At 45.9% G+C, this 57,023-nt stretch carries 56 protein-coding genes (1 of these 56 running past the window's edge); 21 read left to right on the forward strand and 35 right to left on the reverse strand.

The genetic code is table 11. The features are described 5' to 3' along the window. Positions 1-110 precede the first annotated feature (110 nt). Together OQJ86_RS18100 and OQJ86_RS18105 are read right to left on the reverse strand one after the other, a co-directional pair. Entirely contained in the window at positions 111-1,181 is a 1,071-nt protein-coding gene (locus tag OQJ86_RS18100) for an AI-2E family transporter (protein WP_038864761.1), read from the reverse strand. 1 nt (position 1,182) lies between these two features. Continuing rightward, positions 1,183-1,419 carry a sulfurtransferase TusA family protein gene (locus OQJ86_RS18105; RefSeq protein WP_038864760.1) on the reverse strand — a complete coding sequence of 79 codons (237 nt, stop codon included), beginning with the start codon at positions 1,417-1,419 and terminating at the stop codon, positions 1,183-1,185. A 269-nt stretch (positions 1,420-1,688) separates the two neighbouring features. Between OQJ86_RS18105 and OQJ86_RS18110 the strand changes: the two genes are divergently transcribed. Genes OQJ86_RS18110 through OQJ86_RS18125 form a run of 4 tightly spaced genes read left to right on the forward strand, consistent with a single transcriptional unit; the run spans position 1,689 to position 4,544 of the window. Continuing rightward, positions 1,689-3,143: a tetratricopeptide repeat protein gene (locus OQJ86_RS18110; RefSeq protein ID WP_038864759.1), complete on the forward strand. Its 1,455-nt coding sequence runs from the start codon at positions 1,689-1,691 to the stop codon at positions 3,141-3,143. Positions 3,144-3,159: 16 nt separating this feature from the next. Next, complete coding sequence (arsC, locus tag OQJ86_RS18115; RefSeq protein WP_104047362.1) at positions 3,160-3,510, forward strand: arsenate reductase (glutaredoxin); 351 nt, start codon at positions 3,160-3,162, stop codon at positions 3,508-3,510. Next, positions 3,511-4,083 carry an NAD(P)H:quinone oxidoreductase gene (wrbA, locus tag OQJ86_RS18120; RefSeq protein WP_265988915.1) on the forward strand — a complete coding sequence of 191 codons (573 nt, stop codon included), beginning with the start codon at positions 3,511-3,513 and terminating at the stop codon, positions 4,081-4,083. Between the two features lie 20 nt (positions 4,084-4,103). Beyond that, entirely contained in the window at positions 4,104-4,544 is a 441-nt protein-coding gene (locus tag OQJ86_RS18125; RefSeq protein WP_038864756.1) for a DUF2069 domain-containing protein, read from the forward strand. Positions 4,545-4,626: 82 nt separating this feature from the next. Here OQJ86_RS18125 and OQJ86_RS18130 read toward each other — a convergent pair whose 3' ends face one another. After that, the gene (locus OQJ86_RS18130; protein WP_038864754.1) at positions 4,627-5,925 is read right to left on the reverse strand and encodes a DUF2066 domain-containing protein; all 1,299 of its coding nucleotides are present in this window, start codon (positions 5,923-5,925) and stop codon (positions 4,627-4,629) included. A gap of 235 nt (positions 5,926-6,160) precedes the next feature. Here OQJ86_RS18130 and OQJ86_RS18135 point away from each other — a divergent pair, with 235 nt between their 5' ends. After that, complete coding sequence (locus tag OQJ86_RS18135) at positions 6,161-7,414, forward strand: uracil-xanthine permease family protein (RefSeq protein ID WP_265988919.1); 1,254 nt, start codon at positions 6,161-6,163, stop codon at positions 7,412-7,414. A 129-nt stretch (positions 7,415-7,543) separates the two neighbouring features. Here the strand turns inward: OQJ86_RS18135 and upp are convergent, their stop codons facing one another. Next, a complete protein-coding gene (upp, locus tag OQJ86_RS18140; protein WP_005533963.1) occupies positions 7,544-8,170 on the reverse strand; it encodes a uracil phosphoribosyltransferase in 627 nt (208 codons plus the stop codon). A 179-nt stretch (positions 8,171-8,349) separates the two neighbouring features. Between upp and purM the strand changes: the two genes are divergently transcribed. Beyond that, entirely contained in the window at positions 8,350-9,390 is a 1,041-nt protein-coding gene (gene purM, locus OQJ86_RS18145) for a phosphoribosylformylglycinamidine cyclo-ligase (RefSeq protein ID WP_038879184.1), read from the forward strand. 142 nt (positions 9,391-9,532) lie between these two features. After that, positions 9,533-10,171 carry a phosphoribosylglycinamide formyltransferase gene (gene purN / locus OQJ86_RS18150; RefSeq protein ID WP_265988922.1) on the forward strand — a complete coding sequence of 213 codons (639 nt, stop codon included), beginning with the start codon at positions 9,533-9,535 and terminating at the stop codon, positions 10,169-10,171. A 397-nt stretch (positions 10,172-10,568) separates the two neighbouring features. On the opposite strand, the gene OQJ86_RS18155 is transcribed toward purN, so the two are convergent. Both OQJ86_RS18155 and lpcA read right to left on the reverse strand, forming a co-directional pair. After that, positions 10,569-11,414 carry a class II glutamine amidotransferase gene (locus OQJ86_RS18155; protein ID WP_038864746.1) on the reverse strand — a complete coding sequence of 282 codons (846 nt, stop codon included), beginning with the start codon at positions 11,412-11,414 and terminating at the stop codon, positions 10,569-10,571. Between the two features lie 61 nt (positions 11,415-11,475). Then, the gene (lpcA, locus tag OQJ86_RS18160) at positions 11,476-12,051 is read right to left on the reverse strand and encodes a D-sedoheptulose 7-phosphate isomerase (protein WP_005436835.1); all 576 of its coding nucleotides are present in this window, start codon (positions 12,049-12,051) and stop codon (positions 11,476-11,478) included. Positions 12,052-12,409: 358 nt separating this feature from the next. Between lpcA and fadE the strand changes: the two genes are divergently transcribed. Next, complete coding sequence (gene fadE, locus OQJ86_RS18165) at positions 12,410-14,854, forward strand: acyl-CoA dehydrogenase FadE (protein ID WP_265988925.1); 2,445 nt, start codon at positions 12,410-12,412, stop codon at positions 14,852-14,854. Between the two features lie 106 nt (positions 14,855-14,960). Here fadE and OQJ86_RS18170 read toward each other — a convergent pair whose 3' ends face one another. Continuing rightward, a complete protein-coding gene (locus OQJ86_RS18170; RefSeq protein ID WP_005436833.1) occupies positions 14,961-15,224 on the reverse strand; it encodes a hypothetical protein in 264 nt (87 codons plus the stop codon). Between the two features lie 343 nt (positions 15,225-15,567). Beyond that, entirely contained in the window at positions 15,568-15,960 is a 393-nt protein-coding gene (locus tag OQJ86_RS18175; protein WP_265988928.1) for a DUF1353 domain-containing protein, read from the reverse strand. A gap of 299 nt (positions 15,961-16,259) precedes the next feature. Between OQJ86_RS18175 and OQJ86_RS18180 the strand changes: the two genes are divergently transcribed. Next, the gene (locus tag OQJ86_RS18180; RefSeq protein ID WP_051119272.1) at positions 16,260-17,255 is read left to right on the forward strand and encodes a hypothetical protein; all 996 of its coding nucleotides are present in this window, start codon (positions 16,260-16,262) and stop codon (positions 17,253-17,255) included. A 55-nt stretch (positions 17,256-17,310) separates the two neighbouring features. Here OQJ86_RS18180 and OQJ86_RS18185 read toward each other — a convergent pair whose 3' ends face one another. Both OQJ86_RS18185 and dnaQ read right to left on the reverse strand, forming a co-directional pair. Then, entirely contained in the window at positions 17,311-18,561 is a 1,251-nt protein-coding gene (locus OQJ86_RS18185; RefSeq protein ID WP_265988931.1) for a TIGR03503 family protein, read from the reverse strand. A 12-nt stretch (positions 18,562-18,573) separates the two neighbouring features. Further along, on the reverse strand, positions 18,574-19,293 hold the full coding sequence (gene dnaQ, locus OQJ86_RS18190) for a DNA polymerase III subunit epsilon (RefSeq protein WP_039976975.1): 720 nt from the start codon (positions 19,291-19,293) through the stop codon (positions 18,574-18,576). 58 nt (positions 19,294-19,351) lie between these two features. On the opposite strand from dnaQ, the gene rnhA reads away from it, so the two are divergent. Then, positions 19,352-19,816, forward strand: a complete 465-nt coding sequence (gene rnhA / locus OQJ86_RS18195; RefSeq protein WP_038864736.1) for a ribonuclease HI — start codon at positions 19,352-19,354, stop codon at positions 19,814-19,816. Here rnhA and OQJ86_RS18200 read toward each other — a convergent pair. Then, the gene (locus OQJ86_RS18200) at positions 19,813-20,568 is read right to left on the reverse strand and encodes a class I SAM-dependent methyltransferase (RefSeq protein WP_038864734.1); all 756 of its coding nucleotides are present in this window, start codon (positions 20,566-20,568) and stop codon (positions 19,813-19,815) included. The genes rnhA and OQJ86_RS18200 overlap by 4 nt on opposite strands. Before the next feature lie 36 nt (positions 20,569-20,604). Here OQJ86_RS18200 and gloB point away from each other — a divergent pair, with 36 nt between their 5' ends. The 3 genes from gloB to OQJ86_RS18215 all read left to right on the forward strand — a co-directional run bounded on the left by gloB (position 20,605) and on the right by OQJ86_RS18215 (position 23,885). Then, positions 20,605-21,363, forward strand: coding sequence for a hydroxyacylglutathione hydrolase (gene gloB / locus OQJ86_RS18205; protein ID WP_038864732.1), 759 nt, complete (start codon positions 20,605-20,607; stop codon positions 21,361-21,363). Positions 21,364-21,615: 252 nt separating this feature from the next. Further along, a complete protein-coding gene (locus OQJ86_RS18210) occupies positions 21,616-23,202 on the forward strand; it encodes a lytic transglycosylase (protein ID WP_038864730.1) in 1,587 nt (528 codons plus the stop codon). Beyond that, positions 23,199-23,885, forward strand: coding sequence for a YIP1 family protein (locus OQJ86_RS18215; protein ID WP_038879168.1), 687 nt, complete (start codon positions 23,199-23,201; stop codon positions 23,883-23,885). The genes OQJ86_RS18210 and OQJ86_RS18215 overlap by 4 nt, the downstream gene beginning before the upstream one ends. A gap of 17 nt (positions 23,886-23,902) precedes the next feature. Here the strand turns inward: OQJ86_RS18215 and OQJ86_RS18220 are convergent, their stop codons facing one another. From OQJ86_RS18220 to rpsB, 21 genes are all read right to left on the reverse strand, one after another. Beyond that, a complete protein-coding gene (locus tag OQJ86_RS18220) occupies positions 23,903-24,748 on the reverse strand; it encodes an endonuclease/exonuclease/phosphatase family protein (protein ID WP_265988941.1) in 846 nt (281 codons plus the stop codon). Positions 24,749-24,882: 134 nt separating this feature from the next. Beyond that, positions 24,883-25,221, reverse strand: a complete 339-nt coding sequence (gene glnB, locus OQJ86_RS18225; RefSeq protein WP_005436810.1) for a nitrogen regulatory protein P-II — start codon at positions 25,219-25,221, stop codon at positions 24,883-24,885. Between the two features lie 222 nt (positions 25,222-25,443). Next, positions 25,444-25,758, reverse strand: coding sequence for a c-type cytochrome (locus OQJ86_RS18230; protein ID WP_045404012.1), 315 nt, complete (start codon positions 25,756-25,758; stop codon positions 25,444-25,446). Between the two features lie 64 nt (positions 25,759-25,822). Then, positions 25,823-27,169 (reverse strand): tRNA lysidine(34) synthetase TilS, encoded by a 1,347-nt coding sequence (gene tilS, locus OQJ86_RS18235; protein WP_265989047.1) that lies wholly within the window; start codon positions 27,167-27,169, stop codon positions 25,823-25,825. 105 nt (positions 27,170-27,274) lie between these two features. Continuing rightward, a complete protein-coding gene (gene accA / locus OQJ86_RS18240) occupies positions 27,275-28,234 on the reverse strand; it encodes an acetyl-CoA carboxylase carboxyl transferase subunit alpha (RefSeq protein ID WP_039976971.1) in 960 nt (319 codons plus the stop codon). Positions 28,235-28,280: 46 nt separating this feature from the next. Beyond that, a complete protein-coding gene (dnaE, locus tag OQJ86_RS18245) occupies positions 28,281-31,760 on the reverse strand; it encodes a DNA polymerase III subunit alpha (protein ID WP_186176103.1) in 3,480 nt (1,159 codons plus the stop codon). A 76-nt stretch (positions 31,761-31,836) separates the two neighbouring features. Then, entirely contained in the window at positions 31,837-32,475 is a 639-nt protein-coding gene (rnhB, locus tag OQJ86_RS18250) for a ribonuclease HII (protein WP_265989004.1), read from the reverse strand. A gap of 9 nt (positions 32,476-32,484) precedes the next feature. Next, a complete protein-coding gene (gene lpxB / locus OQJ86_RS18255; RefSeq protein ID WP_038864715.1) occupies positions 32,485-33,624 on the reverse strand; it encodes a lipid-A-disaccharide synthase in 1,140 nt (379 codons plus the stop codon). 138 nt (positions 33,625-33,762) lie between these two features. After that, positions 33,763-34,551: an acyl-ACP--UDP-N-acetylglucosamine O-acyltransferase gene (gene lpxA, locus OQJ86_RS18260; RefSeq protein ID WP_265989008.1), complete on the reverse strand. Its 789-nt coding sequence runs from the start codon at positions 34,549-34,551 to the stop codon at positions 33,763-33,765. A 1-nt stretch (position 34,552) separates the two neighbouring features. Beyond that, on the reverse strand, positions 34,553-35,005 hold the full coding sequence (gene fabZ / locus OQJ86_RS18265; protein ID WP_009707417.1) for a 3-hydroxyacyl-ACP dehydratase FabZ: 453 nt from the start codon (positions 35,003-35,005) through the stop codon (positions 34,553-34,555). A 174-nt stretch (positions 35,006-35,179) separates the two neighbouring features. Next, on the reverse strand, positions 35,180-36,211 hold the full coding sequence (gene lpxD / locus OQJ86_RS18270; RefSeq protein WP_039976967.1) for a UDP-3-O-(3-hydroxymyristoyl)glucosamine N-acyltransferase: 1,032 nt from the start codon (positions 36,209-36,211) through the stop codon (positions 35,180-35,182). 6 nt (positions 36,212-36,217) lie between these two features. After that, positions 36,218-36,727 carry an OmpH family outer membrane protein gene (locus OQJ86_RS18275; protein WP_038864801.1) on the reverse strand — a complete coding sequence of 170 codons (510 nt, stop codon included), beginning with the start codon at positions 36,725-36,727 and terminating at the stop codon, positions 36,218-36,220. Positions 36,728-36,740: 13 nt separating this feature from the next. Then, entirely contained in the window at positions 36,741-39,155 is a 2,415-nt protein-coding gene (gene bamA, locus OQJ86_RS18280; RefSeq protein WP_038864709.1) for an outer membrane protein assembly factor BamA, read from the reverse strand. A 44-nt stretch (positions 39,156-39,199) separates the two neighbouring features. After that, the gene (gene rseP / locus OQJ86_RS18285) at positions 39,200-40,558 is read right to left on the reverse strand and encodes a sigma E protease regulator RseP (protein ID WP_039976966.1); all 1,359 of its coding nucleotides are present in this window, start codon (positions 40,556-40,558) and stop codon (positions 39,200-39,202) included. After that, the gene (gene ispC, locus OQJ86_RS18290; RefSeq protein WP_039976965.1) at positions 40,558-41,763 is read right to left on the reverse strand and encodes a 1-deoxy-D-xylulose-5-phosphate reductoisomerase; all 1,206 of its coding nucleotides are present in this window, start codon (positions 41,761-41,763) and stop codon (positions 40,558-40,560) included. Before ispC ends, rseP begins: the two co-directional genes overlap by 1 nt. 52 nt (positions 41,764-41,815) lie before the next feature. Next, positions 41,816-42,658 carry a phosphatidate cytidylyltransferase gene (locus OQJ86_RS18295; RefSeq protein WP_039976963.1) on the reverse strand — a complete coding sequence of 281 codons (843 nt, stop codon included), beginning with the start codon at positions 42,656-42,658 and terminating at the stop codon, positions 41,816-41,818. 12 nt (positions 42,659-42,670) lie between these two features. Then, on the reverse strand, positions 42,671-43,426 hold the full coding sequence (locus tag OQJ86_RS18300; RefSeq protein ID WP_042600058.1) for an isoprenyl transferase: 756 nt from the start codon (positions 43,424-43,426) through the stop codon (positions 42,671-42,673). A gap of 96 nt (positions 43,427-43,522) precedes the next feature. Further along, a complete protein-coding gene (frr, locus tag OQJ86_RS18305) occupies positions 43,523-44,080 on the reverse strand; it encodes a ribosome recycling factor (protein ID WP_038864693.1) in 558 nt (185 codons plus the stop codon). Positions 44,081-44,178: 98 nt separating this feature from the next. Continuing rightward, on the reverse strand, positions 44,179-44,910 hold the full coding sequence (pyrH, locus tag OQJ86_RS18310; RefSeq protein WP_005436777.1) for a UMP kinase: 732 nt from the start codon (positions 44,908-44,910) through the stop codon (positions 44,179-44,181). Between the two features lie 153 nt (positions 44,911-45,063). Further along, positions 45,064-45,909 (reverse strand): translation elongation factor Ts, encoded by an 846-nt coding sequence (gene tsf / locus OQJ86_RS18315; RefSeq protein WP_045403995.1) that lies wholly within the window; start codon positions 45,907-45,909, stop codon positions 45,064-45,066. A 131-nt stretch (positions 45,910-46,040) separates the two neighbouring features. Next, entirely contained in the window at positions 46,041-46,769 is a 729-nt protein-coding gene (rpsB, locus tag OQJ86_RS18320; RefSeq protein WP_041853288.1) for a 30S ribosomal protein S2, read from the reverse strand. Between the two features lie 395 nt (positions 46,770-47,164). Here rpsB and map point away from each other — a divergent pair, with 395 nt between their 5' ends. From map to OQJ86_RS18335, 3 genes are all read left to right on the forward strand, one after another. Next, entirely contained in the window at positions 47,165-48,043 is an 879-nt protein-coding gene (gene map / locus OQJ86_RS18325; RefSeq protein WP_265989022.1) for a type I methionyl aminopeptidase, read from the forward strand. A gap of 100 nt (positions 48,044-48,143) precedes the next feature. Continuing rightward, the gene (gene glnD / locus OQJ86_RS18330) at positions 48,144-50,768 is read left to right on the forward strand and encodes a bifunctional uridylyltransferase/uridylyl-removing protein GlnD (protein WP_265989024.1); all 2,625 of its coding nucleotides are present in this window, start codon (positions 48,144-48,146) and stop codon (positions 50,766-50,768) included. 149 nt (positions 50,769-50,917) lie between these two features. Further along, positions 50,918-51,301, forward strand: coding sequence for a DUF3461 family protein (locus OQJ86_RS18335; protein ID WP_038864687.1), 384 nt, complete (start codon positions 50,918-50,920; stop codon positions 51,299-51,301). 94 nt (positions 51,302-51,395) lie between these two features. On the opposite strand, the gene truC is transcribed toward OQJ86_RS18335, so the two are convergent. Both truC and OQJ86_RS18345 read right to left on the reverse strand, forming a co-directional pair. Beyond that, positions 51,396-52,163, reverse strand: coding sequence for a tRNA pseudouridine(65) synthase TruC (truC, locus tag OQJ86_RS18340; protein ID WP_063344111.1), 768 nt, complete (start codon positions 52,161-52,163; stop codon positions 51,396-51,398). Positions 52,164-52,168: 5 nt separating this feature from the next. Beyond that, complete coding sequence (locus OQJ86_RS18345; protein WP_038864800.1) at positions 52,169-52,483, reverse strand: YqcC family protein; 315 nt, start codon at positions 52,481-52,483, stop codon at positions 52,169-52,171. 76 nt (positions 52,484-52,559) lie between these two features. Between OQJ86_RS18345 and OQJ86_RS18350 the strand changes: the two genes are divergently transcribed. Together OQJ86_RS18350 and OQJ86_RS18355 are read left to right on the forward strand one after the other, a co-directional pair. After that, complete coding sequence (locus OQJ86_RS18350; protein WP_265989028.1) at positions 52,560-53,597, forward strand: DUF3549 family protein; 1,038 nt, start codon at positions 52,560-52,562, stop codon at positions 53,595-53,597. Positions 53,598-53,610: 13 nt separating this feature from the next. After that, positions 53,611-53,910, forward strand: a complete 300-nt coding sequence (locus OQJ86_RS18355) for a DUF3301 domain-containing protein (protein WP_039976952.1) — start codon at positions 53,611-53,613, stop codon at positions 53,908-53,910. Here the strand turns inward: OQJ86_RS18355 and OQJ86_RS18360 are convergent. Beyond that, the gene (locus OQJ86_RS18360; RefSeq protein ID WP_038864682.1) at positions 53,870-54,355 is read right to left on the reverse strand and encodes a GNAT family N-acetyltransferase; all 486 of its coding nucleotides are present in this window, start codon (positions 54,353-54,355) and stop codon (positions 53,870-53,872) included. The two genes, OQJ86_RS18355 and OQJ86_RS18360, sit on opposite strands and share 41 nt — an antisense overlap. Before the next feature lie 905 nt (positions 54,356-55,260). On the opposite strand from OQJ86_RS18360, the gene OQJ86_RS18365 reads away from it, so the two are divergent. The 3 genes from OQJ86_RS18365 to OQJ86_RS18375 form a co-directional block, all read left to right on the forward strand. Beyond that, positions 55,261-55,554, forward strand: a complete 294-nt coding sequence (locus tag OQJ86_RS18365; RefSeq protein WP_265989031.1) for a hypothetical protein — start codon at positions 55,261-55,263, stop codon at positions 55,552-55,554. Beyond that, positions 55,551-56,000, forward strand: coding sequence for a YaiI/YqxD family protein (locus OQJ86_RS18370; RefSeq protein ID WP_265989033.1), 450 nt, complete (start codon positions 55,551-55,553; stop codon positions 55,998-56,000). Before OQJ86_RS18365 ends, OQJ86_RS18370 begins: the two co-directional genes overlap by 4 nt. A 196-nt stretch (positions 56,001-56,196) precedes the next feature. Further along, a protein-coding gene (locus OQJ86_RS18375; protein ID WP_265989035.1) for a ketoacyl-ACP synthase III crosses the window boundary here: on the forward strand, positions 56,197-57,023 show its 5' portion. It continues 163 nt past the right edge of the window; the window shows 827 of its 990 coding nt (coding positions 1-827); it begins with the start codon at positions 56,197-56,199; its stop codon lies beyond the right edge, outside the window.

A 57,023-nucleotide genomic window follows, 5' to 3' on the forward strand; every position in this document is an offset into this window, starting at 1 on the left:
ATCAGATCACACACACGTGAAAGAGTTCAAAAAAAATACCCAAGCTACAAGCTTGGGGATTTGTGTATAAGAGACAGAGCAATCGCTGGGCTTTTTATTGAAATCAGTTTCTATTCTTGTATCGGTTCGGCTTCTTCCGAGCTTGGCAGCGCGTTCCATACTGCTTTCACCAACGTCGCCAATGGAATAGCAAAGAATACGCCCCAGAAGCCCCACAATCCACCAAACACCAATACTGCGACAATGATAGCCACTGGGTGAAGGTTGACTGCCTCTGAAAACAATACTGGCACTAATACGTTGCCATCTAGTGCTTGAATAATACCGTAAGCAACAAGTAACCAGTAAAACTGAGGCGATAAGCCCCATTGGAACAAACCAACAATCGCCACAGGTACTGTCACCGCTGCCGCGCCGATGTAGGGGATCAGAACGGATAAGCCCACGGCAACCGCAAGCAGCGCTGAGTAACGTAAATCAAGAATCGCGAAGGTTACGTAGCTCACGCCACCAACGATAAGAATTTCAAGCACTTTACCGCGAATATAATTCGAGATCTGCTCGTTCATCTCATGCCAAACTTTGTTCGCCAACTTACGGTTTTTAGGCAGAATACCGCTTGCCATGCGTAGCATTTCTTCTTTGTCTTTCAGTAGAAAGAACACCAACAGAGGAACAAGAATCAGATAAACCGCTAACGTAGCCAAACTGACGAGTGACGCCAACGAACCTTTCACCACGCTTTCCCCTAAGCCTATTGCTTGGTTTTTCGCATTGGTTACCAAGGTTTCCACGATTTGTAAGTTCGCCAGTTCTGGATAACGCTGTGGTAAAGTAGCAATGAACTTTTGCAGACCAGCATACATGTTCGGAATGTCGTTGATTAGGTTGCCGACCTGAGTCCAGATGGTTGGCACTAAACCAAACACCGCAATCAGCATCAAGCCAATGAAAATCAAAATCACCGTAATGACAGAAAAAGTACGTGGAATCCCCAAGCGACACATTTGCGTCACTGGCCACTCGAGTAAATATGCGAGAACGATGGCAACTAACAACGGTGCAATCAAATGCCCGAAGAAATAAATGGTGATAAAGCCGAACAGCAAGATCGCTACGAGGCTCACGGCGTGTGGGTCTGAAAAGCGTCGCTTATACCAACGACTTACCATCTCAAGCATCTTATGATGATTCCTTATTGAAGACTGTCAAAATGAAGTGTTCTGACGTGGATTCGCAATCCACTGTATAGCCTTGATTTTGCAAATACTTCACAATGTCTTGTTTAGAGCTCTTGTCTACAACTTGAATAACAAGCTGTTGAAACTGCGATGTTTCTCCTTGAAACACTTCAGCTGCGTGACGCTTAGCAAGTAACAGTGCCATAGGGCAGCGTTGATCACGCAAATCAAGTAACATGGATTCCATTGTATTGCTCTGCAACTATGATAGGGTTGTATTGTAACGGCTTTTTGAGCTGGTGCTAGTGATTTAAGCGTAGACGACAAAGACTTCTAAATTAACAATTTGAAGTTATGTGTATGACAATTGACGAAACCAATTCGTTTATTTTCGGTCTTATAGCTAGCATATTCATCCGACACGGATGACCATAAAGCCTGTGCTGACGTTGAAAGGAATTCATCTCTCAAGCACAGACTCGGTATTTTGGAGAATCTTTAAACCGTATGTTAAAACGCACTCGCTCGCTAGTTTGTTTATGCCTTGCTGCTGCATTGAGTACACCAACACCTATTTACGCCAATAGCCTTGATCTCCCTGATATTGGCACCGCAGCTGGAGGCACTCTGACGATAGATCAGGAGTTGATTTACGGTGACGCCTACATGCGTATGCTCAGAGCCAGCAGCCCTATTGTTAGCGATCCCGTCATCAATGAATACATTGACACACTTGGACACCGTTTGGTCGCCAATGCGAATGACGTAAAAACTCCGTTCCACTTCTTTATGATCCGTGACCGCAACATCAACGCATTCGCCTTCTTTGGTGGTTACGTTGCCCTGCACTCGGGTCTATTTTTGCACGCTCGTACTGAAAGTGAGCTTGCCTCTGTTGTAGCGCACGAAATTGCCCACGTTACACAGCGTCACCTTGCGCGAAGCATGGAAGAACAAGCTCGTCGCTCGCCAGCTACGATGGCGGCACTAGCTGGTGCGCTGTTGCTTGCTATTGCCTCTCCAGAAGCGGGGATGGCAGCAGTGACGGCGGCAACAGCTGGTAATATGCAGAGCCAAATCAACTACACTCGCTCAAACGAGAAAGAAGCCGACCGTTTTGGTATTGCGACCTTGGCAAAAGCTGGGTTTGAAGCTCAAGCAATGCCTCGCTTTTTTGGTCGTCTTGCGGACGAATACCGTTACGCCAGTAAGCCCCCCCCAATGCTTTTGACTCACCCATTACCAGAAGACCGTATTACCGACAGCCGAGCACGTGCTAGAGCGTATCCACCATTGCGAATTCAACCATCTATCGATTACCACCTGACACGCGCTCGCATTGTAGCCCGCTATGCAGGCATTGATGGACAAGCAGCGATGGGGTGGTTTGAACGAACACAGAAAAAAGCGTCACCAGAAATTGTCCCGTCTTTTGATTACGGTCGCGCGCTGGTGCATTTAGATAATAAGCGTCTCGATAAGGCTGAACCGTTGTTGAAAAAACTGCTTCAACAAGACCCAGCGAATCCATTTTATCTTGATGCCATGACAGATCTGTACATCGAGCAGAAACAGCCGCAAAAAGCCGTAGATATGCTAAGTCGTGCCTTAAAGCGCAATCCACAAAACAAAGTGCTGACCATCAACTATGCCAACGCTTTGTTGGAAGCGAATAAGAATGAAGAAGCCGTACGTATTCTTCAACGTTACACGCACGATAACCCAGAAGACACTAATGGTTGGCACCTTCTATCAAAAGGTAACCACGCACTGGGTCGCAATGACGAAGAACTTGCCGCTCGCGCGGAAATTTTAGCGCTGCGAGCTGGATGGAATAAAGCCATTCAATATTATTCTGAAGCAAGTAAAATTGCAGATCTGGGCAGCTTGAAACAAGCACGATACGACGCTCGTATCGACCAGTTAATGATCCAAAGAGATCGATTCATGGCATTACAATAACGAAATGGAGAAAACCATGTCAGTCGTGATTTATCACAATCCTCGTTGCTCAAAGAGCCGTCAAACACTGGAACTGCTAGAGCAAAATGGTGTGACACCCGAAGTGGTTAAGTACCTAGATACACCGCTTAACGTCGCGCAACTCAAAGCACTTTACACTCAACTTGGGTTCTCTTCAGTTCGCGAAATGATGCGTACAAAAGAAGACATCTACAAAGAGCTTGCTCTAGGTGAAGCGTCAGTGACAGACGAACAACTGTTCGAAGCAATGGAAAAAAATCCAAAGCTTTTTGAGCGCCCTGTTGTTGTTGCAAACGGCAAAGCAAAAATTGGTCGCCCGCCAGAGCAAGTATTGGACATTCTATAAATGGATTGCCAGGTTCTCATTTTGTATTTCAGCCGTCATGGCTCTACAAAACAGCTGGCAAGACAGATAGCAAGGGGAGTCGAATCGACTCCTCATTGTGAAGCGATTTTGCGTACAGTTGAAGAATTGTCACCTCACTCACAGCCTCCTTCTGATCCAATTGTTACTCTAGAAGAGTTGAAAAAGTGCGACGGTCTTGCGTTTGGCAGCCCAGTTTGGTTTGGCAACATGGCCGCACCACTCAAACACTTTTGGGATCAAACCACACCTTTGTGGGTAAACGGTGACCTTATCGATAAACCTGCTTGTGTGTTTACCTCATCATCTTCTATGCATGGTGGCCAAGAAACCACGTTACAGAGCATGATGACACCACTGCTGCATCACGGCATGATGGTGTTGGGAATCCCCTATTCAGAGCCAGAACTGCATACCACCCAATCAGGTGGCACACCATATGGCGCAAGCAGTGTAGGACAAGAACCAAGTCTTACGGCAGACGAGATTCGTCTCGCACAGCAATTAGGAAAACGACTGGCAGCGACAGCACAAAAGCTGAAAGGCAGTCAGTAAGCTCAAGGATAAGTAAATCGATGACTGACTCTATCGACCAACCACCTCTCAGCAAGCAAACTCAAACCTATCGTTATATGGCGCTGTTTGGCAATTTAGCGCTACTGGCTTGGGTTGCCATTTGGCAACTGGCCTTATCGCCTCACCCACACCTGAGCAGTACCACATTAGCCATTGCTTGGTGTGTTCCGTTACTGCTCCCATTACCGGGAATTTTAGCGGGTAAGCCATACACCCACGCGTGGGCAAACTTCGTGCTGATGCTGTACTTCTTACACGGTTTGACCATTTTATACGTCGATGATGGTGAACGCTGGCTTGCCGTTGTCGAGTTACTACTCACCTCACTGGGCTTCTTGGGTAACATCTTGTTTGCACGAGCGAGAGGTAAAGAGCTAGGGTTGAAATTGAAACGCCTTTCTCAAGTTGAAAAGGAAGAGAAAGCCAAATTCAACAAGTAGTCTCGTGAAGTTTCAAAATCAAAAAAAGAGTCGCACTAGGCGACTCTTTTTATTTGTTTGAAACCCCAATCAAGACCGTCGATTAACCAACATCTTCTGGATTTTCTACCGTATCTTTTTCTAGCACAGGCGCAATTTCAGAATCCGCATCCAGCTCTGGCTCAACTTGAGCACGAACCGGAGCTTTCCACTTGTAAATAAGGTCATATTGCTCTGGAGCTGGCTGAGCAACAACAGGCTGTTTCGCTTCTACTGCGCTCTGCTCTGCCGTCAACTCTTGAACCACAGCACCACTCTCTGTAGCTTGGCCTTGCTCTGTATCAGCAGGAAGTTGCGCTGGTTGCGCAGGCGCTTCTGGAAGTTGTACCGCCGCCGGTTCTAAACCCGCCATTGGATCTTCGGTGACTTCCAATGGACGAATAGAGGAAGCTTCTTGTTCAAACGCTTGTTGAGAAGCAAGGAGGTGAATAGTCAATGTCACAGCATTGCCTTGTACACGCTTGATCTCGGTACTCGCCACAGAGTTTAGCTTAGTTAGGGAATCCTCTAGGTTGAAGAAATCCATTGCTGATTCAACATCAACCACTTTTACATCGATCTCTTCTGAAGATTTGCTCGAGACAACAACCGCGCTTTTCTTCGCATAATAATCAGCGATACCACCAATCATCGCCGGAATCGCATTCGCACCAGATGCAGAGCCACTACGTGGCGATTGCTTAGACTCAGACAATTGCGTTGGCGCTTGGTCATACAAAGTCCAACGGATCTTGTCACCTTGTACGCGTACAACCAAAACGGCATCCACAGGGTAACGTTGGCTTGCTTGGCTGATTGGGTCAACAAAGCCGCCCCACAAATCAGACACGTTCACACCGGTAACATCATCAAAGTCACCTACAGGCATCGTGATAGGTAAGCCTCGTGACTGTGCCGCATCACGCAACGCTGCAACACTTGAAGAATCAGAATGCTCCCAAGTGATAGTACGGTCGTAACCTTGTTCTTCCACTAACCAAACAAGAATGTTGGCACGACTTGCTGACCACGTTGGCAACTGTGCTTGCGTCAACAATGAACGGATTTGGCCACTATTGAACAGCATCTTCAAACTGCTTTGACCATCAAGTTGGCCGTAACCAAGTTGAGAAATATAGCGAGAACTTGAACCCACTGCTTTCTTAATTACTGGGTTGCTAAGGGAAGATTCGCTGCCTGTTGCACGCACAATCACATCTTGCATACCTTGTTGACGGGCGAGTTCTTCGCCGTCTTTTTGCTCACTGTCGATCGCCACTTCGGCACGATAGATATCCACCTGAGTTAATGCATAAACTGGCAGAGACAACCAACCTATCAATAAGAGAGCTAAATAGCGCATAGTTTTCATAATCCTCTGTACAAGAACACGCATCATAAGCAACTATCAAACGGTGAGCAAGAAGAGTACTGAGTGAATTGTCTGTATTCTGACCAAGTTAAAACCCACCATGAAAACAAACTATTCGTCTCTGTTATAAATCCATACAAAAGTTTGATCTAGGCAACATTGCAATCGATTGCCAGATGATAATATTCGCCGGATTTGTCTGCGTATCTCTGAATAGGAAATAATTATGAAAAACGCGTTACAAGGCGCTCAGATGCTCTTTGTCGCTTTTGGTGCTCTCGTGCTGGTACCACTTCTTACTGGCCTAGACCCAAACGTTGCTCTGTTTGGTGCTGGTGTCGGTACTCTTCTTTTCCAACTGATTACTAAACGATCTGTCCCTATCTTCCTTGCCTCTTCTTTTGCGTTTATTGCTCCTATTATGTTCGGTATCCAAACTTGGGGTATCGGTGCAACCATGGGTGGCTTGATGGCTGCTGGTTTAGTGTACGTTGGTCTTGGTGCGATGATCAAAGTACGCGGCGTTGGCTTCATCCATAAGATTCTGCCACCCGTTGTGGTTGGCCCAGTTATCATGGTAATTGGCCTTGGTCTGGCACCTACGGCAGTAAACATGGCAGTAGGTAAAACTGGTGACGGCGCAGTGCAACTTATCAATGGCGATGCGGCAGTTATCATCTCAGCAGTATCACTGCTAACAACGATTGCACTGAGCGTGTTTGCGAAAGGTTTCCTAAAGCTGGTTCCTATCGTTGGCGGTATCTTGGCAGGTTACTCTGTTTCTCTATTCTACGGCGTAGTGGATTTCACTCCGGTAGCGCAAGCGGCTTGGCTAGCCATGCCAAACTTCACTGCACCAGAGTTCAACATCAACGCCATCTTGTTCATGATCCCTGTAGCGATTGCCCCGGCGGTTGAACACGTGGGTGACATGCTTGCTATCTCAAACGTAACGGGCAAAAACTACCTGAAGAAACCAGGCCTGCACCGCACTATCGCCGGTGACGGGGTGGCAACAATTGCAGCTTCTATGGTTGGCGCACCACCAAATACCACGTACAGCGAAGTAACAGGAGCGGTAATGCTAACGAAAGCGTTCAACCCTGTAATCATGACATGGGCAGCGGTTACTGCCATCGTACTTGCGCTGGTAGGTAAGCTAGGTGCGATTCTACAAACCATTCCAGTCCCGGTAATGGGCGGTATCATGATTCTACTGTTTGGTTCTATCGCAACTGTCGGCCTAAACACACTGATTAAAAATAACGTTGATCTACACAAATCACGTAACCTAGTAATCGTTGCGGTAACGCTAGTGTTTGGTATCGGTGGTATGGCTTTCGGTATTGGTGAGTTCAGTCTACAAGGTGTGAGCCTGTGTGGTATCGTGGCAATCATTCTTAACCTAGTGCTACCACACGACCTTGGTGAAAACCACGTGGTAGATAATGCACAGATGGAAGAAGACAACGCGAAGTAAGTATGGTGCGGCTTGATTGATTTAAGTCGCCCTTCCTGATCTCGTAGCTCGCTTCTAAATAGCAGAGACAAAAAAGGCTTGGTTTTCACCAAGCCTTTATTTTTTTGAAATTCAGTAAAGCAATAATGCTTATTGAGTACCGAAGATCTTGTCACCTGCATCACCAAGACCAGGAACAATGTAACCTTTGTCGTTTAGCTTCTCATCGATTGCCGCTGTGTATAGCTCAACATCTGGGTGCGCTTTTTCTAGCGCTTCGATACCTTCAGGAGCCGCTACAAGAACAAGAATCTTGATTGCCTGACAACCTTTCTCTTTTAGAAGATCGATTGTTGCGATCATAGAGCCACCAGTTGCAAGCATTGGGTCAACAACTAGAGCGATACGCTCATCGATGTTTGAAGCAAGCTTGTTGAAGTATGGCACTGGCTCAAGTGTTTCTTCATCACGGTAGATACCTACAACACTGATACGTGCGCTTGGCATGTGCTCAAGAACGCCGTCCATCATACCTAGACCTGCACGCAGGATTGGCACTACTGTTACTTTCTTACCCTTGATTTGGTCAACTTCTACAGGACCATTCCAACCTTCAATGGTTACTTTCTCTGTTTCAAAGTCTGCAGTCGCTTCGTAAGTAAGTAGGCTACCGACTTCTGTCGCTAACTCACGAAAACGCTTCGTGCTGATGTCACCTTCTCGCATTAGACCGATTTTGTGTTTCACTAGAGGGTGTTTAACTTCAACAACTTTCATTTCCATCTCCGGCTTTATTGGCAATATTTAAACAAACCTTCAGATTATACATGATTTTTGCAGGGATATCAGGATAGATCACTAAAGAAAAAAACCGACGCAAACGTTTGCTATCTGTATTTAACCACTGGTAGAATAGCGCCGTTTTCATATCCAACTTAAAAACCGAGGACTTCCCTGTGAGTGGTAACAACTCTTCTCTTAGCTATAAAGACGCTGGTGTAGATATTGATGCAGGCAACGCGCTTGTAGATCGTATTAAAGGTGCGGTTAAGCGTACTCGTCGCCCTGAAGTGATGGGTGGTATCGGCGGTTTTGGCGCATTGTGTGAATTGCCGACAAAATACAAACAACCTGTACTGGTTTCTGGTACTGACGGTGTAGGTACAAAACTTCGCCTAGCGCTGGATATGAACAAGCACGACACTATTGGCGTTGACCTAGTGGCAATGTGTGTAAACGACCTAATCGTTCAAGGTGCTGAGCCCCTATTCTTCCTAGATTACTACGCAACAGGCAAGCTAGACGTAGATACCGCGGCAGACGTGGTTTCTGGTATTGCTGATGGCTGTGTTCAAGCAGGCTGTGCACTAATCGGTGGTGAAACTGCTGAGATGCCGGGCATGTACGAAGGCGAAGACTACGACGTTGCTGGATTCTGTGTTGGCGTAGTAGAAAAAGAAGACGTGATTGACGGCACGAAAGTGGCAGCAGGCGACGCACTAATCGCTGTTGGCTCAAGCGGTCCACACTCAAACGGTTACTCTCTTATCCGTAAGATCCTAGAAGTTTCTGGCGCAGATAAAAACGAAGAGCTAGCAGGTCGTACTATCGGTGAGCACCTACTAGAACCAACTAAGATTTACATCAAATCAGCACTTAAGATGATTGAGAAGCACGACATCCACGCGATTTCTCACATCACGGGTGGGGGTTTCTGGGAAAATATCCCACGCGTACTGCCTGAAGGCACAAAAGCCGTTATCGATGGTAATAGCTGGGAATGGCCAATAATATTCAAATGGTTACAAGAGAAAGGCAACGTTGAAACACACGAGATGTACCGTACGTTCAACTGTGGTGTTGGCCTAGTCGTTGCACTTCCAAAAGACCAAGCAGACGCTGCGGTAGCACTTCTTAAAGAAGAAGGTGAAAACGCATGGGTGATTGGTGAAGTCGCTCAAGCAGAAGCCAATGAAGAGCAAGTTGAAATCCAATAACTTGTGAGTTGCGCTACATAACGATATGAATGAGGACGCGATGTCCTCATTCTGCTATCTGGAACATCGAAAACCATTCTAATAGTAGGTAATTTAGCGGATACGCACTTCAAACCTACAATAGCAAGGCAGTCTCAACATCATGAAAAACATAGTGGTCCTCATTTCGGGTAACGGCAGTAACCTTCAAGCCATCTTGGAAGCTTGCGAAGACAGTATGCCAAATGCACAAGTCGCAGCGGTGTTCTCCAACAAAGCTGACGCTTATGGTTTAGAGCGCGCAAAACAGTTTGATGTGAATGGGCATTTTGTCGATCCAAAAGCATTCGAATCCCGTGAAGACTTTGATGCTGAACTGATGAAACAAATCGATGAATACCAACCGGATGTGATTGTACTTGCAGGTTACATGCGTATTCTCAGTGGCGCGTTTGTTTCCCACTACCTGGGTAAAATGATCAATATCCACCCTTCCCTTTTGCCTAAATACCCAGGTTTACATACCCACCAGCGCGCTATTGATGCAGGCGATAAAGAACACGGCACCAGCGTACACTTTGTCACAGAAGAGTTAGACGGCGGCCCTGTAGTACTACAAGCCAAAGTACCCGTATTTGAAGACGACGATACCGATGCACTCGCCGCGCGCGTACAAACGCAAGAGCACAACATCTATCCAATGGTCACTAAGTGGTTAACCGATGGGCGATTATCGATGACAGAAGGCAAAGCGTATCTCGATGGCTTCGAGCTTGGTGAACACGGCTACGCCGACGAGTAGTTCTCAGTTCCAAACACCAAACGTAAAAAGGCAGCCCTCAGGCTGCCTTTTGTTTTTTTAAATCTTATAAGCTTGGTTCAATAAAGCCGTAGTCAGACTAAAAACCAAAACCAACAACCTAAAAAATCCCTGAAACCACCTTAGCAATACAACACTCGGATAGTAGATTCTGAATCTGACTCGTTCCTCGTCGTTCAGAATGACGCAGTAGGTAAAGAAAAATAAATTTAACTTCAATTAGTTACGTCACTACAGCGAGCCTTAGCAAGACTAGGAATCTACCACCAGTTCGCTAGGAAGTAAGAATGCTCATCCGTATCCGCCCTCGGTTTAAAACGCGTAAAAATAAAGCTCGCGATTAAGCGAGCTTTATTTAGTTATTCAGTGTCCGAAACCATCACTCCAACGGTTCGGTCGGTGCTTGGTTACCCGGCTTCGGCGCTGCAAAGGGGACATCCTCCAGAGCCTTGGCATTATTCAACACCAATTCTCCGACATGGAATAAACCAAACTCACCCGGTTTCATTCGTTGCCATGCCTCATTGCCAGTTAATGGTTGAGTCGCAATCACAGAAACCACATCATTTGGCGTGGTCTCTTCTTGGAAGTTGATTTCGACATCTTCATCCAATAGGGCCGCTTTGCCAAATGGTGCGCGACGCGTAATCCAATACAGATGGTTGGTACAGTAAGTCATCACAAACTCACCGTCACTGAGCAGCATGTTAAACACGCCCTTGTCTCTCAACTTATCGCAACACTGAGCAACATAAGTAAAGACCGACTCCATATCCTGAGGTGGCTCAGGGTATTTATCTTCCATCTGTTTGAGCAGCCAACAGAAAGCCATTTCGCTGTCGGTTTCTCCCACCGGACGGTGACGACCCGTATACAAATCTTGGTAATCAGTCAGCTGACCATTGTGTGCAAAAGTCCAGTAGCGTCCCCACAGCTCACGCGTAAACGGGTGCGTGTTCTCTAAATTCACTCCGCCTCGGTTTGCTTGGCGAATGTGGCTAACCACCGCACGACTTTTTATCGGGTAGTTCTGCACCAACTCAGCGATCTGAGAATCACAACTAGGGTTTGGATCTTTGAATGTTCGGAAACCCTTTCCTTCATAGAAAGTAATTCCCCAGCCATCACGATGCGGTCCAGTGCGACCACCGCGCTGCATCAATCCAGTAAAACTGAAACAAATATCGGTTGGAACATTTGCGCTCATGCCGAGCAATTCACACATGGTTAAACGAACTCCTTACCTTAAAACACCACTAAGCCCAAACGAGGCCAAGCTGAAAAGCTTATTCCATCTCTTTTTCAATCAACTGAATGATGATGTGAATAATCTTAATGTGTACTTCCTGAATGCGGTCTGCGTAACCAAAGTGTGGTACGCGAATCTCGATATCCGCTAGGCCAGCCATTTTGCCGCCATCTTTACCGGTCAGCGCAATTGTCTTCATGCCTTTCGCTTGCGCGGCTTCAATCGCTTTTAGGATGTTGCCTGAGTTGCCTGACGTCGACAAACCAAACAGAACATCGCCTTTGCGGCCCACTGCTTCAACGTAACGAGAGAATACGAAATCGTAGCCAAAATCGTTACTAACGCAAGATAGGTGGCTTGGATCTGAAATAGCAATACCAGCGTAACCCGGACGGTTTTCACGGTAACGACCTGTTAGCTCTTCTGCAAAGTGCATAGAGTCACAGTGAGAACCACCGTTACCGCATGACAACACTTTACCATCTTGCTTGAATGAGTCCGCAATCATTTTTGCTGCCGCTTCGATTTGCGCGATGTTGTGGTCATCACTTAAAAACTTATTCAGAACTTCAGCAGCTTCGTTTAATTCACTTCTAATCAGATCTTGGTACATAAGACGTTCTCTTTATTATTTCGGCCACAGCAGTGAGGTTGAGGCTCTCGCTGGCAAATTGTTCTGATGCGAATCTCGCACCGGACATTTCATTACTCTGAGTTTACCCACAAACGAGAATTAGTGTCGATAGTGAACCAACAGATTTGGATTCATCGCGGTAATAAACTTGTTAACTTGCTTACGAAATCATCACTCAACTCCCAACTTTAGAATTTTAACTCTACATAGATCACTTTTTACCCAATCTTGGGTTTTACATTTTATTAATATTTTGATTACACTTATGAGAACTGGTTAGACCTCTTACCAAAATACAGACGTACAACATTAATAAAGTCTGAAAAGGAAAAAACATATGGACATCTTGCTCTCAATCGTAGCGATGACAGTTGTGTTAGGCATAACGCTCTACCACAGAATGTCTCTCGTGAAATCCGTCAGTCTGCTAACTGCTGCCATGCTAGCACTGACGATCGCTGGCTCAGTTGGTGTTATTGGCTGGGCACTTTACGTACTTGCCGTTGCGGTATTCGCCGTGTCGGGCATTCGCCAATCACTGATCAGCCGCAAAGCGCTCGTGATGTTTAAGAAAGTCCTACCTGCTATGTCTCAGACCGAGAAAGAAGCATTGGACGCTGGTACGGTCTGGTGGGAAGCGGAGCTATTCAAAGGCAAACCTGAATGGGAAAAGCTTCACGCAATCAAAGCGCCTAAGCTGAGCAAAGAAGAGCGTGCATTCCTAGATGGCCCAGTTAACGAAGTGTGTGCCATGGTGAACGACTATCAGGTCACTCACGAGCTTGCAGATTTGCCACCAGAAGTATGGCAATACCTGAAAGACAACAAGTTCTTCGCCATGATCATCAAGAAAAAATACGGTGGTCTGGAATTCTCTGCATACGCGCAATCTTTGGTACTGCAAAAACTGACTGGCGTTTCTGGCGTGCTGTCTTCTACCGTTGGCGTACCGAACTCATTAGGTCCTGGTGAACTCCTGCAACACTACGGTACAGAAGAGCAGAAAAATCATTACTTACCTCGCTTGGCTGAAGGTAAAGAGATCCCATGTTTTGCACTGACTAGCCCAGAAGCAGGTTCCGATGCTGGCTCTATTCCAGATTTCGGTGTGGTATGTAAAGGTGAGTGGGAAGGCGAAGAAGTCTTAGGCATGCGCCTAACTTGGAACAAACGTTACATCACACTGGCACCTGTCGCGACGGTACTTGGCCTAGCCTTTAAACTGCGTGACCCAGAAGGCCTGCTTGGTGACCAAGAGGATCTAGGTATCACTTGTGCTCTAATCCCAACAAACCTTAAAGGTGTTGAGATTGGTAATCGTCACTTCCCACTGAACGTGCCATTCCAAAATGGTCCGACTCGCGCAAAAGATGTGTTTGTACCAATGGACTTCATCATTGGCGGTGAGAAAATGGCAGGCCAAGGCTGGCGTATGCTGGTTGAATGTCTATCCGTTGGCCGTGGTATCACGCTGCCTTCTAACTCAACAGGCGGCATCAAAACAGCGGCAATGGCAACAGGCGCTTACTCGCGCATTCGTCGTCAATTCAAACAACCTATCGGTCACATGGAAGGTGTTGAAGAGCCATTAGCACGTCTCGGTGGTAACGCTTACGTAATGGATGCCGCAAGCAACCTAACCGTCGCAGGTATCGACCTTGGCGAAAAACCATCGGTTATCTCAGCGATTGTTAAATACCACTGTACGCATCGCGGTCAACAAAGCATCATCGACGCGATGGACATCGTAGGTGGTAAAGGCATCTGTATGGGGCCTTCTAACTTCCTAGCGCGTAGCTATCAAGGTGCGCCAATCGCGGTAACCGTAGAAGGTGCAAACATCCTAACTCGTTCAATGATCATCTTCGGTCAGGGCGCGATTCGTTGTCACCCTTACGTTCTTGAAGAGATGAACGCCGCATACTCGGAGGCTGGTGACGCCGTTGAGAAGTTTGACAAAGCACTAGCGGGTCACGTGAGCTTTACCATGAGTAACCTAGTTCGCAGCATCTGGTTTGGTCTAAGTGATGGTCTAGGTTCAACGTCACCAACCAAAGACGCAACCAAGCGTTACTACCAACAATTGAACCGTTACAGCGCAAACCTTGCTCTGCTATCGGATATCTCGATGGCAGTACTAGGTGGCTCGTTGAAGCGTAAAGAGCGTCTGTCTGCGCGTCTTGGTGACATTTTAAGTCAGCTATACTTGAGCTCTGCAACATTGAAACGCTTCGAGCAGGATGGCCGCCCTGTTGAAGATTTGCCATTGGTACACTGGGGCTTGCAAGACAGCTTAAAACAAAGCGAAGCTGCCATTGATGAGTTCCTAGCAAACTTCCCGAACAAAGTGATTGGTCGTGCACTGCGTGTATTGATCATGCCATTTGGCCGAGTGCGCAAAGCACCAAGTGATAAGCTAGACAGTAAAGTGGCGCGTATTCTACAAACGCCAAGTGCAACACGTTCACGTATTGGTCGTGGTCAGTACCTAGAACCAACGGAACACAACGCTGCAGGTAAGATTGAGTTGGCACTGTCTGTGATTCTTCAAGCTGAGCCTGTGTTCGACAAAATATGTAAAGCCCAAGGCAAACGCCGTCCATTCGTGCGTTTGGATGTGATTGCTCAAGAAGGTCTAGAAGAAGGCGTAATCACTCAGGAAGAAGCAGATCTGCTAAGAGAAGCGGAACAGCATCGCCTAGACACTATCAACGTAGACGATTTTGAGCCAGAGCTATTGGCCGCAAAGCCGCTTTACCCTCAGATGGAAAACGTCGCTTAAGCGAATGATGACTTAAACGATAAATAAGAAAGCAAAACGGGAGCCTCGGCTCCCGTTTTTTTGTTGAATCTCTGCTTCGCACAACACGGCAATCACAAAGAAGCGTTTATTGTTCGTTATCTTCTTCAACAATAAACGACTGTTCAATTCTGCGCAGCTCTTCCTGCTCTTTCAGCTTAAGTTCTTCTTGAAGCGTCGCTTTGCGTTCGTTCAATGCTTTCTTTTCTGACTTAGTCAGGAACTTCACCGCTTTTTTGTTTGCCAATGCGTACGCAACGACATCTTCACCTTTTTCACGACGTTCACTCACGCGTTGCGAGAAACGTTCGTTGTCACGTGCTTTACGTTCAGCTGAAGTTAATTTGCTCATTTTTATGCCTTTAATAAGAATACAGCAGCCCAATTGCTGCCCTCAGGTAAACAAATGAGAAGTCATTCATATAGCTGATGGCGTGAGTCTAGCATAGATATGCAAAGGAACAGCGAAGTGATTGTGTGTGCATACTAGAACCTACTGCCGAGTACTCTGTGGAGGGTGAAGAAACAAACGCCCCAGCGCGCTAACAATAGATTCTTAGTCTCGCTGGAGCTCGCTAGAATGACGGTTTACTTTGAGTTATCAAGTGACTACACGCACAGTGTTCCTAGATCTCCGTCACTCTGAACAGTGAGGAACGAACATGATTCAGAATCTACTCACCAAGAGAGCTTAACTAGGCAGACAAAAGATCCGGTTTAGAAAAAAATCTGCCAAATACTCTGACTCCGTAATAGATGTACGTCGCTCTAAAATTCGACATGCCATGTTTAAGGCATATTTGACGCAGAAGCCTATCCGCTTGCTCTCGACTGCTTTGCGGCAATACTTCCTCCCTCATGAGCTGATACAACGCATCATGCACCAAAGACGCCTTGAGGATGTTTTGAGTATCAATCGCAGGACCACTCGCCCCATCCCATGAGTAACCTTTCCTAATCGTCAGCCAACCTTGCTCTGATAGACTCAGAAACGCACTATCGAAAGGCTGTGCAAGGGTGATACTGGTTTCAATCTGTTCTTCGGAATGAAGGTTGTATTTGTACGTCCGACGTTTTTTGTACTTCATAAGAGACCTCCTAGTCACCTAGCTTCTCTGAGGTGCTTAACCTAAAGCTTTTCTGAGAGTTTCTTTAGGTAGTTTTGATTCGGCATTCACCTTCACTCCACCAATTTAACTCGAAACCAAAAACTCCCTTCACTACCTAAATGAATACGAAATAATCAAACATTGTATTATGAGGTCGGTTTAATATCTTTTCTGTGAAGTTTCGACACTTTTTAACTCACTAGTTCTATCTTTATCTTGCCAATAGTGGACAAGCTGAGATTAAATGCCTCCCAAAACAACACCTTACAGGTTGGCATATGGAATATACTATTTCTAATGAAGAAGAAGCATTTGAATATTTGAGGAAAGTAGTAGATAAAGAGGTAAATGTTGAAGATTGCAGCATCACATTTGATGGCTGGCCATCTTTAAATATTCACGTCGTGGGCGATAAGTTTGACTCTTCACTCACACCATCATTGATGAAAGGCTTTCTTGAATTACAAAAAGGTATAAATCGCTCGTATTGTTTAGTTAAGTACGGAACTCCCAATACCAATGTTCTAACAAATCAAGAACGTGAAGAGCTTGAGATTCAAGTCAAGGTAGGAAAAGGAAGTACAGTCACCAGTATCGACTTGCAATCTCTTTTAACCAACATCGGTTCAAAGGTCATTGATAAAATGGATCCAACAACACTTGCTATCACTCTAGTGAGTCTTGGTCTGATTTGGGCAGGTAAGACTAGTTATGCACAATATCTCGAGAATAGACGCCAAATTCGCGAGTCAGAGGTGAAGAGTGAAGAAACTCGTGAAATGCTAACGAATCAACGTTTCTTGTCAGAGCAAGAAACTGAGAGAACTCGATTACTAACGCAGACATTAGCCAATAATGTTCAAATTGCGGCACTGAACAATGTAGCCACCGATACTAAGTCAGCTCTGATCAAAGAGCTGGGGACATCCAACAAGAGCACAATCCAAGGCATTGATCTCGAGGGAGAAACAGCAGCTGAACTTAGTAAAAATGCTCGAAGAAAATCTATCGATGTCGCCTTCAATGCACTATTCCGAATTTTAGTTGTTGATTCATCTGACCCTGATTGCTTCAAAGTCCGCCTAAAAAATATTGAAACAAAGGACGAGTTTACGGCAAAGGTTCAAGACTACTCTTTAGATTCAAAATACATCAAAGCACTACAATATGGCGAATGGAGTAAAACACCAATCCAGTTGGTGGTTTCAGCTAAGTCGATGGAAAACGACATTAGAAATGCTCTTGTACTAGAAGCTAAAGTTCCTGAAGCTTAAGAACATCAAAAAAATGGAGCCAATCGGCTCCGTTTTTAATTTAAATTCTTACGCCCTACTTCTTAGGCACTTCCAATTGCATCTCTGGCATGGCTTCGCGTTTGGCCTTGAGCTTGCTCCAGATGATCCAGAATAGAATCACCAATATCAGTGCAATCACGTTGCCGATGGCGATGATGATCATGCTGCGCTTACGTTCGGCTTCACGCTCGGCAATGATACGTTTTTCCATTTCGATGCGGCGCTGCTCGGCGATCTCCGCTTCTTTCGCTAAACGTGCCGCTTCTAGATCCACTTCGTCGACCACACTGAACGTCTGCTCTTTAATTGGGAACACCAATGAGCGCTTGGTAGATAAGTCGGTAGCAAAGACTTCACCGTGCCATGAATATTTGCCAAGTTCAGGATCGTTATCCATCTTCAATGTGGTTTTAGAACCATCAGCCGACACCTGACCTTGGCTGTAACTGATAAAGCCGTCTGGTGCTTCTTGCTCAACGTTTACGGCAATGGTTCCGGGCGTGATCATGCCTTGCTCACCACTGACTACCAGCTGATGAGGTTGGTCTGCATGACGAGATTGAATGAAAGTACGTGAGATTGGAGATGGGTATACCAGTACCACTTGCTCTTGTGCTCGCAGGAACACGCCGTTGCCAGAAGTAATGCGCGCGCGGTATTTACCCGGTTCGACATCAATCGGCAGTTGAACGGTAAATACACCATCGCCTGCTTTTTCATCAAGATCTCGGCCATCATCGGCAAATTCGCCAATCACCATTGGTACAGGGCGCGCTTCTTTGATCAGTTCGTCTTCGTTCTCAACAAACTTAGTAAAAGTCACACGCAGGTTTACCCGGTCTAGGAAATCACGCAGTACAAGCGGCTTATCGTCAGAGGTCAAACGTGCGGTAAATTTTAGAGCTTCGCTATTGTAAAGGCGGTTTGGAAACACATCGGTGCTGAGCTTGAGGTGCGAAATCAGACGGATGTTATTTTTCGGGGTAACTTTGCCGACGGCCTGCCAAGGACCCGGCATGGGTTTATCTATCGAGATGATGTCGAGGGAAGATTCTTGATACCAACGAACGTTGTCGTAGGTGCCCCAAGCGTAATATTTTTTACCATCGGGGCGGACAAGGACGACGGGCTGAGAGCTCTGTTCACGATAAACCAAAAAAGTAATCTGTTCGATGGTGGGATCGACACGAAAGCGGTTATCTAACAAAGACATGGCGGACTCGCTCGCAGAAAACGTGAAACAACTCCAGAACGCTAAAATAGCGACTGACAAAGCCCTCAACATAGTCTCTCCTATTTACTGCCAAATACTGTCGTTCACCAGTTCGAGTCTTTTCTGGTGTGCTTCTACTTCATCGGCAGTTGCACGCAAAACCTTTAGCGCTTTTCTTCCTTCAACACGACGAATGCCTTCCGCTTCACCGTCTTTTTTGTTGGCGTTGAATTCTAGACTCGTTTGACCACCCGTCATTAGGAGGTAAACGTCAGCTAGAATCTCCGCATCGAGCAATGCCCCGTGGAGAGTACGGTGTGAGTTATCAATGCCGTAACGTTCACACAAGACGTCGAGGTTGTTTCGCTTGCCCGGGAAGATTTTCTTCGCCATGGCAAGGGTATCGGTCACCTTACAGTAGTCATCCGTCTTACCAATGCTTGGATTGAGCATTTCAAACTCATAATCCATGAAGCCGGTATCGAAGGGCGCGTTGTGGGCAACCAGCTCGGCACCTTTGATAAAGTCGAGAAACTCTTGGTGTACGGCTGAGTAATCTGGCTTGTCGACCAAGAAGTCATCGGTAATACCGTGGACTTCAATCGCGTCTGGTTGGATTTCACGGTCAGGCTTTAGGTAAACGTGAAAGTGACGACCAGTCAGCTTACGGTTGATGATCTCCACGGCACCAATTTCGATGATGCGGTGACCCATGTAGTGAGGACCACCTTCTAGGTTCATACCCGTGGTTTCGGTATCGAGAACGACAATACGATTATGTTCAGAATTGCTGCTGGTATTCATAAGGTTATGTGTGTCAGACTATGCTTTATTAAATGTTTCGGCTAATAGTACCAAAAATATGACCAAACACGTTGAGATTTTCACAGACGGATCTTGTTTAGGAAATCCAGGCCCTGGCGGTTACGGCATTGTCTTGCGTTATAAGCAAACAGAAAAGACCCTCGCCAAAGGTTACACGCTCACCACAAACAACCGTATGGAAATGTTGGCCGCTGTTGTGGCGTTACAAACGCTAAAAGAGCCGTGCCAAGTGACGTTGACTACCGATAGTCAGTACGTGCGCCAAGGCATTACGCAATGGATCCACAACTGGAAGAAACGCGGTTGGAAAACGTCAGATAAAAAACCTGTGAAAAATGCCGATTTATGGCAGGCATTGGATAAAGAGACTGCTCGCCACCAAGTGGATTGGCGCTGGGTTAAAGGCCACGCGGGTCATCGTGAAAACGAAATGTGTGATGAATTAGCACGCACAGCCGCAGAAAACCCAACCGAAGAGGATACCGGTTACCAAGCGTCTTAGTTTTTACTGCTTGATACCTTTTCTACCGCACTGCCCTCTCTGTTCATCACGCCCAGTGGTGTTAACTTTCTCTTCAAGCGCCAATGTGGCTTGATAGGTTTGAGAGGGTAAGTTCGCTTACGAGCGACGATGTAATACAAACTCCCCGCCGGCGATGCCCAATCCCCCAAGCTGTTTTCCAACCATGTCCACATGGTTTTGTAACGTGTCATCGGAAACAGAGCATAACGTTCGCAATGAATCACCTGATAGTTCAATACCCCTAACCAGTCTTTAATCCGGTTCGCGGTGAACATTCGTCCACTCCAAGGCAAATTATTTCTGCGCCAAGGCAACAAACTCGCAAGTCCAGTGAAACTGATGGGGTTGAATCCCGTAATAATAAGATAACCGTCGTCCATCATGACGCGATCGACTTCTCGCAGCAATCGATGGGGATCACTTGCATAGTCAAGCTGATGGGCGAGGACCGCAACATCAAAGCTTTTCTCTAAAAAGGGTAATTCGTAACCATCTGCAATGACATTATGCAACGGGTTCTGGATATCTACGTTGACTTGGTGTTGAATGTTACAACTACAGCTGGTTAGCTCACAGCTCAACCCGCCCAATTTAAGCATGTGGTAACCGAACAATTTCGGACACCACTCGTCGAGTCGGGTTTGGATTGACTCAAGTACCCACGGGCCGTTATTCATTTCTGACCAGGTCGACGGGTGCTGTAAAGTTTTGTTGCTGAGTGCTGGTTTCATTAACCACCTGACTTAAAAGGGTGACGGAGAACGAACGTGTTAGAGATCAAAAGCATACCCGCATTTAATGATAATTACATCTGGCTGATTCAAAATAGCGATAAGCGATGCGCCGTGGTTGATCCGGGCGATGCTAAGCCAGTGTTGGAATATTTGCAGGCTAACGAGTTAACTTTAGAAGCGATCTTAATTACACACCACCACAACGATCACATTGGTGGCGTTCCAGATTTAGTTCATGCGTTTCCTCATGTTGCAGTGGTTGGTCCGAAAGCAGAGCCAATTCCAACCTTAACCAACGCAATGGAAGAAGGCGACAAGCTAGAACTGTTTGGCGAAATCTTCATGGTACTGGGGCTGCCTGGCCACACATTAGGTCACATTGGCTATGTTGGTGACGGTAAGTTGTTCTGTGGTGACGTGTTGTTCTCGGCGGGTTGTGGCCGAATCTTTGAAGGCACACCAGAGCAGATGTTTGAGTCACTAAGCAAAATAATGAAACTGCCGGAAGAGACAGAAGTGTTCTGCGCACATGAATACACGGCAAGTAATGTAGCATTTGCGCTGGCGGTTGAGCCGGACAATGAACATTTGCGTCAATACCGTGATGATGTAAACCGTCTACGCGGATTAAATATTCCTACCCTTCCTACGACGTTACGCAAAGAGAAGTTAATTAACCCATTCCTGCGTGCAACGAACGCAGAGGTCATAAAATCTGTAACAAACCGTATCCAAAATAGCGACCCATGCTCGGTTTTTACAGCTTTACGTGAGTGGAAGAACGAATTTTAACCATTTTCTGCTTGTAACTTTGCTAGACGCAAGTATTATCGTGAGCTGATTTTCATAGAAGCGCCTCTGGCGCTTCTATTGCGTTTGGGGCTGATATAAATCTGTTTGTATTTCACCCAAACGCATAAAGTAGCGGCAAAACCGCCTCTACCCTTAGTTAGTGTTACAAGATGTCTATTATCTTGCGACTGCCACGCACTTTGTTGCGCGACAGGCAGGAGAAGATAAACAGGCCCTAAATAGGCTGAAACCATGCGTTTGAAGTACAGTTGGGCGTTGGCGTTACTATTATCTGGCTGTCAATTGACACAGTCAGATTCTGCAAGCACTCCAACACCAGAAACCAATAAGTCAGAACAAGCTGTTAAGCAAAAAACAGCTCAGGCTGACTCCGAGAAAAAGCAATCGATAGCAAAGAAACCTGCTAAAGAGACGCCAAAAGCCCTTTCCCCTCAGGAACAAGACGATGTGTGGCGACGTATCGGCATGCAACTTGAAATGGACATTCCTGACAACAAGAAAGTGGCTTACTACCGCACTTGGTATTTAAAGCATCCTAACCACCTGCGCACAGTATCTGAACGTGCACAGCCGTTTTTGTACATGATTACCACCCGTATCGAAGAACGTGGCCTTCCGATGGAATTGGCGCTGCTACCGATCGTAGAAAGCTCATTTGATGCTTTTGCCTACTCGCACGGCAGTGCAGCAGGTTTGTGGCAGTTCGTTCCAGGCACCGGCAAAATGATGGGTCTAGATCAGAACTACTGGTACGACGGTCGCCGTGATGTTTATGCTTCTACCGATGCAGCACTGGATTACCTAGAGCAGCAAAGCAAGCGTTTTGACGGCAACTGGGATCAAGCGATTGCGGCTTACAACAGTGGTGGTGGCCGTGTATCGAGCGCGATTCGTAAGAACAAAAAGCTAGGCAAACCAACGGACTTCTTCTCTTTGGATCTTCCAAAAGAGACCAGCAGTTACGTACCTAAACTGCTTGCACTAGCGGACATCATTGCGAACCAAGATAAGTACGGCATCGACATTCCGCCGATCCCGAACAAGCCAGTTCTGACTCAGGTTGATCCAAAAGAACAACTAGACCTAGCAATTGCGGCAGACTACGCCGGAATTGGTGTTAAGGAGCTGCAAGGTTACAACCCAGCATATAACCAATGGTCTACTGCACCTGACGGCCCACACCAACTTCTTATTCCTATCGAGAAAAAGGATCAGTTCCTTGCTCAAGTGAAGAAGAACCGTGGTAAAGGCATGAAGGTCGCACGCTATAAAGTGAAGTCTGGTGACTCGCTCAGCGTATTGGCTCAGAAGTACGGTACGACAACGAAAGTTATCCAACGTGCTAACGGCCTATCGAACAACAATATCCGCGTTGGTCAGTACCTAATGATTCCAACGTCGACAAAAGACGATACAAAGTACGCCTTAACTGCTGAAAATCGCCTGAACAAAACGCAATCTCAATCTCGTGGTCAATTCAAACTGACTCACGTTGTGCAATCAGGCGAGAGCTTGTGGTCAATCGCAAAAGAGAACAAGGTTTCTCATAAGTCTTTGGCAAAATGGAACGGCATGGGACCAAAAGACACCTTGCGCGTTGGCCAAAAACTGGTGATTTGGAAGAACTCTGATAAAGGCGCAGTGATTCGTACCGTGTTCTACAACGTACGTTCTGGCGACACCATTAGTGGTATTGCAACCAAGTTTAAGGTGAAGGGTAACGACATCGTGAAATGGAATTCTCTTCAAAAGCAGAAGTACCTGAAACCAGGTCAGAAGCTTAAGTTGTATGTTGATGTAACTAAGGTAAGTGTATGAACCCGTCGAGTAACCCACTTATCATGTTGTTGGATATCTTCCGATCGCCAACATCTTGCTTCTTAGCGCTGTATCAGCGCGGAGGTTGGGGGTGGCAGCCGTTCATCATTTTGATGCTCAGCCCATTCCTATTCTGGGGCGCCTACTTCTCGAATGTGGATTTTACTTGGTTAAGTGATCAACTGACCGCTCAGTTCCAACAGATCGATCCAAAGCAAATCGAGTTGCTGGAGCCAAACACGCTGATGGCAAGTGCGATCATCAATGACGTATTCAATCGTTTTGCAACACTGCTGCTATTAGCGCTGTGGTTCTTTCTTGCAACCAAAGCAAGTAAACAACAATACGGTTACTGGAAATGGTTCGCTGCTGCGAGTGCGATTTTATTCCCAGCCGTGTTGGGCGATATTGCAAGCTACGCGAGCTTATTGCTGAAGCATGGTCAGGTGATGACTTACGCTGCCGATTTGAATAGCCTAAACGGGTTGCTAAAGTTACCTTTGACCAGTGATTGGTCACACTTTGCAAGCTCATTACCATTGCTATTGCCATGGTACATCGTGCTTGGCTATGGTGTAGTTTTGACTTGGACAGAGTTCGAACGCGGACAGGCTCTTGTGATTGCGAGCCTGCCTTGGATTGCGTTTTACGTAATTTGGGCGTTGTACATCGTTATCGCTTAATGGACCAAGGTAATCCGTTAGTCGCTTAACGTAAACGACACCAACAGTGGATTATGATCGGAAGCGTCGCTCTGCGGCGCTTTCGCGTTTTTGAGGGTTAACCCGCGATAAAACACATGATCAAGCGGCAAGCCTGTAATGAACTGAGTTCGATTGTCTTGGCTGAACTTTGCTTCTTGTAGATTGGCTTTTTGGAGTGCTTTCTTCATTGCCATCACGCGCTCTTCACTCCAACTATTGAAATCCCCCGCAAACAAAATCGGGCCTTTGTGCTCTTTCAATACCCTTTCTAACACAGACAATTGCGAAGTGTATTCCTCGGTACCAACGGTAAAGTTGATCGCGTGAATGTTCACCACCGCTAAGGTTTCACCGTTGCTGAGCCTGTATTTGCTATACAGTGCCGATTTCGGCAAGCGCAACCACGGTTCTTTCGATGTGTACGCACAAGCGAAAATGGGCTCTTTTTGCGCAATGCTGATCACACCAGCACCACTTCCTAATGCTTTAAACGCACTGACTTGATTACTGACCCAATGCCCTTCCACCAGCCAGCTTTTGAAGTCGTCCGTTAAGCTTGCTTCTTGTAACAAGAGCAACTGTTTATTAACGGAGAATGTATCCAACGCTTGCTTCCAGTTGTCTCGGTTTTGTTTGTAAATGTTCCACACTAAGACATTTAGCTCGCCATCCTTATCTAGTACTTGCGGCTTATCAAACTCCATGCAGCGGATATCTTGCTTAATGTTCGTCCCTGTTTGAGTAATAATTTGTGGTTGCTCTGGCACGGTAAAAATCACCTGAAAGCTCACCACCGCAGTAATAATAAGAAAAACTAACGCAAAAGCTAAACGCGGATACATAGGCTTACCTAAATACAAAAATGGCACGCATAAAATGCGCATAATAAAAAAGGAGCCCCAGTCGGCTCCCTTTTAGCTTACTCAAATTTTCACCACATGCTGTAGTGAAATCTTATATCTATCTGGATAACAGATTAGATCGCATCTTCGTCTTCTTCACCAGTACGGATACGCACTACGCGTTCGACGTCTGTTACGAAGATCTTACCGTCACCAATCTTACCGGTTTGCGCCGTTTCGATGATGGTTTCTACACACTTGTCTGCTACGTCTTCCGTCACTACGATTTCTAGCTTCACTTTAGGAAGGAAATCCACCATGTACTCTGCACCGCGGTACAATTCTGTGTGACCTTTCTGACGACCAAAGCCTTTCACTTCAGAGACGGTCATCCCTGTAATGCCTACTTCAGCCAATGCTTCTCGAACATCATCCAATTTGAATGGCTTGATAATCGCTTCAATCTTTTTCATGTTCATCCCTTAAGCTTCAATCGTTTGCGCATATTATCGGTTAGCGCCTCACAACATTCAATCCTTGTTGTGACCAAGCACCTGAAAATCCTGACACTGGTGGGATTTATTTGCGGGCGAATGTAACAAAGTCGCCATTCTCAATCATGCCACCAATGAAAAAGCCAGAGCATAAGTCTGGCTTGGTATGTGTTTTAGTGAGCGTTAATTTGAGGCTAACGCTTATTTCAAGCTCGCATAGTATGCCGCCAAGTTAGCAATGTCCTCATCAGACAGCAAACTTGCTTGTGCTTGCATCACCGCAGCCAAACCACCAGTGCGCTGGCCTGCTTTGTATGCCTTAATTGAGCTAGCAATGTACTGCTCATTTTGACCTTTTAAGTTTGGGTAGCCAGGAATCACAGCAATTCCATCTGGCCCATGACAAGCAGCACAAACGCCAGCTTTTGCTTGGCCAGCAGCCACATCGCCTGCCGCCAGCGCCTGCCCACTTAACATGGCTAGCGCGATTCCTGCGCCCATGATTATTTTCTTCATTGCTTCACCTAATCGATTATTATTTAAAGATATTTTTGTTTTATAACCGACATTGTTGCATGAATTACAACATCTTGCGCCAGATCAGTTCACAGTCTTGACCACTAAAGGCTTGATCAACGAACAGGCCAGCGACGGCAACCACTTTATCTTCATACATTAGAATTGGAATTTGACGACGTTGCCAGCTCGGCACATTGTATTCCTGAAAGAGTTTTTTCAGCTTACGACTGTGGTGACGAGTCGTCGGGTGTGCAGACAAGCCTTCAGGGTTAAATGTAATTCTAAGTCGCTCTGGGTGCGCAGGTAGGGCAATACTTAGCTCACATGACTTGGTACTCAACTCAAGCTCCCCTAACGGCTCTGGAAGCTTTAGAGGCGTATTCAAAGGGCACCCGGCTTGCCACGAGGTCACATCTGAAGTTTCAGTGACCCAATAGAGTCGATGTTGAAAGCGGCGCACTTCACCTTGCTTGATCTTCAATTTTGGGTTGGCGTCCTGTTGAGCCCGCGCCACTTCATCCCAAATCAGGTTCAACTGCACTTGAGACGGCATATTGGCATTGAGTTTTGCCAGCCACATCCGAATCAAACGTGCGCGCGCCAACTCACTGTGTTCCGTTAAAACGTCAATACTCAAACTCAAATCCGGCTGCATCGCCTGATTGAATACCGCTTCGAGCAACTCATCTAACAAGGTCTCTTGCTGGGCACACAAAGTCGCACTGCGTTGCACCGCTTGATGGATGCTAGGCCAACGCTCAGAAAGTTGGGGAACAATGCGATGACGAAGGAAGTTTCGATCATATCGTGTGTCTTGGTTACTTTCGTCTTCAACCCACTCTAAGCCAAAGTAATCCGCGGCCTGTTCAATCTGCGATCGTTTAACCGAAAGTAATGGGCGTACTAATGCCCCACTAGCAAACCGCATGCTTTCTGCCATCGATGATAAACCTTTCGGTCCACTGCCACGTTTTAGTGCCAACAAGAAGGTTTCGACCTGATCATCGGCATGTTGACCGGTCAGCAGTAAGTCACCGACTGCGATGTGTTTCGCCAGAGCTTGATAGCGCGCTTCACGAGCTAAAAGCTCAATGCTTTCACCACTGTTAATATCTAGGTTCACGTGTTCAACGGAACATGAGAGCCCAGCTTGCTGTGCCCATTGCTTGCACTTTTGTGCCCAGTCATCAGCATTCACACTCAACCCATGATGAACATACACAGCATGACAGTTTATTAGTTGGGAATCTGCAGAGCTACCGTCTGCTGAACGCGCTTGTTGGTAACGACTCAACAGCTCAAGCAACAGACGCGAATCCACCCCACCACTGAACGCCAAAACGATCTTAGTGTTTGGTTGATGGTAGCGGTCGAGAACTTGAGCAAAATTTGAGTAAAGCGATTCCATAAGCAATCCGGTAGAAACAAAAAAAGGGCTGGACACATGCCCAACCCTTTCTATTTTATCTGTTATCTCAAGAGAGATCAGCTAGCGCTAAACGGTAACCGTAATTTAGCAGTAACCGTAGTTCATTAGACGCTGGTAACGGCGCTCAAGTAGCGTTTCGTGATCCAGCTGTTCTAGGTCTTCTAGCTGACGAAGCAGATTTGCTTTCATGTTCGCCGCCATTTGAACGTGGTCACGATGTGCACCCCCTAATGGCTCTTCGATGATTTCGTCGATAAGCTCAAGCTCTTTTAGACGAGGAGCAGTTAGACCCATTGCGTCTGCTGCTTGAGGTGCTTTGTCTGAATCACGCCATAGGATTGAAGCACAACCTTCTGGAGAGATTACTGAGTACGTTGAGTACTGAAGCATGTTCACGTAGTCGCCTACACCAATAGCAAGTGCACCGCCTGAACCACCTTCGCCAACCACGTTACAGATTACTGGTACTTTAAGACCAGACATCACTTTTAGGTTTTTTGCGATTGCTTCAGATTGGCCACGCTCTTCCGCGCCAACACCTGGGTATGCGCCAGCTGTGTCGATGAAAGTGATGATAGGCATGTTGAAACGCTCAGCCATTTCCATCAGACGCAGTGCTTTACGGTAACCTTCTGGTTTAGGCATACCAAAGTTACGCTTCACTTTCTCTTTGGTTTCACGACCTTTTTGGTGACCAATGATCATCACTGGGCGACCTTCAAGGCGTGCAATACCACCAACAATAGCTTTGTCGTCTGCGAACGCACGGTCACCCGCCAATTCATCAAACTCTTCAAACGCGTGCTGGATGTAATCCAATGTGTATGGACGTAAAGGGTGACGAGCCAGTTGAGCTGTTTCCCATGCGCCTAGGTTGCTGAAGGTTTTCTTCTTAAGTTCTAGGCTCTTTTTCTCAAGCTGTTCGATTTCTTTATCAAGGTCAACCGCAGAATCACCACCGTGACGAGATACGTCACGTAGCGCTTCAATTTTCGCTTCTAGTTCTGCAATCGGCTTTTCAAATTCAAGAAAGTTTAGGCTCATCTATGAATCCTTTTTGACTCAGCGTCTAACATATTGCGCTGAATTTTTAGTTAAATTCGAGTTCTACCTGGCCTTTGCCAAGTAACTGTTTTAAATCGTCTAGCAACGTATCACTTGGCGTTACTCGCCATTCGGTGCCCAATGTTAACCGCGCTCTGGCGTCGGCACGCTGGTAGTATACATTGACAGGTACGGTTCCGGCTTTGTACGGTTCTAAAATACGCGTAAATTGCTCAAAGAATTTATCGTTAATTTGGCTCGCATCGATGGATACTGACAAACCACGTGCATATTTTTCACGTGCACTGCCAAGATCCATGACCTCACGCGCCGACATTTTAAGGCCACCATTGAAGTCATCAAAGCTGACCTGTCCAGAAACGACCAAAATTTTGTCTTTTTCGAGAAGTTCTGCATATCTATCGAGCGCATCCGAGAACAACATCACTTCCATTCGACCACTTCTGTCATCCAAAGTCATCAAACCGATGCGTGTTCCGCGCTTCGTTGTCATCACACGAGCTGCAATAACCAAACCCGCAACGGTCACAGATTGATCACGTCGAGTCGGTGTCGCATCTTTAAGTCGACAACTAACGTACTTATTTAGTTCCTTTATGTATGCGTTTACTGGGTGGCCTGTCAAATACAAACCTAGCGTCTCACGCTCACCCTCTAACCATACTTTCTCTGGCCACGCCGGAACTTGGGTGTATTTGTGTTCCACTTCTTCCGGAGCATCGGTCAATACGCCGAACATGTCAGTCTGACCAAATGCTTCGGCTTGGTGATGCTGGCTGGCCGCTTTGACCGCGTCATTCAACGATGCCATCAACGCCGCACGATGTGGACCAAGTCGGTCAAGAGCGCCCGCGTAAATCAGTTTTTCGATAACGCGCTTGTTGACCTTTTTCAGATCGATGCGCGCACAGAAGTCAAACAGATCAATGAAGTGGCCGCCTTTGTTCCGCGCTTCTAAAATCGCATCAATTGGGCCTTCACCCACACCTTTAATTGCGCCAATACCGTAAACAATCGCGCCGTTTTCATCCACGTTAAAGCGGTATAAACCGGAGTTAATGTCTGGCGGTAAGACGGTCAGTTTCATGCGGAAACATTCGTCTACAAGGCCAACGACTTTTTCCGTGTTGTCCATATCTGCGGTCATTACCGCTGCCATGAACTCTGCTGGGAAGTGCGTCTTTAGCCATAGCGTTTGGTAAGAAACCAACGCATAAGCTGCCGAGTGCGATTTGTTAAAACCGTAACCTGCAAACTTTTCTACCAAGTCGAAGATTTTCATCGCCAACTCGCCATCGACGCCATTAGCAATCGCGCCTTCTTCGAAGGTGGCACGCTGCTTCGCCATCTCTTCAGGCTTTTTCTTACCCATCGCACGACGAAGCATGTCCGCACCACCAAGGGTGTAGCCAGACAGTACCTGTGCAATCTGCATTACCTGTTCTTGATACAGGATGATGCCGTAAGTGGGATCCAGAATCTCTTTAAGTGATTCGTGTTGCCACTTTTCATCTGGATAAGAGATCGCTTCTCGCCCGTGTTTACGGTCGATAAAGTTATCTACCATGCCCGACTGTAGCGGACCGGGACGGAAAAGGGCTACCAATGCGATGATGTCTTCGAAACAGTCCGGCTGAAGACGTTTGATCAGTTCTTTCATACCACGCGATTCCAGCTGGAATACCGCAGTAGTTTCTGAGTTTTGTAATAGTCGGAAAGACGCCGGGTCCACCAGCGGGATCGATTCAATTTGAATGGATTCTTTACCCTCACGTTCTAAACGTGGGTTAATCAGGCCCAGTGCCCAGTCGATGATGGTTAAGGTACGCAGACCCAAGAAGTCAAACTTAACCAAGCCAGCGGTTTCAACGTCGTTCTTATCGAACTGAGTAACGGGAAAGTGGCCTTCCGCATCAGCATAAATCGGCGCAAAGTCAGTGATCGTGGTAGGTGAAATTACAACACCACCCGCGTGCTTACCGGCGTTTCGTGTACAACCCTCTAGGATACGACACTTATCGATCAGCTCTTTGACTTCTTCATCGGCGTCGTAAAGCTCTGGTAGCGCTGGCTCAGCTTTAAACGCTTTCTCTAGCGTCATACCTGGGTCAGGCGGAACCAGTTTCGAGATCCGGTCAACGAAACCAAATGGGTGGCCCAATACACGGCCAACGTCGCGGATTACCGCTTTTGCCGCCATGGTACCAAACGTGATGATCTGCGATACCGCATCACGACCGTACATTTCTGCTACGTGGTCAATAACTTGGTCACGTTTGTCCATACAGAAGTCAACGTCGAAATCGGGCATGGAGACACGTTCTGGGTTCAAGAAACGTTCGAAAAGAAGGTCATATTCCAACGGGTCAAGGTCGGTGATCTTCAGTGCGTATGCCACCAAAGAACCAGCACCCGAACCACGACCTGGGCCTACTGGAATCGCATTGTCTTTCGACCACTGGATGAACTCCATTACGATCAAGAAGTAACCCGGGAACCCCATTTGGTTGATTACGTCGAGTTCGATTTGAAGGCGATCGTCGTATTCTGGTCGACGCTCTTTACGTTCGGCTTCGTCTGGGAATAGGAACTCAAGACGTTCTTCCAAGCCTTCACGAGATTTCATCACCAAGAATTCGGTTTCTTCCATCCCTTCGGTTGGGAAGGCTGGCAGGAAGTATTCACCAAGACGAACCGTTACATTACAGCGTTTAGCGATTTCGACACTGTTTTCCAGCGCTTCAGGAATGTCGGCAAACAGCTCGCACATTTCCTCTTCCGTACGCAAATACTGCTCTGGACTGTAGTTCTTTGGGCGTCGTGGATCTTCTAGGGTGTAACCATCGTGGATCGCAACACGGATTTCATGAGCATCAAACAAGTCTTCGCTGATGAACACCACTTCGTTAGTTGCAACAACTGGCAGTTCTACCTCTTCTGCCAATTCAATCGCAAAGTGAAGGTAGGTTTCTTCATCTGGGCGACCGGTTCGAACCAATTCTAGATAGAAGCGGTCAGGGAAATATTGGTTATAAAACTCGACACAGCTGTCGACAACTTTACGGTTGCCTTTTAGCAATGCCTTACCGATTTCACCGTTTTTCGCACCAGAAAGAATGATAAGTCCTTCTGACAGTTCCGCTAACCATGCTTTATCGATAACAGGCTGATGTTGAACGTGACCACGTAAATACGCTTTGGAAATCAACAATGTCAGGTTTTTATAACCGGTGTTGTCCGCCGCTAATACGGTCAGTTGTGTCAGTTCCTCGCCAAACTCATCGGATTGCATTTTAAAGTCTGCACCAATGATTGGCTTAACACCACTACCGTGAGCTGTGCCGTAATATTTCACCAAACCACATAAGTTGGTGAAATCGGTCAGTGCCATTGCTGGCATGCCGAGTTCGGCGACTTTCTTAACGAGCGGTGGAACTTTGTTGATACCATCCACCATCGAGAAGTCACTATGGACACGAAGGTGAATGAACTTGGGATCTGACATTAACAGGTACCGTAAAACTAAATCTTGTTGGGAATTCTAACCTAAGGGCTGGCTTATAACACCAAGCAGCCGCTAATTATTCTTCAATACCAAGTGCTTTCTTCACTGGCTTGAAGCTCTTGCGATGTTCACTGATCACGCCGTGCTCTTCAATCGCTTCAAAGTGCGCTTTGGTTGGGTAACCTTTGTGCTTTGCAAAACCAAACTGTGGGTATTGCTTGTCCAATTCTTCCATTTCTTGGTCACGAACCACTTTTGCAATGATTGAAGCCGCACTGATTTCCGCAACTCGCAAATCACCCTTCACCACCGCTTGGGAATCCATTGGCAACTGCGGACAGCGGTTGCCATCGATAAGTGCGAGGTCTGGCTGCACTTTCAAACCGGCAATTGCACGTTGCATGGCAACCATGGTGGCTTGCAATATGTTAAGCTCGTCAATTTCTTCAGGAGAACAGCGGCCGACCGCCCAAGTTAAGGCTTTCTCTTTAATTTCGGGCAGAAGTGCGAGACGTTTTTTCTCGCTCAGCTTTTTCGAGTCGTTCAAACCCTCAATTGGGTTATTTGGATCTAAGATAACCGCAGCGGTAACAACGTCGCCGACAAGAGGCCCACGCCCTACTTCATCTACACCCGCAACCAATTGGTAACCTTGTGGGTATTCAAACGGTGGGAGCTCTACTTTCGCTTTGGTCGTTTTTGGTTTTACAGCCATGGTAAATCTCTATTTTTCAATCAGTTTTAGAACCGCATTTGCAGCCTGTTGGTCCGCGTCTTTGCGTATCCAGTGATGCATTTCCGTAAACTTATCCAACATCTGTTGGTTATCGCTCTCTAGTAAGCGAGACACTTCAGTGAATAAGTTTTCTGGAGTGCACTCTTCTTGCAGGTATTCTTTTACTAACTCGCTATCCGACAAAATGTTTGGTAATGACACGTATTTGGTTTTCAGCAGGCGCTTGGCTAGGAAGGCGGTAACCGCGTTAACACGGTACCCTACAACCATTGGTCGTTTTAACAACATACACTCAAGCGCGACCGTACCAGACGCCAACATCACGGCATCAGACGCCGTAATCACATTACGAGCGGTATCGTCTACCAGTTTGAAATCCAACTCTGGCGCATACTCTTTCCACGCTTGCTCGAATTGCTCGCGACGTTTCTGATTTACTAACGCAACAACAAAGCCAAGATCAGGGAACTTCTGATGCAGTTTTTTACAGGTTTCAATAAACGGTTGAGAGAGCATTTTCAACTCACTGCCACGACTCCCCGGAAGCACCGCTAACCATTGTTTATCATGTTTTAAACCGAGTAACTCACGTGCAGGAGCCTTGTCTGAATGCAGAGGAATGGCATCTGCCAATGTGTGACCAATGAATTCACAAGGCACATTGAATTTGTCGTAAAACGCTTTTTCGAAAGGTAAGAAAGCCAATACTAGGTTGGTTGCCGCTTCAATCTTGAAGATACGTTTTTGACGCCAAGCCCAAACAGAAGGGCTCACGTAGTGTACCGTTTTGATTCCTGCGTTTTTTAAATCTAACTCAACACGTAGGTTAAAGTCTGGTGCATCGATCCCTACAAAGACATCCGGCGGATTTGCAGTGAAATACTTAATCAGCTCTGCTTTCACTTTTAATAATCTTGGTAAGCGACCCAGAACTTCAACCAAGCCCATCACAGCCAACTCTTCCATTTCAAACAGTGACTCACAGCCTTGCGCGATCATTTTAGGGCCGCCAATACCGACAAATTCTGCATCTGGGTATTGTTCTTTAACTGCTTTGATGAAGCCTTCGCCAAGAGTATCGCCTGACAGTTCTCCGGCAATGATGCCAATACGTAGTGGTCTTTCCATCTTTCTTTCGCTTTTTCCTATGCGCTATGGATAGAGAGTAATATCCGAGGATCTTGCTATTTTACCCTATCCATAAAACACAAAAAGACCGCAGCCCAATTGGGCGCGATCTTTTCTCATTAACCGCACATTCGTAAATTAACGAATGATGCCACGTTCCGTTGTTTCCAGAATGTCTGAGAAACGTTTTACTGCTGGCCACTCTTGTGCCATTTCAGCAAGGATCGGCTTCACTTCTTCTAGCGTTTTGCCTGAGCGGTAAAGCTCTTTGTACGCTTTTTGCAATGCACGGATTTCTGGTTTTTCAAAACCGTTACGCTTCAAACCAACCAAGTTCAAACCAAATGGTGTCGCATGGTTACCTTGTGCAAGTACGTAAGCTGGTACATCCTGAACAACTGCAGAACAGCCGCCAACGTAAGCGTAAGCACCTACCGTACAGAATGGGTGAATCGCAGAAAGTGCCATAACGCCGGCATGGTCATCAACCGTTACGTGACCGCCAAGAATCGCGTTGTTGCCAATGTGAGTATGGTTACCAACGATAACATCGTGAGCAATATGCGCGTTAACACACAGCAAGTTATCATCACCAATCACAGTGGTTGCTTTATCTTGGACAGTGCCACGATGAACCTGAGCCGCTTCACGAATCACGTTGCGGTCACCGATAACCACTGTTGTATCTTCGCCACCGTACTTCTTATCTTGGTTCTCTTCACCAATGACAGCATGTGGGAAAATGCGGTTGTCTTTACCAATTGTGGTGTGACCTTTGATCACTACGTGAGACATCACTTCCGTACCTTCACCGATCTCTACCGTTGAGGTGATGTAAGTGAATGGACCAACAGTCACGTTAGCGCCAATTTTCGCGCCTTCTTCTACCACCGCAGCTGGGTGGATTTTAGCGGTTTCATGAATCATATTAAAACTCTCGACGAGCACACTTCAGCTCTGCTGAACATACTACTTCGCCGTCAACCTTCGCTACACCTTTGAATGCAGCAATGCCGCGACGCTCTTTCAAAAATTCTACTTCAATAATCATTTGGTCGCCTGGTACTACTGGTTTACGGAATTTTGCACCGTCAACACTTGCGAAGTAGTACAGCTCATTTTCAGTTGGCGCACCAAATGATTTAAATGCAAGTAAGCCTGTCGCCTGCGCCATCGCTTCCAGAATAAGAACACCTGGGAAGACTGGCAATTGTGGAAAGTGACCTGTGAACTGAGGTTCGTTAACCGACACGTTTTTAATCGCGTGAAGGTACTTCTCTTCTTGGAAGTCAATCACTCGGTCGATCAATAAGAATGGGTAGCGATGAGGTAGTAGCTCTTGAATTTCAGAGATGTTCATCGTTTTCTTTTCAGTAGTCAAAGTCGTCTTCCTATATCAATACTCAACAACCAAGATGGCAAGGCAGCGGCAAAAGCCACTTAATCAGGAAATGCCTGCAAAGTGTATACCAGCTTGGTGATAAATCTACTTATAGCGCGTCATTATAGAAGAAAAAGACCCGCATTTCGCGAGTCTTTGTTCAGAATTATGGAACTAAGATTCTTCTTTCGGTTCCAGCTGCTTCTCAACAGCTTTCAGGCGTTTGTTCATATCGTCAATGCGATGAACTCGAGTTGCCGTCTTACGCCACTCTCGGTTCGTTTGCAGTGGAATACCTGACGAATACAAGCCTTTCTCTTCGATACTGCGCATAACCATGCCCATACCGGTGATAGCTACGCCATCTGCAATCGTAATATGTCCGTTAAGAACCGACGCGCCGCCGATCTGGCAGTATTTACCAATTTTGGTACTGCCAGCGACAATAGTACCACCTGGCATCACGGTACCATATCCGATCTGCACGTTATGAGCGATTTGAAGCTGGTTATCAAGAATCACGTTGTCTTCAATGATGGTGTCTTCAAGTGCACCACGGTCAATCGTGGTACATGCACCAATCTCAACACGATTACCGATGCGCACTGAACCAAGCTGAGGAATTTTGATCCACTCGCCTTTATCGTTCGCGTAACCGAAACCGTCTGAGCCGATGACTGTGCCAGATTGAACCAGACAGTCATCGCCAAGTGACACTTCATGATAGATAGTAACATTAGCCCAAAGCTTGGTGTTGTTGCCTAACTTTGCGTTTTTACCGATAAAACAGCCCGCACCAACAATAACGTTGTCGCCAAGCTCTACACCCGTTTCAATCACTGCATTTGCACCGACTGCTACGTTTGCACCCATCTTCACGTCTGCTGCAATCACGGCACTAGGTGCAATGTCTTCAGCAGGCTTCGGTGTGGTATCCATAGCTTGAACCACACGAGCAAAAGCTACATAAGGGTCAGCGACAACAAGCGCATTGCCTGTACACTGCTCTTTGTGCTCTTCCTTCACCATCACGACTGTCGCGAGACATTCAGCAAGGTGCTTTGCGTATTTTGGGTTAGACAAAAAGGTAACGTCACCTTCTTGTGCTTTATCCATTGGAGCTACACGGCTTACGACGAGTGACTCGTCACCAAACAGCTCTCCCCCGGTAATTGTCGCCAACTCGGCTAATGTTAATGTCTTCATAACTTCTTATTTTAGAGCTTTAATTACGTCTTCAGAGATGTTGTATTCTGGCTTACCGTACTGAAGAGAAGAAATATCGATTACCATATCGTAACCTTTCTTCGTTGCTACTTTCTTCACAGCATCTTGAATCGTTTTGAATAGCTTCGCTTTTTCTTCAGCTTCACGACGTGCGCTTGCTTTCTCTAGAGCTTGAGCTTTTACTTTGTACTCGCTGTCTAGTTTAGCGATGTCGATACGTAGCTTTTCAACTTCGTCTTGGCCTAGAAGTTGGCCATCACGCTGTAGCTTTTCAATCTTAGTCTTCGCTTTTGCTTGGATAGACTTCAGCTCGTCTGCCTTGCTCTTGAAGTCTTTCTGCATTTTTTGTAGAACCACTTCGCGCTGAGGAAGAGATTGGAAAACCTGAGCCGTGTTTACGTAAGCAATTTTCTGAGCAGCTTCAGCCGCGTTTGCAAACATTGAAGAGCTAAGTACAAGAAGGCCAATCCCAGCCGCTTTGATCATTTTATTCAAAATATTTTCCTCTTTAGAAGGTTCTACCGATAGTGAACGTGAAGAACTCTTCATCGTCGCCATCATATTTCTTAATTGGTTTCGCTAGTGAGAAGACTAGTGGCCCCATAGGAGACATCCATTGCAACGCCGCACCGTAAGATGAACGGTAGTTGGTTGGATCTGAGTAATCGTAGTAGTAACGGTCGCCGTATTCAGCACCTGAGCTGCGGTAATCAAATTCAGTATCCCAAATACTCGCCATATCGAAGAAGATACTGGTACGAATCTGGTTACGAACTTCATCCGAAGCAAATGGTGTTGGTACGATCAACTCGATACTCGCCAGCGCTACCGCGTTACCACCAACAGAATCATCTGTTGCGGTGTCCGCACCGTTATTTGAGCCTGAGTAATCACGGTAAACCGCTTTTGGACCTACAGAGTTAGAGCCGAAACCACGTAGTGTTGTAAAACCACCTGCGTAGTAGTTTTCGTAGAATGGGAACAAGTTATCGTTACCATCCGTTTGACCATAACCGTTACCATAACCTAGACGACCACGGAACAAGAGCGTGAATTCATGCTTCTTAGTCAGTGGCACGTATTGACGAACATCATACTGCATCTTGAAGTATTGAACGTCAGAGCCAGGTACGGTCATCTTATAGAATGCACGTTGGTGGTTACCCGCTGTTGGGAAGTAGCCACGGTTTAGGTTGTTACGTGTCCATGAGATGTTGAAGTCAAAATCGTTTGTATTCAATGCGCCGCTAGAGTCGATATTGTCTGCTTGCGCTTGTAGGAACTGTTCTACCTGTAAGTAAGGCGACAAGTTACCGATCTTGTTGTGGGTATAACCAACACCAAACTCAAAACGGTTCAATTCGTCGAATGGGAAACCCCATGTCAAACTTGCACCGTAACTTTGGTTGGTATAGTCAACGATACCCGCTTCAGATGCTTCAAACTCATCATAGAAGATCTTACCACCCAAACTTACACCATCTAGGTTCCAGTAAGGGTCGCGGTAGTCCAAACTCACGTTTTTCTGGTAGTCGTTCATCATCGCGTTAATACCAACGCGATTACCACTACCGATAAAGTTGTCTTGTTGTAGACCAACTTGGAAGCTGACGCCTGATTCAGTACCGTAGCCGACACCAAAGTTAACGCTGCCTGAGTTTGCCTCTTTAACTGAGTAAACTAGGTCTACTTGGTCATCGCTGCCAGGTACACGTACAGTTTGTACTTCTACGTTTTCGAAGTAACCCAGACGGTTTAGACGCGTTTTACCCGTTTCAATTGATTTCGAGTTTAACCAGCTGCCTTCCATCTGACGCATCTCACGACGCAGTACTTCGTCTTTCGTAGAGTTGTTACCCGTGAAACGAATATCGCGTACGTAGATGCGGTTGCCTGGTTCTACGTTCACAACAAGTGATACTTGTTTGTTTTCGTCGTCGAACTCAGGAATGGTGTTAACTTGCGGGTAAGCGTAACCAGATTCACCAAGCACACGTTTGATACCTTCTTCCATCGAAGTCACACGAGAACCGTTGTACGTCTCGTTGTCTTCAAATGGAACCAGCTTTTCGAACGTTGCTTCTTCACCGATCAAATCACCACGGAATTTCACGTCCTTCACGGTGTACACGTCGCCTTCTTCAAGACCAAGCGTAATGTATACGCCTTTTTTGTCAGGAGAAATCGCCACTTGTGTCGAATCAACGTTAAATTTCAGATAACCGCGGTCAAGGTAGTAAGACTTCAGCGCTTCGATATCACCAGCAAGTACTTGCTTTTGGTATTTTTCGTCCGCTAGGAAGTTCCACCATGGCACGTCTACGTTTAGGTTGAAACGAGAAAGAAGGTCTTCATCAGAAAAGACTTCATTGCCGATAAAGTTGATTTGCTGAATTTTTGCCGATACACCTTCGGTGAAGACAAATTTCAGATCGGAACGGTTACGAGGCAATGGAGTAACAACCGCTTTTACGGTCGCGTTGTATTTACCAACGCTGTAGTAAAAGTCTTCCAAACCTTTTTCGATGTTGCTTAGCGTAGTACGGTCAAGCGCTTCACCTTCGCGAACACCAGAAGCGTTCAGGTTTTCTTGTAGCTGCTCATCCTTGATTGCTTTGTTGCCTGAGAATGAGATGCTAGCAATCGTTGGGCGTTCTTTCACTTGAACAACCAACACATCACCGTTGCGCAGTACTTTTACATCTTCAAAGTTACCCGATGCGTACAGTGCACGAATGATCTCAGCAACATCGCCTTGGTCAACAGTATCGCCGACACGTACAGGCATCTTCAGCAACGCAGCACCCAGTGCCACACGTTGCAATCCATCGATCTCAATATCTTGAACTACAAAGTTCTGTGCTCCGTTTGCAGATACACTGGTCGCCAGTAAACTTGCAAACAGAATTCGCTTAATCGCCATACTTGTTCTAATTATTCCTTGCTACTGCTTTTGTCTCTGAACTATCACAGACGAGTAAAATCATTAAATAGCGCTAACGCCATGAGCGAGAAGATAATCGCACCACCAATTCGATAACCCATTTCCTGTACCTTTTCAGGTACTGGGCGTCGGATAACGGCTTCGATTGCAAAAAATAGCAAATGACCACCATCCAACATTGGTAAAGGAACGAGGTTGATAATACCTAGGTTAACACTAATTAGTGCGAGAAAACCTAAAAAGTAAACCAGACCGTAGTCTGCCGTCGCCCCTGCTCCTTTGGCGATTGAAATTGGCCCACTCAGATTGTTCAGACCAACATCACCTACAATCAGTTTCTTAAGCATGCTGATTGTAAGTCCAATAACTTGACCAGTTTTGTCAATCGCTTTGCCAATAGACTCGAATACACCAAACTGTAATTCGAAGCGATAACTTTCTGGCCATTCTGCGACTTCAGGTGCGATACCCGCAAAACCAACCACTTGTTTGTTAGCTAGCTCACGGCGACCTGGAGTCAACGTCAATGATTGCTCATCACCCTGACGTAACACCGTCAGGTCAATTGGCGTTTCTGGGTTAGAACGAATGGCTTCAACCACTTCATTCCAGTTAGAAATCTTTTTGCCGTTAATCGCGACAATCTTGTCACCAGCCAGTAAACCCGCCTTTTCACCCGCAGCGCCTTCACTTACTTGCGCTAACTCCGTGTATATCTCTGGAGTGAACGGCGTAAAGCCAAGTGAATGCATTGCTGATTGAGTTTCGGGATCAAATTTCCAATCACGGATATCAAGGGTTTTGGTCACTTCAGAGCCCACTTCATTCGATGAAGTTAAGGTCACTGTCATTGAATCATCGCCAATATGAGAGATTAAACCCATGTTGACTGATTCCCAATCCGGAGTTTTGATACCTGAGATAGATTTTAGTTCCATCCCTGTTTCAATTCCTGCCTGAGCAACGATTGAATTGGGCGTAACTTCACCAATTACAGGTTTAACCGCTGGCACACCAATCAGGAAAACTAACCAATACGCAACGATCGCGAACAGGAAGTTGAAAATAGGACCCGCCGCAACAATTGATGTGCGCTTCCACAATGGCTTTTGATCAAACGCCATGTGCTTTTCGTTTTCAGGTACTTCATCAACACGGCTATCCACCATTTTGACATAGCCACCCAATGGGATCATTGAAATGCTGTACTCAGTGCCATCTTTGCCTACCTTGCTCCAGATAGACTTACCAAAACCGATTGAGAATTTCTCAACCTTGACACCACAACGGCGAGCAACCCAAAAGTGACCAAATTCGTGCACAGCCACCAAGATGCCCAATGCAACGATAAAAGAAACCAAATTCCACAAAATACCAGTCATTAGCTACGCTCGCGTAAAAATTCTAAGGCGATAGTTCGTGCCATTCTATCTAGCTCTATCAAGCTTTCCAAGCTATTCACATTCTCACTTTTATGGCTTGCAGTTATTTTGTTCAAAACTGACTCATTGATGCGAGCGATATCTGTGAAACCAAGTCGATTATTTAGGAAAGCATCAACGGCAATTTCGTTCGCTGCATTCAGAGCCGTTGTGGCATGTTGGCCTTCGTAGCACGCATCGATAGCCAGCTTCAAACACGGATAGCGTGCAAAATCTGGCTGAAGGAATGTCAATTCACCTACTTGAGTAAAATCTAACGGTTTCACTCCCGCATCCACACGGGATGGATATGACATGGTTAATGCAATCGGGGTTGCCATATCTGGCTCTCCCATTTGCGCCAATACAGAACCATCGCGGTATTGAACCATGGAATGAATGACAGACTGAGGGTGAATGATCACTTTCAGTTGTTCACGAGCGGCGTTAAATAGCCATTTTGCTTCAATGTACTCAAGGCCTTTGTTCATCATGGTTGCAGAATCAACCGAGATTTTTGGCCCCATTGACCAGTTAGGATGAGCAATCGCTTGTGCTGGCGTCACTTTATCTAACTCAGCAATATCGGTATAGCGGAATGGACCACCAGAACCAGTCAGCAGGATCGAGGAAATGCCATGCTCTTCTAAGTTGCAACGGCCTAGATTAGTTTGAACTTGTTGTGGTAGGCACTGGAAAATCGCATTGTGCTCACTGTCTACAGGAAGTAACTCTGCGCCATGTTCTTCAACTGCGTCAATGAACAGTTGACCAGACATCACAAGTGCTTCTTTGTTTGCCAGTAGCACACGCTTGCCCGCTTTTACCGCTGCCATTGTTGGCAACAGACCTGCAGCACCCACTATTGCCGCCATTACGCTATCGACTTCTTCCAGTGCAGAAACATGACAAAGTGCATCAACACCACCTAATACTTCAGTCTTTGGCGAGATTGAAGCTAGCTCAGCGCTTAATGCCACTGCCGCAGCCTTATCCGCCATAACAGCGTATTTTGGTTGCCATTTGCGGCAAAGTGCGACCATCTTTTCAACGTTAGTGCTGGCCGCTAATGCGACGATAGAAAACAGCTCAGGATTTTGTTCAACCACTTTTAGTGTGCTTGCACCGATTGAGCCTGTTGCACCAAGAATCGTTAACTTTTGCATGATGTAAGACCGTTAGAAAAACTCAGGAGCGACGATGCCGCTCCCGATTAAATTAGAATACGTAGTAAAGAAGAGCAAATACTGGGAATGCAGCGGTAAGGCTATCGACACGATCTAGGATACCGCCGTGACCTGGAATGATGTTGCTGCTGTCTTTGATGCCTGACACACGTTTGAACATGCTTTCAACCAAATCACCAAGCACAGAAATCACGACAGTAACCAATGTGATGACCACCATGTGAATTGGACTAGTAAATTGGATATCAAACCAACCGGCGAACAACCAGCCAACAATCAATGCTGCGATAATGCCGCCAATCAAGCCTTCTATCGTCTTGTTTGGGCTCACATGAGGCGCCATTTTGCGCTTACCCATGCTTTTACCAGCAAAGTAAGCACCACTATCAGCAGCCCATACCAAGAAGCAAACATACAGCACAAGTTTTGCGCCGTGGTATGGATCTACTGCAAAATCAGAAGCCCTAAGAATGATCACACTCCATAAGAAAGGGATCAACGTAAGGAAACCAAATACATGGCGCAACACTTTACTGCTTTGCCATAAATTAGTGGTTTTAGGGTAAGTAATTGCCATTCCACTTGCGATAATCCACCAAGCAAAACCGAGTGCTAAAACGGTGTAATGCGGAGCTGCCAGTTGGTTAAGGCTTGCTGCATCAGGCGAAATGAATAGAAAACTAAGTCCGGTAACAACGGCAGCCGGAACAAGGGCAGCAATGCGAGATTTGCTTTCTGTAAACTGAGTCCACTCCCAAAAACCTAATAGGGTTATCGCGGTCAATGCGATGATAAAGCCCATTAGTGGTAACTTAAAAATACCTAAAATAACCAGGGGAGCTAAAATTAGTGCTGTTATTATTCTCTGTTTCAAACTAACTAGTCCTTATTGAGCAGCCATCAATGCCTTCACTTGTTCACCAGTACAACCAAAACGACGCTCTCGGTTGATAAACCAAGTCACAGCCTCTACTAAGCTGTCTTCATCGAATTCAGGCCAGTACTCAGGAGTAAAGTACATTTCAGCATAAGCCATTTGCCACAGCATGAAGTTACTGATGCGACACTCACCACTAGTACGAATCAATAGATCGACTTCTGGTAGATCAGCCATAGTCAGATGCTGGGTAATCAACTGCTCATTGATATCCTCTACACGGATCTCACCGTTACGCGCTTTTAACGCTAACGATTTGGCCGCCTCTGTGATGTCCCACTTGCCACCATAGTTGGCTGCAATGTTAATCACCATCCCCGTATTGCTGGCAGTTAGAGCTTCCGCTTCAAGAATTTTACCTTGTAAGCGTTCACTAAAACGGCTGGTATCGCCAATGACACGTAGGCGTAAGTTGTTTTTGTGCAGCTTTTTCACTTCACTCGATAAGACAGAAATGAACAGCTCCATTAAAAGGCCGACTTCTTCTTCTGGACGACGCCAGTTTTCGCTGCTGAAAGCAAACAAAGTCATGGCTTTGATGCCAAGCTTGGAAGCGGCTGCAACGGTCTTACGAACGGCGTTTACGCCCTTTTTATGACCGAATACACGAGGCTTTCCTTTGGACTTAGCCCAACGACCATTACCGTCCATAATGATGGCAATATGTTTAGGAAGGGAATCAGAGAAGGCTTGAGAATTTTGCATAGGGAGTTAATTGAGTTCCATCAGTTGGATAGACTAACACAAAAAAACGCTGAGCTGTGAGCACAGCGTTTTCCAACAGTGATGTGGATGGGAGTATTAAACTTCCATCAACTCTTTTTCTTTTGCAGCAAGAACGTCGTCGATCTTCTTAACTGCTACGTCAGTCAATTTTTGAATTTCGTCTTGTGCTTTACGATCTTCGTCTTCAGAGATTTCTTTATCTTTTAGAAGACCTTTTAGGTCGCTGTTTGCGTCACGACGGATGTTACGAACAGCAACACGTGCGCCTTCAGCTTCACCACGAACGATCTTAACTAGGTCTTTACGACGCTCTTCTGTTAGCGGTGGAAGTGGAACGCGGATGATTGTGCCAGCAGACATTGGGTTTAGGCCAAGGTCAGACATCATGATCGCTTTTTCAACTTTTTGAGTTAGCTCTTTGTCGAAAACTGTGATTGCTAGAGTACGAGCGTCTTCAGCAACAACGTTAGCGATTTGGTTAAGAGGAGTAGCTGCGCCGTAGTATTCTACAGAGATGCCAGATAGTAGGCTTGGGTGCGCGCGGCCAGTACGAACTTTAGAAAGGTTGTTCTTTAGCGCTTCAACGCTTTTGTCCATGCGCTCTTGCGCGTCTTTATTGATTTCGTTAATCACGGTTTCACCTTAAAAATGTCATCTTTCATGAAGAAAGCTTAAAGGGCTTAAGCAAAGCAAAACGCCATCCCATGTCTCTTGTTGAATGGCGCTGAGATTTACGCGTCAGCGCAGATCAACGTGCCTTCAGCTTCGCCCATTACCACGCGACGTAGTGCGCCTGGCTTATTCATGTTAAATACGCGGATTGGCATTTTGTGGTCACGAGCAAGTGTGAACGCAGCCAAGTCCATCACTTTCAATTCTTTATCCAGAATTTCAGTGTAAGATAGCTTATCATACAGCTCTGCGTCTGGGTTTGCTACTGGGTCAGCAGTAAATACACCATCAACTTTTGTCGCTTTTAGAACTACGTCAGCTTCGATTTCGATACCACGTAGACAAGCCGCTGAATCTGTTGTGAAGAATGGGTTACCTGTACCTGCCGAGAAGATTACTACACGGCCTTGGCGAAGTTCGCGGATAGCGTCTGCCCAATTGTAATCGTCACACACACCTTTTAGAGGAATTGCAGACATTACGCGAGCATTTACGTATGCGCGGTGAAGTGCGTCACGCATTGCTAGACCGTTCATTACTGTTGCTAGCATACCCATGTGGTCACCCACAACGCGGTTCATGCCCGCTTCAGCCAGACCAGCACCACGGAATAGGTTACCACCACCGATTACCACACCAACTTGAACACCCAGTTCAACCAGCTCCTTAACTTCTTGAGCCATACGGTCAAGAACCGCAGGGTCAATACCGAAACCTTCTTCGCCTTGAAGAGCTTCACCACTCAGTTTTAATAGAATACGTTGATACGCTGGTTTAGGGTTCGTAGTCATGGAGTTTACCTTCCAAAAGAGAGTTGTTGATTAACAGTCACGAATAGACACAAGAAAACTTATAGCTATTCATCACGGCTAAGATTTGCCGCTCTTTTCGTAAAAAGACCGCAGCCTAGGCTACGGTCTAATATTTATACAAGTCGCTAAGGATTAACCTTTTTGAGCTGCAGCTACTTCTTCAGCGAAGCTCATTTCTTGAGCTTTCTCGATACCTTCACCTACTTCTAGGCGAACGAATGTAGCAACAGAAGCACCTTTCTCTTTTAGCATTTCGCCAACAGATTTCTTAGGTTCCATGATGAAAGCTTGACCAGTAAGAGAGATTTCGCCAGTGAATTTCTTCATGCGGCCGATAACCATCTTCTCAGCGATCTCTTGAGGCTTGCCTTCGTTCATAGCGATTTCAACTTGAACTTCTTTCTCTTTAGCAACTACGTCAGCTGGTACGTCTTCTGGGTTAACGAACTCAGGCTTAGAAGCAGCAACGTGCATAGCAACGTGCTTAAGAGTTTCAGCGTCGCCTTCACCAGCAACAACTACACCGATTTTCTCACCGTGACGGTAAGAAGCGATTGCAGTACCTTGTACGTAAGCAACGCGACGGATGTTGATGTTTTCGCCGATTTTAGCAACTAGAGCTACGCGCTCTTCTTCAAATTTAGCAACTAGCTCTTCAGCAGTAGCTTTAGTCGCTAGAGCGTCAAGTGCTACTTTTTCTGCGAATGCAGTGAAGTTACCGTCTTTAGCAACGAAGTCAGTTTGGCAGTTAACTTCAAGAAGAACAGCTACGCCGTTTTCTTCTTTGATGATGATTGCGCCTTCAGCTGCAACGTTACCAGCTTTTTTAGCTGCTTTCGCTGCGCCAGATTTACGCATGTTTTCAATTGCTAGTTCGATGTCAGCGTTTGCTTCTACAAGCGCTTTCTTACATTCCATCATGCCAGCGCCAGTGCGCTCGCGAAGTTCTTTAACTAGAGCAGCAGTTACAGTTGCCATTCTCTATTCCTCGTTTGATTCGAAATAAGGTAAAAAACAGGGGCCTACATTGTCGGCCCCCATTGCTAACTATAACTCAGTCTATGCTACAACAAGGTTTCACATAGACTAAGTGTGACGCAGAGCCGCTATTATTCAGCTTCTACGAAACCGTCTTTTTCAGCAACTACTGCAACGTCTTTGTTGCGGCCTTCAGTTACTGCAGATGCAGCAGCGTTTAGGTATAGTTGAACTGCGCGGATCGCGTCGTCGTTACCTGGGATGATGTAGTCAACGCCGTCTGGGTTAGAGTTAGTATCTACCACAGCGTATACTGGAATACCTAGGTTGTTAGCTTCTTTAATTGCAATGTGCTCGTGATCAGCGTCGATTACGAATAGAGCGTCTGGTAGACCGCCCATATCTTTGATACCACCAAGAGATTTCTCTAGCTTCTCCATTTCACGAGTACGCATTAGAGCTTCTTTCTTAGTTAGTTTTTCGAAAGTACCGTCTTGTGCTTGTGCTTCGAAATCTTTTAGACGCTTGATAGACTGACGAACTGTTTTGTAGTTCGTTAGCATGCCGCCCAACCAACGGTTGTTAACGTAGTATTGGTTGCTTGCGATTGCAGCTTCTTTAACAGCTTCAGATGCAGCGCGCTTAGTACCTACGAATAGAACTTTACCTTTCTTCTCGCCAACTTTAGCTAGTTCAGCTAGAGCTTCGTTGAACATTGGTACAGTTTTTTCTAGGTTGATGATGTGAACGCGGTTACGAGCACCAAAGATGAATGGCTTCATTTTTGGGTTCCAGTAACGAGTTTGGTGACCGAAGTGAACACCAGCTTTCAGCATATCGCGCATTGATACAGTTGCCATTTTAAAATCCTCTATGGGGTTAGGCCTCCACATCCCCCATAATTCCGACCAAGCTTCTGCTCAGCACCCCGGAACATGTGACGGAATGTGTGTGATTTAAAGATAAAAGTTAATTGGAAGAAGCTTGCTTCGCTACTCTTCTAATGAAAAGTAAAGAGAACAGTCCTCGATTCCGGCGCGCTTTATACCATATTTTAGCCTAAGATGGCTAGTAAAAATTGTTTCTTACACTTCTTACCCCCATTGCATGACCACCCTACTCTTCACCAAATTCCATCACTACACTTTAAGTAAGAATGACTCATATTCTTAACTGGCTTGGGTTAAGCAAGGGTTGTCTGATAGAATGCGCGCATTCGCACGTTTACGTGCTTACGAATAAGTAGAGAAAGCCAATGTCAATCAAGATTAAAACTGCTGAAGAAATCGAACGCATGCGTATTGCGGGCAAGCTAGCCGCAGACACTCTAGAAATGATCGAACCGCACATCAAGGCGGGTGTGACGACAGAAGAATTAAACAAAATCTGTCACGATTACGCTCTAGAGCGAGGCGCTTACTCTGCACCGCTTGATTACCATGGATTCCCTAAATCAATCTGTACGTCAATCAACCACATCGTTTGTCACGGCATCCCTGCGACAGAAGATGAAAAAGGTGCAAATGGCCAAATGAAGCCAGCGGTACTTAAAGATGGTGACATCATTAACGTTGATATCACGGTTATCGTGCCTAACGATGAAAACGCAGATCTAAGCGTTCGTCCACAAGGCTACCACGGCGACACTTCTAAGATGTTCCTAGTTGGTGATGTATCTCCAGCAAACAAACGTTTGTGTATGGTTGCTCAAGAGTCTCTGTACATTGGTATGCGTCAAGTTAAGCCTGGTGCAACAGTTGGTGATATCGGTACAGCAATCGAGAAGTACATCAAAGAGAACAACAAGAACAACCCACGCAACAAGTTCTCTATCGTGAAAGACTTCTGCGGTCACGGCATCGGTGATGAGTTCCACGAAGAGCCACAAGTGGTTCACTACAAGAACAAAGACCGTCGCGTACTAAAAGAAGGCATGTGTTTTACTATCGAGCCGATGATCAACGCAGGTAAGTTTGGTTGTACAGTCGACGCACAGGATGATTGGACGGTATACACTGGCGATGGTAAAAACTCGGCACAGTGGGAACACACCATTGTGGTGACGAAAGACGGTTGTGAAGTGCTGACGCTTCGTAACGACGACACGATTCCTCGTTTAATGAAAAACGCGTAATCGCATATCACTTTCCTTATCCCCGCCCATGCGGGGATATTTTTTATCTGCTTCAAATTTGTTAGATTGCTTACAGTAGCAAGTTGCACGGATAGCAAATATGACTCTTCAGTCCCCTCTTTCGTTTACCGATGAACAGATCAACATCGCTGAACTTAAGCAAGAACTCGAAAAATTCAGTTCATTTCAAAAACAAGAATTTCTTACCCACCATCCAGTCACCAATTTGGTGTTGTCACGCGCTGAGTACATGGACTTACTCCTCAACCGTTTGTGGCAATACTTTGGCTTCAAAGACATCCATAATATATCGCTGGTTGCAGTAGGTGGTTATGGCCGTGGTGAGTTACACCCCCTTTCTGATATCGACATTTTGATTTTGTCGAACAACAAATTACCGAACGCCCTTGAAGCTAAAATCAGTGAATTCATTACCCTACTTTGGGATTTGCGCCTCGAAGTCGGTCATGCCGTTCGAACTGTTGCTGAATGTGCGGAAATTGGCCGAGCGGATTTAACTGTTGCAACCAACCTACAGGAAGCTCGTTTGTTGTGTGGTAGTGAAGACACTTTCCAAGCGTTGAAGAAAGTGGTGCTATCCGACTCTTTCTGGCCAAGTGAGACCTTTTACCGCGCCAAGATTCAAGAACAACGTGAGCGCCATGCTCGTTACCATGACACCACCTACAACCTTGAACCTGACATCAAGTCAACCCCAGGCGGTCTACGGGATATTCACACTTTAAGTTGGGTAGCACGTCGTCACTTTGGTGCGACTTCATTGCTGGAAATGAGCCGCTATGGCTTTCTTACCGACGCAGAATACCGTGAGTTGGTTGAGTGTCAGGATTTCTTATGGCGAGTCCGTTTTGCTCTGCATATTGAACTACGCCGTTATGACAACCGTTTAACGTTCGGACATCAAGCACAAGTGGCTGAACATTTGGGCTATGTCGGCGAAGGTAACCGCGGCGTCGAAATGATGATGAAAGAGTTCTACCGTACGCTTAGACGTGTAGCAGAGCTTAATAAAATGCTTCTCAAGCTGTTTGATCAAGCGATCATCAACGGTGGCGCCTCTGCAGATGCCGAAATCATTGATGAGGATTTCCAACGCCGTGGTTCACTGATCGAGGCTCGCAAACCCGCGCTGTTCCAAGCTCGTCCTGAAACCATTTTGGATATGTTCCTGCACATCGCCAATGATTCGAGCATCGAAGGCGTGAGCCCTCCTACGTTGCGTCAGTTGCGTACTGCGCGTCGTCGCTTAAACAAGTTCTTGCACACTATTCCTGAAGCGCGTGAAAAGTTTATGGCGCTGTGTCGTCATCCAAATGCGCTGCATAAGGCGTTCAGTCTGATGCACAAACTTGGTGTACTGGCGGCGTATCTTCCGCAATGGAGCCAAATTGTCGGTCAGATGCAATTTGATTTGTTCCATGTTTATACCGTGGATGAACACAGCATTCGCCTACTCAAACACATCAATACTTTTAGCTACGCAGAAAACCACAGCAAGCACCCGATTTGTTGTGAAGTTTACCCTCGTATTCAAAAGAAAGAATTGCTGATTCTGGCCGCGATTTTCCATGATATCGGTAAAGGGCGTGGTGGCGATCACTCCGTTATTGGTGAAGGTGAAGCGTATGATTTTTGTATTGAGCACGGCCTATCTAAACCTGAAGCGAAATTGGTAAGTTGGCTAGTAAGGCATCACTTACTGATGTCTGTGACCGCTCAGCGACGCGATATATACGATCCAGACGTCATCACTGAGTTTGCGAAACAAGTACGTGATGAAGAGTATCTTGAGTACCTCGTATGCCTGACTGTTGCAGATATCTGTGCGACTAACCCAGAGCTTTGGAATAGCTGGAAGCGTACCCTGCTCGCTGAATTGTTCTACTCAACTCAGCGCGCGTTGCGTCGCGGCTTGGAGAACCCTGTGGATGTTCGTGAACGTATACGCCACAACCAGCAAATGGCGTCAGCGCTACTGCGTAAAGAGGGTTTCTCGGCACGCAAGATCGAGGTGCTTTGGCAGCGCTTTAAAGCCGACTACTTTTTGCGTCATACCCATAAACAAATTGCTTGGCATTGTGAGAACTTGCTGCGTATGGAAGACGCAAGTAAACCACTGGTTCTGATCAGCAAAAAAGCCACGCGTGGTGGTACCGAAGTGTTCGTCTACTGCCCAGACCAACCAGCCCTATTCGCGACGGTGGTTGCAGAGCTCGATCGTCGTAATTTTAACGTTCATGACGCGCAGATCATGACCAGTAAAGATGGCTATGTACTCGATACCTTTATGGTGCTAGATCAACACGGTAAAGCAATTGAAGAAGGTCGTCATGGCGCTGTCACCAAGCACATTACTCACGTATTGGAAGATGGTCGTCCGACAAAAATCAAAACACGTCGTACACCAAATAAACTTCAGCACTTTAACGTCAAAACCAAGGTCGACTTCCTACCAACTAAGAGCAAGAAACGCACTTTAATGGAGTTCGTGGCACTTGATACGCCTGGGCTTCTCGCCAAAGTGGGGCGTACGTTTGCAGACTTAGGCATTAACTTACACGCCGCTAAGATCACCACAATTGGAGAACGTGCAGAAGATTTGTTTATCCTCACAAGTGATTCTGGTGGTCGTCTGAGTGATGAACAACAAGACGAATTGCGCGAGAAGCTGATTGAAAAGTTGTCCGATTCTGTTTCTGCGTAAAAGCGATTAAGCAATAAAACCGTGGGTAAGAACCAGAGCGATCTTGCCCACAAGTTGAGCAATTTGACTAAATATCAGCTATCTAGCTCATAAATGGGCTGCTACAGTTATACGGAAAACTTATTCTAGTTATGAGACAGAGGTAGCCTATGTATCCCCACCTCACTGGTTTGGGTATCCACGAACCAAAACAAATTGAACGTTACTCCCTACGCCAAGAAGCACACAAAGACGTCCTCAAAATTTACTTCCACAAACAAAAAGGCGAATTCTTTGCCAAAAGCGTTAAATTCAAATATCCACGCCAAGTAAAGAACGTCTTGGTCGACAGCGGCAGCCATAAGTACAAAGAAATTACTGAAATCAATCGTAACTTAACTCTAGTCATCGACGAATTAAACAAGATAACTAAACCGGTAAAAACCGCAGAAGTGGACGTGAAGCAGAAGATTCTGTCCGATCTTCGTCATCTGGAAAAGGTGGTTTCGAGTAAAATCGCCGAGATCGAAGCGGATCTAGAAAAGCTGAAATAAAACGTTAAGAACTAAACAATTTAAAAGGGGTTGGTATAGATACCAACCCCTTTCTTTTTGATTGAATCAAAGCGGAGCTCATCAAACTAACGGCTTATTGCACCAATGATTCATCCCACTCGAATCGTGCAAACAATTTTTGCCACGTTTCATCAATACCCGCTTTCATTACGATTTCTTGCTCGGTAAATGGGTGGACAAAACGTAACTCCGACGCGTGCAGCAACAAACGGTGAGAATCAAACTCTGTACGATACAACTTGTTATGCTTACCATCACCATGGCTGGTGTCACCGACGATAGGATGACGTAGGTGGGCCATGTGGCGACGCAGCTGATGCTTACGCCCTGTCTTTGGCTGCATTTCCATCAAGCAATAGCGAGTGGTTGGGAACTTACCTGTTGAATACGGCACCTCAACTTTCGCTAACGGTTTGTAGGCTGTCACTGCATCCTGCGCTTCTTTCTCTTGCGAAGCGAACTTATCGGCAATTTTATCCAGCTCAACTTTTAGCGCGTAATCGAGAACGTCTTCTTCCTCAATCCAGCCGCGAACGATCGCGTGATAGGTTTTCTCCATCTTATGTTCAGCAAACATCGGCATCACTTGCGATGCAACTTCACTCGACAATGCAAACACAAGCACACCAGACGTCGGACGATCCAGACGGTGCAAAGGAAACACATGTTGGCCAATTTGGTCGCGCAGCGTTTGCATAACGAAAACTGTTTCGTGTTTATCTAACCAACTGCGGTGCACCAACATACCTGCAGGCTTATTTACTGCAACAAAGTACTCATCCTGATAAACGATCTCCAATTCCACTGGAGTAACAACTTGTGATGTTTCTTGTTCTGACATTGAGATTACTTACATAGTTCGTCGATGGTTCGGATGGTTACAAGTAGCTCAGCATAATGTGGTTCTTGCTTCCAAGCTTCCGCGAAATACGGTTCGATAGAAAAGCCACGCGGCAAAGGCTGGTTACTTTCCACTAACGCGCGCATACGTGCAATAAAAATCCATTGTAACCACTCGTGGGGATGCAGCGTATCAATCGCGAAAGGTTCTGTGCTCTGTAACGCTTCTGTCGTAGGCATGGTTTGTTGCCACAGCTCATAGTGCTGTAATTGCGCTTCAAGTTGTTGAAGTAAGTCGACCAATTGGATGTTTGTTGCCATTAATTCCGTCTCGAACCTTGAATTAGCCGAGAATGATACCATTTCTTGTGAAAAGAACATTAGGATGTCGTATTTAATGGAAAACATTCAAACCCTCACTCAGCTGTTAAATAACAGCCATTGTGAATATCAAATCTTCGACCTTGGTCGTCGTATCAAAACCATCGATGCACAAGTGTTTGCGGATGTGGAAAAAGGCCAGTGCCCTTACCCATTCCCAATGCAACGTAAAGCGCACCTCGCGATCGCGTATTGGAATGAACAAAAACAACCGTGGATTTGGTTTCTAAAATTTGAGCTGGATGAACGTGGTTTGCTAAAGCAATCCGATATCGGTAACTTCATTAAATACGTTGTAGAGGCGATGGGAACTCGTCTGAATGAGGAAATGTCGGAAGAGCAACAACAAAAGCTTTCTAACAACCCATATACTTTCAAACCCGCTGAAGAGAAGATGGCGGTATTTCATAGCCGAGTTTGCGCTAGTTTAGATTTACCCACCAGCCAGTATTACGAACATACTCAGCACTATTTCACTGGTGGTCTCGGTTGGGAAAACTGGCAAACCGTTGGTCTACAAGGTATTACTGATATGGCCGCACGCCTTGGCCAAGAGCAAAATGCGGTGACACTACGTAAGGCCTTAAACCATCTACCAAACGAACCACGCTACGCTCTGCTTGGTGCTTTAGAACATGTAGAACTGCAAGAGCGCCTAGCACAGCGTATTGCAGAACAAGCACAGCAAGAGATTGAAAGTGATGAGCCTGATCTGTTCCTATTATCTGCGTTAATCCGTGCTCTAGCAGGCGCATCGTCGGAAATTTCACTGCCAGTGTTGAACACAATTTTACAAAGCCCACGTTTAAGTCATCACGAGGTCTTAATTGGTATCGCAGGCCGCACTTGGCACTTATTGGCTGATGCAAATGTCGCTGAGCAGTTTTTACTGCGCCTTGCTCAAACAGGCAACCAAGCACTCTTCAACCAATTATTTGCCGACTTAGTGATGCTGCCAGAACTAAGAATGGTTCTGCTACCTCTATTACACTCTAGCCCATCGGAAGAGCTAGCGACGGCATTAGTCAAATTGCAGCAAGCGACCAAGGGATAATAAAGGATTAGGGATGATTGGTGACTTACTAGCCATTTTAGGACTGTGCTTTTTCTGCTTTTTGTTTTGGCAACAAAGACGCCAATCAGAATTAGCGAAAGCGGCTATTACACGCAAATGCGAGCAACTTGATCTGCAATTGGTCAGCATCGCATTTGGTGCACATAAAATGAAAACGCCAGACGGAATCTGGCGTTGGCATACAGTGTATCAATTTGAGTTCTCATCTCTTGGTGACGATTGCTACCAAGGAGAATTGACGATGATCGGGTTTAGGCCGCTGAACTTTCACCTACCGCCACATCGCTTGTAAATTCCATTTCAAAGTAAGGGCCGTATAGGTCCTTGCTTTCTCTTGTCTTTGTAAATCCAAGTTTTTCCAGTACTGCCATGGATGCTTTGTGATGACTATTCACATTTGCTTTGACTTTGTGTAGTCCAAGCTCACGACACGCCTTCGGGAAAAACGCCTTTAGCGCTTCTGTTGCTAATCCTTTACCCCAATAAGCTTTATCAAAGATAAATCCCAGCTCTGGTTCATGCTCCAGATTCGAAATGAACACGTGTCCCATATAGTCACGGCTGGTACTTTCAAGTACCGCCATACTGTAGACATTCTCATCATCCAGAATCTTCTCAAACAACTGTTTCGCAGAAGACACGGTATGTGGTCCATTCATCTCTGCGCGATTCTTAGCGCAGCAATTTAACATCACGAACTCTAGTTGCAACGACTCATTGTAGGGTAGAAGAAGCATTCTTCTGGTTACTATGGTCACATCTGTTCCTTGATTACAGCAAACTTAATTTATCCGCATAGCAGAAGCTCAAGAGCTATTCATTTGTTATGCGGTACATAACGCCTTTTAGAGAAGCCGAAAGTTAAACCAACTGATTGGAAAGGATATTGATCTGGATTGTTTTTTATTCAGTGTTATGAGGAATTTATAAATTATGTAATATTGACACTTTTAATTATCTGAAATTATGAAAGTGCAAAATAAGAAAGACCCCGACACTAGCGTATCGGGGTCATAGTCTTACTCGCAGCAGTCCGGCTACTAAATAGTGCTCCATGCATCATCCATAATAGTGGCTGATTCCGTCAGCTTAGTCCTTACGTCGCCGTCCTAGCGGTGTCCTTATCATCCTGATAGCTAACAATCCTCGTTAGCGCGCATCACTTGTTCCTTGAGCGGTGTCCATTGCATCTTCCTGATGCTGTCCTTACCTCAATCCTAAGAGGGGTCCATTGTCTATCCTTAGTCATCAACATCCTGTTGATGATTGTGTCCTTACAATGTCCTGCGCTCCGTGCTTGATCACTCATCCTGAATAATCAAATCGTCGTCCTGACGATGACCAAATCCTTGGTGCTTTCCTGTTCCATGTCTGCTTCCTGCCGACAAGGTTTAATTTACGCTTTTCCTTTTAAATCACAATCAGCCCAAGATATTCTTTTGTTTAAACACTTAGTTAAAAAAATGTTAAGACCTTATTTTTCAAGATCTTATGCAAACCAATTTCTTTAAGCCTGATGACGAAATCGTTTTCTCTCACAACCTCTGTGAGAGATCTCGCACAAGGGTCTGCCGAAATTGCCATTCGCTAATTTCAGCGCCTCAACGTATGATGACAGAAGTCATTTTAGTAGGGACAAAATATGTTAACTCAAGACATCACTAAAGAGCTGGAAGCCGTGATGGAGCAGTTGCAACAGCAAGGTAAAGAGCCAACCGTTGCTCTGGTCAAAGCTCGAATGAAAACGCCTGTGCCTATGCCAGCATTAATCGCAACCATCAAAAGTTGGAAAAGCACGAATCGCATCCCTAAAGTTGAAGTTGCGGTACAAACACCGAAAGAAGAAGATCGCATCACTGTTCTGGAAAACACGGTAGCTAAACTGGTGGCTCGTGTTGAAGAGCTTGAAGCCAAACTAAATGAGAAAACAGCATGAAATTATGGGTAGATGCAGATGCTTGTCCGAAAGTCATTCGTGAGACTATCGTACGTGCGGCTGAACGAACCGGTGTTGAGTGTACCTTTGTTGCAAACCACGTAGTTCCTGTACCAAAGCGTGCCAATATTCACTCTCTGCAAGTGCCTGCCGGTTTTGATATTGCGGATAACGAAATTGTTCGTCGTGTCGAAGCCAATGATCTGGTGATCACATCAGATATTCCACTTGCAGATGAAGTCATTAGCAAAGGCGCATTGGCGCTAAGTTCACGAGGCGAGCTTTACACGAAAGATACTATCAAAGCGCGACTCAATATCCGTGACTTTATGGATACCATGCGATCAAGCGGTATTCAAACGGGAGGGCCAGCAGCGCTGTCTCAAACTGAACGCAGAGAGTTTGCTAACCATTTGGATCGTATTTTAGCCAAATTTAAGAAGTAAAACTCTCACCTTTTAAATTGAGCCAGTTGATCAACACCTGGCTCATTAACGAATATTTTGTACTCAGTCTTGCATACAAAGCGTGTTATCGCTCCCATTCGCATTGTCTCACTTATTTTTTTAACCTTCTCGATATAGACCCAATATGCAACTTAAGTTATTTTGAACGGCGTTTTTAATAACTTTGTAGAAAATAATGGGCTTTAATATCCTTTCCAGTGGAAGTTATCTGCCAGTCAATCAATGGTCAGATCGGGAGATGGATCGCTTCCTAAAATTACCCTCAGGGACTTGTCGAAACAAATTTGATGTTGAATATCGTCATGTAGCTAGCACGAAAGAAACCGCTGTATATATGGCAATGCAAGCGATAATGCAATGTCTCGGCAACACACACTCACTAAGTTCTGTTGACCTCCTTATTTATGCCAGTGGCACACATCATCAGTCTTTACCTTATGATGCTTCAGCAGTTTTAGCTGCATTAGACGCCCCGACATCGCTAGAAAGTTTTGATTTAAACAGTACCTGCTTGTCTTTTCTCTCAGCTCTCAATCTTGCTCAGAACCTTTTCATAGCAAAACGCTACCAACGTATTATTATTGTCACCAGTGAGCTCGCTACGGGCATCACACTGAATCGCAGCTTCGCACTCAAACCTGAAGTTGCAACCTTATTTGCCGATGGTGCAGCAGCGTTTTTACTAGAGCAAACAGAGAATGAAGGGCTGATCACAAGCCACTTTGAAACGCATCACGCTGGGTATTCATTCTGTCAAATTAAGGGGGGAGGCAGTCATATCAACCCGCATACTTCAAAGCATCAAGCCTATTTGAAAAACTGCCAATTTGAGATGGAAGGCAAAGCACTGTTTAAGCATGTGCGCAAAACTTTGCCAGCGTTTCTTGAAAAAGGCTTTGGCTCCTCTCCAGTCACTCTTCGCGATATTAACTACTTTCTTCCACACCAAGCGAGTGCTCACGGTTTAAAGAAGTTACCCTCACTCGTCGGTTTACCGAAAGA

The organism is Vibrio sp. Sgm 5 (genome assembly GCF_026241575.1).
In the GTDB taxonomy this organism is placed as follows: Bacteria; Pseudomonadota; Gammaproteobacteria; order Enterobacterales; family Vibrionaceae; genus Vibrio; species Vibrio jasicida.

What these genes read in the sequence shown, in the direction of transcription:
- OQJ86_RS18100 (WP_038864761.1), bottom strand. Translation starts at nt 1,181, where the DNA reads ATGCTTGAGATGGTAAGTCGTTGGTATAAGCGACGCTTTTCAGACCCA.
- OQJ86_RS18105 (WP_038864760.1), bottom strand. Translation starts at nt 1,419, where the DNA reads ATGTTACTTGATTTGCGTGATCAACGCTGCCCTATGGCACTGTTACTT.
- OQJ86_RS18110 (WP_038864759.1), top strand. Translation starts at nt 1,689, where the DNA reads ATGTTAAAACGCACTCGCTCGCTAGTTTGTTTATGCCTTGCTGCTGCA.
- arsC (WP_104047362.1), top strand. Translation starts at nt 3,160, where the DNA reads ATGTCAGTCGTGATTTATCACAATCCTCGTTGCTCAAAGAGCCGTCAA.
- wrbA (WP_265988915.1), top strand. Translation starts at nt 3,511, where the DNA reads ATGGATTGCCAGGTTCTCATTTTGTATTTCAGCCGTCATGGCTCTACA.
- OQJ86_RS18125 (WP_038864756.1), top strand. Translation starts at nt 4,104, where the DNA reads ATGACTGACTCTATCGACCAACCACCTCTCAGCAAGCAAACTCAAACC.
- OQJ86_RS18130 (WP_038864754.1), bottom strand. Translation starts at nt 5,925, where the DNA reads ATGCGCTATTTAGCTCTCTTATTGATAGGTTGGTTGTCTCTGCCAGTT.
- OQJ86_RS18135 (WP_265988919.1), top strand. Translation starts at nt 6,161, where the DNA reads ATGAAAAACGCGTTACAAGGCGCTCAGATGCTCTTTGTCGCTTTTGGT.
- upp (WP_005533963.1), bottom strand. Translation starts at nt 8,170, where the DNA reads ATGAAAGTTGTTGAAGTTAAACACCCTCTAGTGAAACACAAAATCGGT.
- purN (WP_265988922.1), top strand. Translation starts at nt 9,533, where the DNA reads ATGAAAAACATAGTGGTCCTCATTTCGGGTAACGGCAGTAACCTTCAA.
- OQJ86_RS18155 (WP_038864746.1), bottom strand. Translation starts at nt 11,414, where the DNA reads ATGTGTGAATTGCTCGGCATGAGCGCAAATGTTCCAACCGATATTTGT.
- lpcA (WP_005436835.1), bottom strand. Translation starts at nt 12,051, where the DNA reads ATGTACCAAGATCTGATTAGAAGTGAATTAAACGAAGCTGCTGAAGTT.
- fadE (WP_265988925.1), top strand. Translation starts at nt 12,410, where the DNA reads ATGGACATCTTGCTCTCAATCGTAGCGATGACAGTTGTGTTAGGCATA.
- OQJ86_RS18170 (WP_005436833.1), bottom strand. Translation starts at nt 15,224, where the DNA reads ATGAGCAAATTAACTTCAGCTGAACGTAAAGCACGTGACAACGAACGT.
- OQJ86_RS18175 (WP_265988928.1), bottom strand. Translation starts at nt 15,960, where the DNA reads ATGAAGTACAAAAAACGTCGGACGTACAAATACAACCTTCATTCCGAA.
- OQJ86_RS18180 (WP_051119272.1), top strand. Translation starts at nt 16,260, where the DNA reads ATGGAATATACTATTTCTAATGAAGAAGAAGCATTTGAATATTTGAGG.
- OQJ86_RS18185 (WP_265988931.1), bottom strand. Translation starts at nt 18,561, where the DNA reads ATGTTGAGGGCTTTGTCAGTCGCTATTTTAGCGTTCTGGAGTTGTTTC.
- dnaQ (WP_039976975.1), bottom strand. Translation starts at nt 19,293, where the DNA reads ATGAATACCAGCAGCAATTCTGAACATAATCGTATTGTCGTTCTCGAT.
- rnhA (WP_038864736.1), top strand. Translation starts at nt 19,352, where the DNA reads ATGACCAAACACGTTGAGATTTTCACAGACGGATCTTGTTTAGGAAAT.
- OQJ86_RS18200 (WP_038864734.1), bottom strand. Translation starts at nt 20,568, where the DNA reads ATGAAACCAGCACTCAGCAACAAAACTTTACAGCACCCGTCGACCTGG.
- OQJ86_RS18210 (WP_038864730.1), top strand. Translation starts at nt 21,616, where the DNA reads ATGCGTTTGAAGTACAGTTGGGCGTTGGCGTTACTATTATCTGGCTGT.
- OQJ86_RS18215 (WP_038879168.1), top strand. Translation starts at nt 23,199, where the DNA reads ATGAACCCGTCGAGTAACCCACTTATCATGTTGTTGGATATCTTCCGA.
- OQJ86_RS18220 (WP_265988941.1), bottom strand. Translation starts at nt 24,748, where the DNA reads ATGTATCCGCGTTTAGCTTTTGCGTTAGTTTTTCTTATTATTACTGCG.
- glnB (WP_005436810.1), bottom strand. Translation starts at nt 25,221, where the DNA reads ATGAAAAAGATTGAAGCGATTATCAAGCCATTCAAATTGGATGATGTT.
- OQJ86_RS18230 (WP_045404012.1), bottom strand. Translation starts at nt 25,758, where the DNA reads ATGAAGAAAATAATCATGGGCGCAGGAATCGCGCTAGCCATGTTAAGT.
- tilS (WP_265989047.1), bottom strand. Translation starts at nt 27,169, where the DNA reads ATGGAATCGCTTTACTCAAATTTTGCTCAAGTTCTCGACCGCTACCAT.
- accA (WP_039976971.1), bottom strand. Translation starts at nt 28,234, where the DNA reads ATGAGCCTAAACTTTCTTGAATTTGAAAAGCCGATTGCAGAACTAGAA.
- dnaE (WP_186176103.1), bottom strand. Translation starts at nt 31,760, where the DNA reads ATGTCAGATCCCAAGTTCATTCACCTTCGTGTCCATAGTGACTTCTCG.
- rnhB (WP_265989004.1), bottom strand. Translation starts at nt 32,475, where the DNA reads ATGGCTGTAAAACCAAAAACGACCAAAGCGAAAGTAGAGCTCCCACCG.
- lpxB (WP_038864715.1), bottom strand. Translation starts at nt 33,624, where the DNA reads ATGGAAAGACCACTACGTATTGGCATCATTGCCGGAGAACTGTCAGGC.
- lpxA (WP_265989008.1), bottom strand. Translation starts at nt 34,551, where the DNA reads ATGATTCATGAAACCGCTAAAATCCACCCAGCTGCGGTGGTAGAAGAA.
- lpxD (WP_039976967.1), bottom strand. Translation starts at nt 36,211, where the DNA reads ATGAAGACATTAACATTAGCCGAGTTGGCGACAATTACCGGGGGAGAG.
- bamA (WP_038864709.1), bottom strand. Translation starts at nt 39,155, where the DNA reads ATGGCGATTAAGCGAATTCTGTTTGCAAGTTTACTGGCGACCAGTGTA.
- rseP (WP_039976966.1), bottom strand. Translation starts at nt 40,558, where the DNA reads ATGACTGGTATTTTGTGGAATTTGGTTTCTTTTATCGTTGCATTGGGC.
- ispC (WP_039976965.1), bottom strand. Translation starts at nt 41,763, where the DNA reads ATGCAAAAGTTAACGATTCTTGGTGCAACAGGCTCAATCGGTGCAAGC.
- OQJ86_RS18300 (WP_042600058.1), bottom strand. Translation starts at nt 43,426, where the DNA reads ATGCAAAATTCTCAAGCCTTCTCTGATTCCCTTCCTAAACATATTGCC.
- pyrH (WP_005436777.1), bottom strand. Translation starts at nt 44,910, where the DNA reads ATGACTACGAACCCTAAACCAGCGTATCAACGTATTCTATTAAAACTG.
- tsf (WP_045403995.1), bottom strand. Translation starts at nt 45,909, where the DNA reads ATGGCAACTGTAACTGCTGCTCTAGTTAAAGAACTTCGCGAGCGCACT.
- rpsB (WP_041853288.1), bottom strand. Translation starts at nt 46,769, where the DNA reads ATGGCAACTGTATCAATGCGCGATATGCTGAAAGCTGGTGTTCACTTC.
- map (WP_265989022.1), top strand. Translation starts at nt 47,165, where the DNA reads ATGTCAATCAAGATTAAAACTGCTGAAGAAATCGAACGCATGCGTATT.
- glnD (WP_265989024.1), top strand. Translation starts at nt 48,144, where the DNA reads ATGACTCTTCAGTCCCCTCTTTCGTTTACCGATGAACAGATCAACATC.
- OQJ86_RS18335 (WP_038864687.1), top strand. Translation starts at nt 50,918, where the DNA reads ATGTATCCCCACCTCACTGGTTTGGGTATCCACGAACCAAAACAAATT.
- truC (WP_063344111.1), bottom strand. Translation starts at nt 52,163, where the DNA reads ATGTCAGAACAAGAAACATCACAAGTTGTTACTCCAGTGGAATTGGAG.
- OQJ86_RS18345 (WP_038864800.1), bottom strand. Translation starts at nt 52,483, where the DNA reads ATGGCAACAAACATCCAATTGGTCGACTTACTTCAACAACTTGAAGCG.
- OQJ86_RS18350 (WP_265989028.1), top strand. Translation starts at nt 52,560, where the DNA reads ATGGAAAACATTCAAACCCTCACTCAGCTGTTAAATAACAGCCATTGT.
- OQJ86_RS18355 (WP_039976952.1), top strand. Translation starts at nt 53,611, where the DNA reads ATGATTGGTGACTTACTAGCCATTTTAGGACTGTGCTTTTTCTGCTTT.
- OQJ86_RS18360 (WP_038864682.1), bottom strand. Translation starts at nt 54,355, where the DNA reads ATGCTTCTTCTACCCTACAATGAGTCGTTGCAACTAGAGTTCGTGATG.
- OQJ86_RS18365 (WP_265989031.1), top strand. Translation starts at nt 55,261, where the DNA reads ATGTTAACTCAAGACATCACTAAAGAGCTGGAAGCCGTGATGGAGCAG.
- OQJ86_RS18370 (WP_265989033.1), top strand. Translation starts at nt 55,551, where the DNA reads ATGAAATTATGGGTAGATGCAGATGCTTGTCCGAAAGTCATTCGTGAG.